Source organism: Nocardia sp. NPDC055002 (assembly GCF_053608825.1).
Genome location: NZ_JBSGWE010000002.1, coordinates 481,490 through 538,661, shown reverse-complemented (window position 1 = coordinate 538,661; position 57,172 = coordinate 481,490). Strand labels below are relative to the sequence as shown.

The 57,172-nt window shown below is 69.6% G+C and carries 52 protein-coding genes and 1 pseudogene (2 of these 53 cut by a window edge); 32 read left to right on the top strand and 21 right to left on the bottom strand.

Features of this window, described 5'->3' with window-relative positions:
- Positions 1-214, bottom strand: the beginning of a protein-coding gene (gene hutH / locus ACWF99_RS09730; protein ID WP_452535617.1) for a histidine ammonia-lyase. It extends 1,373 nt beyond the left edge of the window; 214 of the gene's 1,587 nt are visible here — the first part of the coding sequence; it begins with the start codon at positions 212-214; its stop codon lies beyond the left edge, outside the window.
- Between the two features lie 192 nt (positions 215-406).
- On the opposite strand from hutH, the gene hutI reads away from it, so the two are divergent.
- A complete protein-coding gene (hutI, locus tag ACWF99_RS09725; RefSeq protein WP_378627323.1) occupies positions 407-1,594 on the top strand; it encodes an imidazolonepropionase in 1,188 nt (395 codons plus the stop codon).
- On the top strand, positions 1,591-2,508 hold the full coding sequence (gene hutG, locus ACWF99_RS09720) for a formimidoylglutamase (protein ID WP_378656311.1): 918 nt from the start codon (positions 1,591-1,593) through the stop codon (positions 2,506-2,508). Before hutI ends, hutG begins: the two co-directional genes overlap by 4 nt.
- A 15-nt stretch (positions 2,509-2,523) precedes the next feature.
- Here the strand turns inward: hutG and ACWF99_RS09715 are convergent, their stop codons facing one another.
- Genes ACWF99_RS09715 through ACWF99_RS09705 form a run of 3 tightly spaced genes read right to left on the bottom strand, consistent with a single transcriptional unit; the run spans position 2,524 to position 4,584 of the window.
- The gene (locus ACWF99_RS09715; RefSeq protein WP_452535616.1) at positions 2,524-3,807 is read right to left on the bottom strand and encodes an ArsB/NhaD family transporter; all 1,284 of its coding nucleotides are present in this window, start codon (positions 3,805-3,807) and stop codon (positions 2,524-2,526) included.
- Between the two features lie 13 nt (positions 3,808-3,820).
- Positions 3,821-4,279: a CBS domain-containing protein gene (locus ACWF99_RS09710; RefSeq protein ID WP_452535615.1), complete on the bottom strand. Its 459-nt coding sequence runs from the start codon at positions 4,277-4,279 to the stop codon at positions 3,821-3,823.
- 29 nt (positions 4,280-4,308) lie between these two features.
- Positions 4,309-4,584 (bottom strand): hypothetical protein, encoded by a 276-nt coding sequence (locus ACWF99_RS09705; RefSeq protein ID WP_378627316.1) that lies wholly within the window; start codon positions 4,582-4,584, stop codon positions 4,309-4,311.
- A 176-nt stretch (positions 4,585-4,760) separates the two neighbouring features.
- Between ACWF99_RS09705 and ACWF99_RS09700 the strand changes: the two genes are divergently transcribed.
- A complete protein-coding gene (locus ACWF99_RS09700) occupies positions 4,761-5,777 on the top strand; it encodes a histidine kinase (protein ID WP_452535614.1) in 1,017 nt (338 codons plus the stop codon).
- Positions 5,774-6,427 (top strand): response regulator, encoded by a 654-nt coding sequence (locus ACWF99_RS09695; protein ID WP_301901138.1) that lies wholly within the window; start codon positions 5,774-5,776, stop codon positions 6,425-6,427. Before ACWF99_RS09700 ends, ACWF99_RS09695 begins: the two co-directional genes overlap by 4 nt.
- A 54-nt stretch (positions 6,428-6,481) precedes the next feature.
- Here the strand turns inward: ACWF99_RS09695 and ACWF99_RS09690 are convergent, their stop codons facing one another.
- The 3 genes from ACWF99_RS09690 to ACWF99_RS09680 are packed head-to-tail and all read right to left on the bottom strand — an operon-like array spanning position 6,482 to position 8,707.
- The gene (locus ACWF99_RS09690) at positions 6,482-7,675 is read right to left on the bottom strand and encodes a cation:proton antiporter (protein ID WP_378628328.1); all 1,194 of its coding nucleotides are present in this window, start codon (positions 7,673-7,675) and stop codon (positions 6,482-6,484) included.
- A gap of 10 nt (positions 7,676-7,685) precedes the next feature.
- Positions 7,686-8,168, bottom strand: coding sequence for a cation:proton antiporter regulatory subunit (locus tag ACWF99_RS09685; protein WP_378627312.1), 483 nt, complete (start codon positions 8,166-8,168; stop codon positions 7,686-7,688).
- Positions 8,169-8,227: 59 nt separating this feature from the next.
- Positions 8,228-8,707 (bottom strand): cation:proton antiporter regulatory subunit, encoded by a 480-nt coding sequence (locus tag ACWF99_RS09680; RefSeq protein WP_378627311.1) that lies wholly within the window; start codon positions 8,705-8,707, stop codon positions 8,228-8,230.
- Positions 8,708-8,845: 138 nt separating this feature from the next.
- Between ACWF99_RS09680 and ACWF99_RS09675 the strand changes: the two genes are divergently transcribed.
- Together ACWF99_RS09675 and ACWF99_RS09670 are read left to right on the top strand one after the other, a co-directional pair.
- Positions 8,846-10,345, top strand: a complete 1,500-nt coding sequence (locus ACWF99_RS09675) for a SulP family inorganic anion transporter (protein WP_452535613.1) — start codon at positions 8,846-8,848, stop codon at positions 10,343-10,345.
- Between the two features lie 132 nt (positions 10,346-10,477).
- The gene (locus ACWF99_RS09670) at positions 10,478-10,813 is read left to right on the top strand and encodes an STAS domain-containing protein (RefSeq protein WP_101468711.1); all 336 of its coding nucleotides are present in this window, start codon (positions 10,478-10,480) and stop codon (positions 10,811-10,813) included.
- A gap of 63 nt (positions 10,814-10,876) precedes the next feature.
- On the opposite strand, the gene ACWF99_RS09665 is transcribed toward ACWF99_RS09670, so the two are convergent.
- Positions 10,877-11,914, bottom strand: a complete 1,038-nt coding sequence (locus tag ACWF99_RS09665; protein ID WP_378627308.1) for an LLM class F420-dependent oxidoreductase — start codon at positions 11,912-11,914, stop codon at positions 10,877-10,879.
- A gap of 150 nt (positions 11,915-12,064) precedes the next feature.
- Here ACWF99_RS09665 and ACWF99_RS09660 point away from each other — a divergent pair, with 150 nt between their 5' ends.
- A complete protein-coding gene (locus ACWF99_RS09660) occupies positions 12,065-12,724 on the top strand; it encodes a cyclodeaminase/cyclohydrolase family protein (RefSeq protein WP_378627306.1) in 660 nt (219 codons plus the stop codon).
- Between the two features lies 1 nt (position 12,725).
- Here the strand turns inward: ACWF99_RS09660 and ACWF99_RS09655 are convergent, their stop codons facing one another.
- Positions 12,726-13,610, bottom strand: coding sequence for an NADP-dependent oxidoreductase (locus tag ACWF99_RS09655; protein ID WP_452535612.1), 885 nt, complete (start codon positions 13,608-13,610; stop codon positions 12,726-12,728).
- A gap of 75 nt (positions 13,611-13,685) precedes the next feature.
- On the opposite strand from ACWF99_RS09655, the gene ACWF99_RS09650 reads away from it, so the two are divergent.
- The 3 genes and pseudogenes from ACWF99_RS09650 (at position 13,686) to ACWF99_RS09640 (ending at position 16,277) form a co-directional block, all read left to right on the top strand.
- Entirely contained in the window at positions 13,686-14,129 is a 444-nt protein-coding gene (locus tag ACWF99_RS09650; protein WP_452535611.1) for a winged helix-turn-helix transcriptional regulator, read from the top strand.
- A 231-nt stretch (positions 14,130-14,360) separates the two neighbouring features.
- Positions 14,361-14,777, top strand: a pseudogene (locus ACWF99_RS09645) (L,D-transpeptidase); the annotation flags it as partial.
- 111 nt (positions 14,778-14,888) lie between these two features.
- Positions 14,889-16,277: a hypothetical protein gene (locus ACWF99_RS09640; RefSeq protein WP_452535610.1), complete on the top strand. Its 1,389-nt coding sequence runs from the start codon at positions 14,889-14,891 to the stop codon at positions 16,275-16,277.
- Positions 16,278-16,456: 179 nt separating this feature from the next.
- On the opposite strand, the gene ACWF99_RS09635 is transcribed toward ACWF99_RS09640, so the two are convergent.
- Entirely contained in the window at positions 16,457-17,308 is an 852-nt protein-coding gene (locus ACWF99_RS09635) for a bifunctional 5,10-methylenetetrahydrofolate dehydrogenase/5,10-methenyltetrahydrofolate cyclohydrolase (protein ID WP_378627299.1), read from the bottom strand.
- A 163-nt stretch (positions 17,309-17,471) separates the two neighbouring features.
- Between ACWF99_RS09635 and ACWF99_RS09630 the strand changes: the two genes are divergently transcribed.
- Positions 17,472-18,344 carry a YdcF family protein gene (locus tag ACWF99_RS09630; protein WP_452535609.1) on the top strand — a complete coding sequence of 291 codons (873 nt, stop codon included), beginning with the start codon at positions 17,472-17,474 and terminating at the stop codon, positions 18,342-18,344.
- 64 nt (positions 18,345-18,408) lie between these two features.
- Positions 18,409-19,212 (top strand): putative protein N(5)-glutamine methyltransferase, encoded by an 804-nt coding sequence (locus ACWF99_RS09625; protein WP_378627297.1) that lies wholly within the window; start codon positions 18,409-18,411, stop codon positions 19,210-19,212.
- 136 nt (positions 19,213-19,348) lie between these two features.
- Here the strand turns inward: ACWF99_RS09625 and ACWF99_RS09620 are convergent, their stop codons facing one another.
- Both ACWF99_RS09620 and ACWF99_RS09615 read right to left on the bottom strand, forming a co-directional pair.
- A complete protein-coding gene (locus tag ACWF99_RS09620; protein WP_378627296.1) occupies positions 19,349-20,176 on the bottom strand; it encodes an SDR family NAD(P)-dependent oxidoreductase in 828 nt (275 codons plus the stop codon).
- A 42-nt stretch (positions 20,177-20,218) separates the two neighbouring features.
- Entirely contained in the window at positions 20,219-21,793 is a 1,575-nt protein-coding gene (locus ACWF99_RS09615) for a succinic semialdehyde dehydrogenase (protein ID WP_378627294.1), read from the bottom strand.
- A 147-nt stretch (positions 21,794-21,940) separates the two neighbouring features.
- On the opposite strand from ACWF99_RS09615, the gene ACWF99_RS09610 reads away from it, so the two are divergent.
- On the top strand, positions 21,941-22,621 hold the full coding sequence (locus ACWF99_RS09610; protein WP_378627293.1) for a TetR/AcrR family transcriptional regulator: 681 nt from the start codon (positions 21,941-21,943) through the stop codon (positions 22,619-22,621).
- Here the strand turns inward: ACWF99_RS09610 and ACWF99_RS09605 are convergent.
- The gene (locus tag ACWF99_RS09605; protein ID WP_378627291.1) at positions 22,595-23,512 is read right to left on the bottom strand and encodes a DMT family transporter; all 918 of its coding nucleotides are present in this window, start codon (positions 23,510-23,512) and stop codon (positions 22,595-22,597) included. The genes ACWF99_RS09610 and ACWF99_RS09605 overlap by 27 nt on opposite strands.
- Before the next feature lie 262 nt (positions 23,513-23,774).
- Between ACWF99_RS09605 and ACWF99_RS09600 the strand changes: the two genes are divergently transcribed.
- The 3 genes from ACWF99_RS09600 to ACWF99_RS09590 all read left to right on the top strand — a co-directional run bounded on the left by ACWF99_RS09600 (position 23,775) and on the right by ACWF99_RS09590 (position 27,529).
- A complete protein-coding gene (locus ACWF99_RS09600; RefSeq protein ID WP_452535608.1) occupies positions 23,775-24,476 on the top strand; it encodes a response regulator in 702 nt (233 codons plus the stop codon).
- A complete protein-coding gene (locus ACWF99_RS09595) occupies positions 24,473-25,510 on the top strand; it encodes a HAMP domain-containing sensor histidine kinase (protein ID WP_452535607.1) in 1,038 nt (345 codons plus the stop codon). Before ACWF99_RS09600 ends, ACWF99_RS09595 begins: the two co-directional genes overlap by 4 nt.
- Positions 25,511-25,582: 72 nt before the next feature.
- Positions 25,583-27,529, top strand: a complete 1,947-nt coding sequence (locus tag ACWF99_RS09590; protein WP_452535606.1) for a DUF4153 domain-containing protein — start codon at positions 25,583-25,585, stop codon at positions 27,527-27,529.
- A gap of 49 nt (positions 27,530-27,578) precedes the next feature.
- Here ACWF99_RS09590 and recD read toward each other — a convergent pair whose 3' ends face one another.
- From recD to recC, 3 genes are read right to left on the bottom strand one after another with little or no spacing between them, the layout of a single operon-like run.
- Positions 27,579-29,513 carry an exodeoxyribonuclease V subunit alpha gene (gene recD / locus ACWF99_RS09585; RefSeq protein ID WP_452535605.1) on the bottom strand — a complete coding sequence of 645 codons (1,935 nt, stop codon included), beginning with the start codon at positions 29,511-29,513 and terminating at the stop codon, positions 27,579-27,581.
- Positions 29,510-32,872: a UvrD-helicase domain-containing protein gene (locus ACWF99_RS09580; protein WP_452535604.1), complete on the bottom strand. Its 3,363-nt coding sequence runs from the start codon at positions 32,870-32,872 to the stop codon at positions 29,510-29,512. Before ACWF99_RS09580 ends, recD begins: the two co-directional genes overlap by 4 nt.
- On the bottom strand, positions 32,869-36,324 hold the full coding sequence (gene recC / locus ACWF99_RS09575; RefSeq protein ID WP_452535603.1) for an exodeoxyribonuclease V subunit gamma: 3,456 nt from the start codon (positions 36,322-36,324) through the stop codon (positions 32,869-32,871). Before recC ends, ACWF99_RS09580 begins: the two co-directional genes overlap by 4 nt.
- A 189-nt stretch (positions 36,325-36,513) precedes the next feature.
- Between recC and ACWF99_RS09570 the strand changes: the two genes are divergently transcribed.
- From ACWF99_RS09570 to ACWF99_RS09555, 4 genes are all read left to right on the top strand, one after another.
- On the top strand, positions 36,514-36,720 hold the full coding sequence (locus ACWF99_RS09570; RefSeq protein WP_378627280.1) for a hypothetical protein: 207 nt from the start codon (positions 36,514-36,516) through the stop codon (positions 36,718-36,720).
- Between the two features lie 130 nt (positions 36,721-36,850).
- Complete coding sequence (locus ACWF99_RS09565) at positions 36,851-37,735, top strand: serine hydrolase (RefSeq protein ID WP_378656261.1); 885 nt, start codon at positions 36,851-36,853, stop codon at positions 37,733-37,735.
- A gap of 157 nt (positions 37,736-37,892) precedes the next feature.
- Positions 37,893-39,314, top strand: a complete 1,422-nt coding sequence (locus tag ACWF99_RS09560) for an NAD(P)/FAD-dependent oxidoreductase (protein ID WP_378627277.1) — start codon at positions 37,893-37,895, stop codon at positions 39,312-39,314.
- Between the two features lie 205 nt (positions 39,315-39,519).
- Entirely contained in the window at positions 39,520-40,299 is a 780-nt protein-coding gene (locus ACWF99_RS09555; RefSeq protein ID WP_378627276.1) for a hypothetical protein, read from the top strand.
- Positions 40,300-40,360: 61 nt separating this feature from the next.
- On the opposite strand, the gene ACWF99_RS09550 is transcribed toward ACWF99_RS09555, so the two are convergent.
- From ACWF99_RS09550 to ACWF99_RS09535, 4 genes are all read right to left on the bottom strand, one after another.
- Complete coding sequence (locus tag ACWF99_RS09550) at positions 40,361-41,029, bottom strand: urease accessory protein UreD (protein WP_378627275.1); 669 nt, start codon at positions 41,027-41,029, stop codon at positions 40,361-40,363.
- Complete coding sequence (gene ureG / locus ACWF99_RS09545; protein WP_378627274.1) at positions 41,019-41,726, bottom strand: urease accessory protein UreG; 708 nt, start codon at positions 41,724-41,726, stop codon at positions 41,019-41,021. The genes ACWF99_RS09550 and ureG overlap by 11 nt, the downstream gene beginning before the upstream one ends.
- Positions 41,727-41,756: 30 nt before the next feature.
- Positions 41,757-42,407, bottom strand: coding sequence for an urease accessory protein UreF (locus ACWF99_RS09540; RefSeq protein ID WP_452535602.1), 651 nt, complete (start codon positions 42,405-42,407; stop codon positions 41,757-41,759).
- Between the two features lie 106 nt (positions 42,408-42,513).
- Positions 42,514-44,001, bottom strand: coding sequence for an MFS transporter (locus ACWF99_RS09535; RefSeq protein WP_378627271.1), 1,488 nt, complete (start codon positions 43,999-44,001; stop codon positions 42,514-42,516).
- Between the two features lie 91 nt (positions 44,002-44,092).
- On the opposite strand from ACWF99_RS09535, the gene ACWF99_RS09530 reads away from it, so the two are divergent.
- From ACWF99_RS09530 to ACWF99_RS09520, 3 genes are all read left to right on the top strand, one after another.
- Positions 44,093-44,764: a TetR/AcrR family transcriptional regulator gene (locus tag ACWF99_RS09530; protein ID WP_452535601.1), complete on the top strand. Its 672-nt coding sequence runs from the start codon at positions 44,093-44,095 to the stop codon at positions 44,762-44,764.
- Between the two features lie 33 nt (positions 44,765-44,797).
- A complete protein-coding gene (locus ACWF99_RS09525; protein WP_452535600.1) occupies positions 44,798-45,769 on the top strand; it encodes a zinc-binding dehydrogenase in 972 nt (323 codons plus the stop codon).
- 150 nt (positions 45,770-45,919) lie between these two features.
- Positions 45,920-46,597, top strand: a complete 678-nt coding sequence (locus tag ACWF99_RS09520; RefSeq protein WP_452535599.1) for a class I SAM-dependent methyltransferase — start codon at positions 45,920-45,922, stop codon at positions 46,595-46,597.
- Between the two features lie 20 nt (positions 46,598-46,617).
- Here the strand turns inward: ACWF99_RS09520 and ACWF99_RS09515 are convergent, their stop codons facing one another.
- The gene (locus ACWF99_RS09515; RefSeq protein WP_452535598.1) at positions 46,618-47,838 is read right to left on the bottom strand and encodes a DUF418 domain-containing protein; all 1,221 of its coding nucleotides are present in this window, start codon (positions 47,836-47,838) and stop codon (positions 46,618-46,620) included.
- A gap of 207 nt (positions 47,839-48,045) precedes the next feature.
- Between ACWF99_RS09515 and ACWF99_RS09510 the strand changes: the two genes are divergently transcribed.
- The 9 genes from ACWF99_RS09510 to ACWF99_RS09470 form a co-directional block, all read left to right on the top strand.
- Positions 48,046-49,032 carry a zinc-binding dehydrogenase gene (locus ACWF99_RS09510; protein ID WP_452535597.1) on the top strand — a complete coding sequence of 329 codons (987 nt, stop codon included), beginning with the start codon at positions 48,046-48,048 and terminating at the stop codon, positions 49,030-49,032.
- 169 nt (positions 49,033-49,201) lie between these two features.
- Positions 49,202-49,648, top strand: a complete 447-nt coding sequence (locus ACWF99_RS09505; protein WP_378627261.1) for a PaaI family thioesterase — start codon at positions 49,202-49,204, stop codon at positions 49,646-49,648.
- Between the two features lie 21 nt (positions 49,649-49,669).
- Positions 49,670-50,521 (top strand): alpha/beta fold hydrolase, encoded by an 852-nt coding sequence (locus tag ACWF99_RS09500; protein WP_452535596.1) that lies wholly within the window; start codon positions 49,670-49,672, stop codon positions 50,519-50,521.
- Positions 50,522-50,610: 89 nt separating this feature from the next.
- The gene (locus tag ACWF99_RS09495; RefSeq protein WP_452535595.1) at positions 50,611-51,834 is read left to right on the top strand and encodes a cytochrome P450 family protein; all 1,224 of its coding nucleotides are present in this window, start codon (positions 50,611-50,613) and stop codon (positions 51,832-51,834) included.
- 301 nt (positions 51,835-52,135) lie between these two features.
- The gene (locus ACWF99_RS09490) at positions 52,136-53,257 is read left to right on the top strand and encodes an ABC transporter ATP-binding protein (RefSeq protein ID WP_378627256.1); all 1,122 of its coding nucleotides are present in this window, start codon (positions 52,136-52,138) and stop codon (positions 53,255-53,257) included.
- A 36-nt stretch (positions 53,258-53,293) separates the two neighbouring features.
- A complete protein-coding gene (locus ACWF99_RS09485; protein ID WP_378627254.1) occupies positions 53,294-54,664 on the top strand; it encodes an ABC transporter substrate-binding protein in 1,371 nt (456 codons plus the stop codon).
- Positions 54,661-55,518 (top strand): metallophosphoesterase, encoded by an 858-nt coding sequence (locus ACWF99_RS09480; RefSeq protein ID WP_452535594.1) that lies wholly within the window; start codon positions 54,661-54,663, stop codon positions 55,516-55,518. The genes ACWF99_RS09485 and ACWF99_RS09480 overlap by 4 nt, the downstream gene beginning before the upstream one ends.
- Positions 55,519-56,466, top strand: a complete 948-nt coding sequence (locus ACWF99_RS09475; protein WP_378627252.1) for a carbohydrate ABC transporter permease — start codon at positions 55,519-55,521, stop codon at positions 56,464-56,466. It abuts the gene before it with no gap.
- Positions 56,456-57,172, top strand: the 5' portion of a protein-coding gene (locus ACWF99_RS09470; RefSeq protein WP_452535593.1) for a carbohydrate ABC transporter permease. The gene runs 96 nt beyond the window's last position; the window shows 717 of its 813 coding nt (coding positions 1-717); it begins with the start codon at positions 56,456-56,458; its stop codon lies off the right edge, out of view. The genes ACWF99_RS09475 and ACWF99_RS09470 overlap by 11 nt, the downstream gene beginning before the upstream one ends.

Sequence of the window (57,172 nt, the reverse complement as noted above, 5' to 3'; positions counted from 1 at the left end):
CCCCGTACACCGGCCTCGGGTCCGCGGCCAGCGCTTCGATCCGCGCACGACTCGCCTCGACGGCGGCGACGGCATCGTCGGACACCACCACCGCGACGCCGTCCCTGGCCACCCGGACCAGATCCCGCGCCGAGACCGGACCCGTGCCGACGACGACCGGTCCGGGCCGATCCGAGTCGATGCTCACGATGCTTCTCCCCTCACTGCGGGCCATCCCTTGACGTTCTTGTCTATACAGGTCTATACCTATCGTACGTATCCTGGCGGGCATCCACCGGGCTCTACCCGCGCTCTACGATCCGAAGGGCCGCTACGGTGCGGGGAACGTGCCGCGCTGCTCTCCCGCGCACATGATGTACCCCTCACACACCGCCGTGCTCGACAACGCGCCCAGGAGGACTCCTCCATGCCCACCACCGTGCTGAGCGATATCGGCACCCTCGTCACCAACGACCCGGCGCTGGGCGAGGGCCCGCTGGGGCTGCGGCGCGACGCCGCGCTGGTCATCGACGACGGGCGGGTGGCATGGGTCGGTGACAGTGCCGCCGCACCGGCCGCCGACACCGCGTTCGATCTCGGCGGACGCGCGGTGCTGCCCGGGTTCGTCGAGTCGCATTCGCATCTGGTGTTCGCAGGTGACCGCGCCGAGGAGTTCGCGGCGCGGATGGCGGGGCGGCCATACGGGGCGGGTGGCATCCGCACCACGATCGCCGCGACGCGAGCAGCGAGCGACGAGCAGCTCGCGGCGACTGTGCGACGGCTGCTGGACGAGTCCTTGCGGGCAGGCAGCACCACGGTCGAGTGCAAGAGCGGCTACGGGCAGACCGTGGCCGACGAACTGCGCAGCGTCCGGATCGCGGCCCGCCGCACCGACGAGGTGACGCTGCTGGCCGCACACGTGCCGCCGCCCGAATACGCCGGGCGCGCCGACGACTACGTGACGATGGTGTGCGAGCAGATGATTCCGCGGTGCGCGCCGTATGCCCGGTGGATCGATGTGTTCTGCGAGCAGGGCGCCTTCGATCGCGATCAGGCGCATGCCGTGCTGACCGCGGGGATCGCGCACGGGCTGGTGCCGCGCGTCCACGGCAATCAGCTGCGGCAGGGACCAGGGGTGCAGTTGGCCGTCGAGCTCGGCGCCGCGTCGGTGGATCATGTATCGCACGTGAATCGTGCCGATATCGACGCGCTCGCGGACAGCGATACGGTGGCCACGCTGCTGCCCGGCGCCGACTTCTGTACGCGCAACAGCTATCCCGATGCCAGGGCGCTGGTGGACGCGGGAGTCACCGTCGCGCTCGGCGCGGACTGCAATCCGGGCACCAGCTACACCACGAGCTTGCCGTTCTGTATCGCCCTGGCGGTGCGGGAAATGCACATGACGCCCGACGAAGCGGTCTGGGCGGCAACCGCAGGTGGCGCGAAGGCGTTGCGGCGCACCGATATCGGTTCCCTCTCCCCTGGTTCCCGCGCCGATGTCATCGCGCTCGACGCCCCCTCGCACCTGCACCTCGCCTACCGCCCCGGCGTTGCGCTGGTCGGTCAGGTGTGGCGCGAAGGAGTCCTCGTCGCGCATCGAGGTGGGGTGCGATGACTTCCGAATCCGCCTGGACCGGTCGCGTCGACGGCACGACGCCGGAGCACCTGCGCTGGCATCAGGCCGTCACGCCCTACCAGCCGGGCAACGATCCCGGCGCGTGTGTTTTCGTCGGTTTCGCGTGCGAGGAAGGCGTGCGCCGGAACAAGGGCCGCCTCGGCGCGGCGGCGGGCCCGGACGCGCTGCGCGGGGCGTTGTCGCCGATGGCGCTCGCCACCGAACTGCGCGCCTTCGACGCGGGCACGATCGCCGTCACCGGTGACCGGTTGGAGGACGGTCAGCGGCGGCTGGGCGAGACGGTGTCCGCGCTGCTGGACGACGGCGCTTTCCCGGTCGTTCTCGGCGGCGGCCACGAGGTCGCCTACGGCACCTACCTCGGGCTGGCCGGTTCGGCTCGCCGCGTCCCCGGCAGCGTCATCGGGATCCTCAACCTCGACGCGCATTTCGACCTGCGCCCCGATCCCGTGCCCAGTTCCGGCACCCCGTTCCGGCAGATCCTCGAGACCGGCGACGACGTCCGGTACGCGGTGATCGGGATCAGCCAGCCCAGCAACACCCGGGTCCTGTTCGACACCGCGGACAGATTCGGCGTGCGCTATCTCCTCGACGACGACTGCGAGCCGACCCGGGTCGCCGCCTTCGTCGACGTCTTCCTGGCCGGGATCGACCTGCTGTATCTGACGATCGATCTCGACGTCCTTCCGGCCGCGGTGGCTCCCGGTGTGAGTGCCCCTGCCGCCTACGGTGTCGCGCTGTCCACGATCCAGGCCGTGTGCGACCGCGTCACCGCCTGCGGCAAACTCGCGGTTGTCGATGTCGCCGAACTGAATCCGCGGCTCGACATCGACAACCGCACCGCCCGCACCGCCGCCCGGCTGATCCACCGGATCGTCACCCGCCACGTCGGGTGAACTCCGGCGCGGGACTCAGAAGTAGCGGATCCACACATAGATCCAGGCGATGACGCTGCTGAGCATCGTGACCAACATGCCGTACTTGGTGAACTGCCAGAAGGTGATCCGCTGCCCCGCGCGGGCGGCGATCCCGAGGGCGACCACATTGGCACTGGCCGCCACCGCCGTGCCGTTCCCGCCGAAGTCGGCGCCCAGGGCGAATGCCCACCACAGCGCTTGCCCGGTAGCGGGATCCGGTGCGCCCGCGACGATGTCCTCCACCACCGGCGCCATGGTCGCGGTGTAGGGAATGTTGTCGACGAACGCGCCGAGGATCGCCGAACCGAACACCAGCGCGGTCGCGGCCAGGAAGTAGTCGTCACCGACCCAGCCGATCGCGGCGTCACCGATGGTGGCGATCACCCCGGTGTGTACCAGGCCCGCGACCATCACGAACAGTCCCATGAAGAACACCAGCGTCGGCCATTCCACCTCGTGCAGGACCTCGCCGATGTCGAGGCCGGAGACCAGCACCATGATGCCCGCGCCGACCAGCGCGATCACCGACGGCGCGACGTCCAGCACGCTGTGCAGGCAGAAGCCGACGACCACACCGGTGAGCACGACCATCGAGCGCACCAGCAGTGCCGGATCGCGGATCGCGCGCCGTTCCTGCAGCGCCATCACCGCCTCGACCGAGGTGGGATCGGTGCGCAGCGCCGAGCGGAACAGCACCCGGGTCAGCGCGACGAACAGCACGAAGGTGATCACCACGATCGGCGCCATGTGCACGAGGAAGTCGTTGAACGTCAGCCCGGCCCGGCTGGCGATGATGATGTTGGGCGGGTCACCGATCAGCGTCGCCGCGCCGCCGATATTGGACGCGAGCACCTCGGCGATCAGGAACGGTTGCGCGGCGATGCCGAGACGTCGGCACACCACCAGCGTCACCGGGGCGACCAGCATGATGATGGTGACGTTGTCGAGGAACGGTGACGCGACCGCGGTGATCAACATCAGCATCACCATCAGGCGATACGGATTGCCCCGCGAGCGTTTCGCCGACCAGATCGCCAGATAGTCGAACAGGCCGGTCTGCTTGATGACGCCGACGATGATCATCATCCCGAGCAGCAGGAAGATGACGTTCCAGTCGATGCCCTCGTGGGCGGAATAGAAGACCTCGTCGCCGGGGATCAGGCCGAGCAGAGCCATCGCCCCCGCGGCGATCAGGACGGTTTTGACCTTGTCGGCTTTCTCCGTGGCGATGAAGAAGAAGGCGACCACGAAGATGGTGACGGCAAGCGCTGCGGCCATGAGCGCGTGGCGTTCAGTCGCCGGGGCCGACGACAGCGAGGCTGGTCAGCAACCGTTCCAGGGTGATCGCGCCGCGCAGGGTGCGCGAACGGTCGACCACGGCGATGAGCGGACTGTGCTTGCGCGCCATCAGGATCGCGATTTCGAGCAGGGTCGCGTCGGGGGCGACGGTGGCAGGCTTGCTCGCGCCGTCGGGCAGGCAGTCGCCCACGGTGAGGCTGCCGGGTTCCTGCCAGAACAGGTCGGCGTGCACCTCGTCGATCGTGCGGACCAGTGTCGGGTCGTCGTGGTAGGAGGCGGGAATCGCCAGGCGCAGCACCTGGGTTCCCGGCAGGACCGCCACCGGCCGGTCGAGCTCGTCGACAACGATCAGACCGGGCAACCGGTTGACGACCATCAGCCGCACCGCGCGGGCGACGGGGTCGCTGGTGCGAACGGTCGGCAGGTTCATCGCGATGTCGCGTGCGCGCATGGCATGGCTCCGGGGGGATTCGACGGTGCTCACGGGTGGGCCTGCCGTCCGGTCAGGTGGTCCAGGCGTTGTTCGAGGCGAGCGAGCCGGTCGCCGAAGGGCCGCGAACGCATCAGCTCGGCGACCTGGTCGGCTTCGTCGGGTTCGAGCTCGATGTCGACCGTGGGTTCGTCGCCACCCCCTGCGTAGGCGAGCAGCCGTCGCGTGCCCGACGTGTGCGTCAGCAGGGCGAATCGGATGCCGTGGCGGGTGTGGAAGCTGTGCAGCACACCTGCTCCCGGGATCGTCGTCCGGTCGATGTCCATGGCCGGCGGTCCTTCCTCGGCTCGTCGAAAGCGTCTGATCGAAGTCTGGTTCGCGCAGGTGGCGGGCACTATCGGCCGTGACACCCATTTCCTGGGCGGGTCGGCGCCGGTCACCGGGTGCGGGATGGGTGCTGGGCACCATGGACAGAACGCGGGGGCGCCAGCATGCTGGGGTCATGAACCGTCTCGCAGTGCTGCGAGCAGGACGCTCGCGGCGAATCCGAACGCCGGTGACGGCGTTGTTCTGGCGGATCTGCGTGCTCAACGGCGTGATCTTCACCCTCGGCACGCTGATCCTGGCCTTCTCCCCGGCCACGGTGTCGGCCCGGCTGCGCCTGACCGAGGTGCCGGTGCTGGTGATCGGGCTGGCGGTGATCCTGACGGCGAACGCCGTAGCGCTGCGCACGTCGCTGGCTCCGCTCGACGAGCTGGTCGCCTCCATGCGCCGCGTCGACCCGCCCCGGCGCGCTGTCCGCCTCGAGCGCGGGGCCAGCGGGGACTTCCATCAGCTGATCGAGACGTTCAACGCGATGCTCGACCGCTTGGAGGCCGAGCGTTCGGTCGCCGGTGGGACCGCGCTGGCCGCCCAGGAGGGTGAGCGGCGGCGCATCGCCCGCGAACTGCACGACGAGATCGGCCAGAGCCTGACCGTGGCGCTGTTACGGCTCAAACGGGTCGTCGACCGGGCACCCGCCGACCTGCGCGAAGAAGTCGAGGCGGCTCAGGAAACAGTGCGCGGTTGTCTGGACGAGGTGCGCGGGATCGCCGCGCGGCTGCGGCCCGACGTGCTCGAAGAACTCGGCCTGCACAGCGCGATCACCGCGCTGTGTCACGAATTCAGCCGCACGGCAGGCATTTCCGTGCGTCGCGAGGTCGACCCGGCGATCAGCCGCCTCGACCCCGACATCGAACTCGTCTGCTACCGGGTCGCCCAGGAGAGTTTGACGAACGTGTTGCGCCACGCCGACGCCGACGAGGTGAGCTTGCTGATCGCACCGAGAGCCGACACCGTGATGCTGCGGGTGACCGACAACGGTCGCGGTGGCGCGGTCGAGGACGGGGCGGGCATCCGCGGGATGCGCGAGCGCGCGATGCTGATCGACGCCACGCTGACCATCACGTCCCCGGCCTCGGGCGGTACCGCGGTCGAACTGATCGTCCCGGTCGCCGCACGCGAAGCAGTGCCCGCATGAGCGCGCCGACCCGGATTCTGCTGGCCGACGACCACGCCCTGGTGCGCAGCGGGTTGCGCATGATCCTGGACAACGAACCGGACCTGCTCGTGGTCGCCGAGGCCGCCAACGGGCTGGACGCGGTCACCGCCCTCGCCGACGACAGCATCGACCTGGTGATCCTCGACATCGCCATGCCGCGGATGACCGGCATCCAGGCCGCCCGCGAGATCACCAGGAACAACCATCCGGTACGCATCCTGATGCTGTCGATGTACGACAACGAGCAGTACTTCTTCGAGTCGCTGAAGGCGGGCGCCTCCGGCTACGTGCTGAAGTCGGTGGCCGATCGCGACCTCATCGAGGCGTGCCGGGCCACGATGCGCGGTGAATCGTTCCTCTACCCGGGCGCGGTCACCGCACTCGTGCGCGATTACCTGCAACTCGCCCGGCAGGGCTCCGCGCTGCCGGAAACGATCCTCACCCCCCGCGAGGAGGAGGTGCTCAAGCTGATCGCCGAGGGGTACTCGGCGCGCGAGATCGCCGCCGAGCTGGTGATCAGCGCGAAGACCGTCGACCGCCATCGCGCCAACATCCTGCAGAAACTCGGCCTGCGCGACCGGCTCGACCTGACCAGATACGCCATCCGCGCCGGATTGATCGAGCCGTGAGAACACCGAGGGCCCCCGCACCGAACGATCGCGCGGGGGCCCGGACACGGGTCGTCATTCTGCGTGCGGGTCGACCTTCACACGCTGCTTGCGACCGACCACCAGCCGCATCACCGGTTCCACGATGCGGGCGCCGATCGGGCCGATGATGGCCATCAACAGCACGTACGTGGTGGCGAGCGCGGCGAACTCGGCGGGCACCGCACCCGCGGCCACCGCCAGACCGGCGATGACGATCGAGAACTCACCGCGCGCGACCAACGCGGTCCCCGCGCGGGCGCGGCCCAGTTGCGAGGCCCCCGCCCGTTTGGCCGCCCACCACCCCGTGGCGATCTTGGTGACCGTGGTGACCACCGCCAGCAGCACCGCCCAGCCCAGCACCGGCGGAATACTCGCCGGATCGGTACTCAAACCGAACAGCACGAAGAACATCGCCGCGAACAGGTCACGCAACGGTTCGAGGATCTTGGTGGCATCGTGCGCGGTCGAATCCGAGATCGCGATACCGAGCAGGAACGCACCGACCGCCGCCGACACCTGCACCGCCGAGGCGATACCCGCCACCAGCAGCGCCGAACCGAGCAGCTTGAGCAGGAAGATCTCCCGATCCTCACTCGCCACGATCGCCGAGACGTACCGGCCGTAGCGCAGCGCGACGATGAGCACCAGGGTCACCGCGACCAGCGCGATACCGACCGTGGTCATCCCCGCCACGAATCCGACACCGGCCAGGACCGCGGTGAGCACCGGCAGGTACACCGCCATCGCCAGGTCCTCGAACACCAGGATCGACAGCACCGTCGGCGTCTCCCGGTTACCCAGGCGGCCGAGGTCGTTGAGTACCTTGGCGACGATCCCGGAGGAGGAGATGTAGGTGACGCCCGCCATCGCGATCGCCCCCGTCGGCCCGAGGCCGAGCATCAGCGCCACGATCACACCGGGAGTCGCGTTGAGCACCAGGTCGAGCAGACCGGCGGGCCACGATTTACGCATGCCGGTGACCAGTTCACCGGCGGTGTATTCCAAACCGAGCAGCAACAGCAGCAGCACGACGCCGATCTCGCTGGCGATGTGGATGAAGTCCTCCACCTCGTGCAACTCGATCAGACCGCCCGTACCGAAGACCAACCCCCCGAGCAGGTAGAGCGGGATGGGCGAGAGGCCGATGCGGGCAGCGATCCGCCCGAGCACACCCAACCCGAAGAACACAGCCCCCAGCTGGATCAATGCCAGCGCGGTTCCACTGATCTCCACCGGCTCAGCCGTCGGTCAAGATCGAAGCGGCGGCGTCGAGTCCGGCATTCGTGCCGACCACGACAACCATGTCGCCGCCGGCGAACACGAACTCCGGTCCCGGCGATGCCAGGACCCGGCCCGCGCGCAGGACCGCCACGATCGAGGCGCGGGTCTTGGTCCGCAACTCGGTGTCGCCCAAACGTCGTGACGCATAGGGCGAGTTCGGCGGTACCAGCATCGACCGCGTACTCACTCCGTCGAGTTCGCGATGTTCCTCGCGCAATTGCGCGACCAGCTGCGGTGCGCCGAGCAGACTCGCCAGCGTGCGGGCTTCGACAGCGGACAGTGGAATCTGGACGGTGGAATCCGGGTCGCCGACCTTCGTGAAAATCAGGTCGGTACCGCCGTCGCGGTGGTCGACGATGCCGATCCGGCGGTCCACCTTCGACAGTGAAAACTCTTTGCGGACACCGATTCCCGGCAGGGACGTCACTTCTACATTCATGGGATCACCTAACCTCAGCTAGGGATACCTTACCTGCCCTTTACTATCCGCATGGATTGTCAGCCGGCGTCGAGAAGCCGTCCTGCCGCGTCCAGACCCTCGTCGGTGCCGACCACAACGACCAGATCGCCGGGGATGAAGGTGAAATCGGTTCCCGGCGAAGGAGTCACCTCACCCGCGCGCACCACCGCCACGACCGAGGCCTTGGTGCGCGTGCGCATCTCGGTGTCGCGCAACGGCCTACCGTCGAACGGGCTGCCACGATCGATCGCGAACTGCCTGGTCGACAGCTCCCCCGCACTGTGGGTCTCGCGTGTCTTCTGCACCACCTGCGGCGCGCCGAGCAGGCCGGCCAGCACACCGATCTCGGTGTCGGACAGGGGAATCGAGGTGGTCGAGTCGTAGTCGCCCGCTCGCGAGACGACCAGGTCGACGGAGCCGTCGCGATGTTCGATCACGCCGATCCGGCGGCGCGCCTCCGCCAGCGGAAAGTCCTTGCACACGCCGATTCCCGGTAAAGGCGTCACATCGATGTTCACGCCCTCACAGTACGACCAGATGGGAATAACACCACCCCCTACCCTGCGCACCGGGCATACCAGGCGAAACCCCGACCTCACGCGAAGTTAAGGTTGTCGACTGCCGGACCCCCGGCCTCTAGCGGAACGGAGTTCGGGATGGCCGTGTCGGCGCCTCGGCCAGCTCGGGACGACACCTCGGTACTCGCGGCCCTGCGCAGCCCGACACGGCTGCGGATCGAAGTGCTCGGCGGCCTGGTGGTCGCCCTCGCGCTGATTCCGGAGGCGATCTCGTTCTCGATCATCGCCGGGGTGGATCCCCGGGTCGGGCTGTTCGCCTCGTTCACGATGGCGGTGACGATCGCCTTCACCGGCGGCAGGCCCGCCATGATCTCCGCGGCCACGGGCGCGGTGGCCTTGGTGATCGCGCCCGTGGTGCGTGAGCACGGCATCGACTATCTGATCGCGACCGTGCTGCTGGCCGGGGTGTTCCAGGTGGTGTTGAGCGTGGTCGGCGTGGCCAGGCTGATGCGGTTCATCCCGCGCAGTGTGATGGTCGGATTCGTCAACGCGCTGGCCATCATGATCTTTCTGACGCAGCTGCCGCACCTGATCGGGGTGCCGTGGCTGGTGTATCCGATGCTGGTCGCGAGCCTGGCGATTCTGTTCTTCCTGCCGAAGCTCACCACCGTGGTGCCCGCGCCGCTCGTCGCGATCGTGGTGCTCACGGCGGTGACGATCGCCTGCTCGCTCGAGGTGCCGAATGTGGGCGACGAGGGCGCACTACCGACGAGCCTGCCCGCACTCGGGCTCCCGCAGGTGCCGTGGAACCTCGACACCCTGCGGGTCATCGCCCCGTTCGCGCTGGCGATGGCGCTGGTGGGACTGCTCGAGTCGTTGATGACGGCCAAGCTCGTCGACGACATCACCGATTCACATTCGGACAAGACCCGCGAGGGCTGGGGTCAGGGCGTGGCCAATCTCGTCACCGGGTTGTTCGGCGGGATGGGCGGGTGCGCGATGATCGGCCAGACCATGATCAACGTCAAGGTCTCCGGCGCGCGGACCCGGATCTCGACATTCCTGGCCGGGGTGTTCCTGCTCGGCCTGGTCGTCGGGCTCGGCGGGCTCGTGGCGCAGATCCCGATGGCGGTGCTGGTGGCCGTGATGATCATGGTGTCGGTGGGGACCGTGGACTGGCACTCCCTCGCGCCGAAGACCTTGCGGCGCATGCCGCTCGCCGAGACCACGGTGATGCTGGTGACCGTGGTCGTCACCGTTGTCACGCACAATCTGGCGTACGGCGTGATCGTGGGAGTGCTGGTCGCGATGGTGGCGTTCGCCCATCGGGTCGCGCACTTCACCGAGGTCGTGGCGGTGCGCACCGCCGACGACATCCGCGTCTACAAGGTGCGCGGCGAGCTGTTCTTCGCCTCCAGCAACGATCTCGTCTACCAGTTCGACTACGTCGACGATCCGGCGAACATCGTGATCGACCTGTCGGACAGCCACATCTGGGACGCCTCCACCGTCGCCGCGCTCGACGCCATCACCACCAAATACGCCGCCAAGGGCAAGAAGGTCGACATCATCGGGCTCAACGCCGCCTCCGAAGCCAGGCACGAACGGCTGTCCGGCCTCGGCGGCGAGGAGAACTAGCATCGCCGCGACGGAGCCCGACCATGGCGATCCCGTAGCGAGCAAACGCTGTGGCTTGCGTATTCGGGCAAAGTTGTGTGTTGTTGAACAGTGACCAACTCTTCCGGAGACGCGTATCCACTCACGGACACGATGACCACCACGACGGCGGTACACGACGGCGTCACGGTGCTGACGGTGACCGGCGAGGTCGACCTGGCGACCGCACCCGCGCTCGATGCCACCATCGAGGCCATCCTGGCCGAGAAACCGGCGGCACTGGTGATCGACCTGACCGCGGTCGGGTTCCTGGCGTCGGCGGGCATGGCGACGCTGGTCGCCGCACATCAGCGGGCAGGCGAGACCACCTCGATCGCGGTCGTGGCCGACGGACCCGCCACCAGCCGTCAGCTGAAGATGACGAGCCTGGACCAGGTGTTCGCCATGCACACCACCCTGGACGCCGCCCTGGCGTCGTTCACGTCCTGACACAACACAACGCGCCGCCGCCCGGAAATCTCCGGACGGCGGCGCGTTTGTCGTCGGTGGGTGTCAGCAGAGCGAGCGCAGCTGCTCGATCAGCTTCACGCGACCGGCCGCGTTCTCGGCGATCGGCGTGACGTTGAGCGTGGTGACGCCCGCCTCGGCCATCGCGGCGATGCGTTCCTTCACGAAGCTCTCCGGGCCGATCAGCGACACGTCGCGCACCAGCTCGTCGGGCACGGCCTGGGTCGCGGCCTGCTTGTCGCCCGCCAGGTACAGCTCCTGGATGCGGTCGGCGGCCTCGCCGTAGCCGTACTTGGTGGCGAGGGTGTGATAGAAGTTCTTGCCCTTGGCGCCCATTCCGCCGATGTAGAGCGCCAGGTGCGGCTTCACGAACTCGAGCAGCGGAGTGACGTTCTCACCGATCGCCAGTGCGGGACCGGCGAAGATGTCGAGCTCGCCCAGCGCGGGATCACGCTTGGCCTTGCCCGCGGCGAGCGCGTCGCCCCACACGTCCTTCGCCTTCTCCGGCAGGAAGAAGATCGGCTGCCAGCCGTTGGCGACCTCGGCGGCCAGCTCCACGTTCTTCGGGCCGAGCGCGGCCAGCAGCACCGGAATGTCCGCGCGCACCGGGTGATTGATCAGCTTGAGCTCTTTGCCCAGGCCGGTGCCACGCTCGGCGGGCAGCGGGATCTGGTAGTACTTGCCCTGGTAGTTGAGCTTCTCGCGGCGCCACACCGTGCGGCAGATTTCGAGGAGTTCGCGGGTGCGCCCGATCGGGGCGTCGTAGGGGACGCCGTGGAAGCCCTCGATGACCTGCGGGCCCGACGCACCGATGCCGAGGATGAAACGGCCGTCGGAGACATAGTCCAGGCCCGCCGCGGTCATCGCGGTGAGGCTGGGGGTCCGGGTGTAGAGCTGCAGGATGCCCGAGGCCAGCTGCACCCGCTCGGTGCGGGCGGCCAGGAAGCCCAGCGCGCTCACCGCGTCGAACGAGTACGCCTCCGGCACGAAGACGATGTCGAGGCCGGCGCGTTCCAGGTCGGCGACCTCGGCCGCCGTCTCCTTGAAACCGTCCGTGTAGTTGATGCTCAATCCGATCCGCATGCACCCAACATAGCCCCGGACAACACGCACACCCCGACCGGTCGGTCTGTCGGCACAGGTGCTGGTCGAGCGGGGTGCGTGGGCGGGCACGCGGTAGCGTTGGGGGGAAGATTCCACGCAATTCTCGCCGCATCGAAAGGCCACCCCGTCGTGTCGCAGCCCACCGTGTCGCCGCAGCAGATCGCCCCCTCCTTCGGTTCGGTGACCTTGGAGCACTACCTGTCGGAGCTGGCCGCGAAGGTGCCCGCCCCCGGTGGCGGGGCCGTGGCCGCGCTGCACGCCGCGCAGGCCGCCGCGCTGGTGGCGATGGTGGCGCGCTACACCACCCGGGCCAAGGACGCGCAGAACCGGCCGGTGATCGACCAGATCATCGTGGCCGCCGACGCCGCGCTGGCCAGGTCGCTCGCGCTCGCCGACGCCGACGCGGCCGCGTTCACCGCCGTCGGCGCCGCCTACAAGCTGCCCAAGGACACCGACGCCGAGATCGCCGCCCGCACCGCGGCGATCAACGCGGCACTCGTCGAAGCCGCGCGTGTGCCCGCCGCCGTGGTCGACGAAGCCGACGAAATCCTCTCGCTGGCCGCTGAACTGCTGCCGATCGGCAATCCGAACGTGGTCACCGATATCGGCGCCGCCGCCGACGCCGCCCGCGCCGCGGCGATGAGTTCGCAGCTCAATATCGAGATCAACGTCGGCTCGCTGCCCGCCGACCTCGGCGACCCGTTCGCCGCCGCCCTGTTGCGCGTCGATACCATCGCCGCCCGCGCCGACGCCCTGCACGGCGACGTGCTGCACGCGGTCCGCGGCTGAGTCAGCGGTCCGCGGTGAGCACGATCTTGCCGCGGACCCGACCGGATTCGCTGTGCCGATGCGCGGCGGCGAGTTCGGTGATCGGCAGGATCTGCGCGATGTCGACGGTCAGCTCCCCTCGGTCGACCGTCGCCGCGAGCTCGTCGAGCACGGCCGTCGTCGGATCGACATAGAGTCGGCGCACGCGCGAATCCGGGTGTGTCGCGGGACCTTCGGCGGCCACCACCTGTCCGGTTTCGCTCAGGACGGTCAATGATCGATCCGTGTAGTCGCCGCCGATCAGGTCCACCACCAGGTCGACCTCGCGCACCGCGGTGGTGAAATCGGTGGTCCGGTAGTCGATCGGTTCGGTGACGCCGAGTTCGCGCAGATAGGCGTGATTGCCGGTTCGCGCGGTGGCCGCGATCGACGCGCCGCGTCGCGCGGCGATCTGCACCGCCAGATGCCCGACACCACCGGCCGCCGCGTGCACCAGGACCCGCTCGCCCGGCCGCACCGAGGACAGTGCCTGCCAGGCGGTGACCCCGGCCACCGGCAGGGCGGCCGCGTGCACCGGGTCGATCGAGACGGGCACGCGGGCCAGTCGATTCTGCTGCGCCACTACGTATTCCGCGTTCGCGCCGCCGAACACCATGCCGTATACCGCGTCTCCCGGCGCGAAACGTGTCGCCTTGTCGCCCACGGCGGCGACGATCCCGGACACATCGAGCCCGAGCACCAGCGGCGGCTCCCCCAGCCGCCGGATCACACCGCTGCGCACCTTCCAGTCCGCGGCGTTGACGCTGGTCGCCACGACGCGCACCAGCACCTCCCCCGGCCCCGGTGTCGGCCGTGGCACCTCTGCCCTTTCGAAGACGTCCGGACCGCCGAAGGATCTCTGCATCATCTGCCACATACCGCCGAGTCTGCGCCGAGTGGTGTCCCAACGGTAGTAGGCACCTTTCGGATACCGTGGTACCCCGTGGATACCGTCAGTGGGGATCAGAGTTCGGTCGAAGCGTTCCTGCGGGACTGCCCCGCGCGGCAACTGCTGTCGGTACTCGCCGACAAATGGGTGCTGCTGGTCCTCGGCAGCCTGCGCGAGGCGGGCGGGCCGGTGCGTTTCAACGCCTTGCGCAGGCGCCTGGACGGCATCACCCAGAAGGTACTCACCCGAACGCTGCGCGACCTGGAACGCGACGGCCTGGTCCGGCGCGAGGTGTTCCCCACGATGCCGCCCCGGGTGGAGTACAGCATCACCGCGCTCGGGGCGGATCTGGGGCGGATCAGCCAGGCGATGGGTGCCTGGGTGGTCGACCACCACGCGGAGATCACCGCCGCCAGAGCCGAATTCGATGCCGCGCGCACCGCCGAACCAGCCCCGGTGCCGCAACCGGGGCGCCCGCTGTCACCGGTCTCGAAGTGAGAACGGTTTATCGGGGCCCCGACCTGCGTGAACGCAAGACGACACACCGTTGAGCCCGTCGGCCGTTACCACTTCGATAGGTCGAGTTGATCATGGCGGCCTAGACTTGGGATCCGCCTACGAGTGAGTGAAGGGGTGGCGTTTATGAGGAGCGCATTTCGTGTCCTGTTCGTCGCGATCATGGCGGCAATACTGGCCGCAGCCTGGTCGGGAGCCGCGTCCGCGGACCTGATCGGAGGCCAGCGCACCCAATACGGCGGTGGCACCTACGCCGAGGCCAACCTGTCGACGCACACCTTCACCGTCAGCCAGGGTGGACAGGTAGTGCGGGTGATGCCCGCGTCGATGGGCAAGCCCGGCTTCGAAACTCCCACCGGCACGTTCAGCGTGCTCGAGAAGGATCGGTCGGTGGTGTTCGACTCGCGGACCATCGGCATCCCGCTCGACGACCCCGAGGGCTACATCATCGACGGTGAATACGCCGTGCGCCTCACCTGGGGTGGTGTGATGGTGCACTCGGCTCCGTGGTCGGTGGACTCGCAGGGCAACGCCAATGTGAGCCACGGCTGCATCAACCTCGCACCCGACGACGCCGCCTGGTACTACGAGAATGTCGGCATCGGCGATGAGGTCTATATCCACTGGTAAACATTTTCCCTCGTGGCATTCGGCGAACGCGCCGTCAGGGCAGTATCGTGCCCGTAACGAAATCGTTGCGGGACATACCCTGACGGCGACGAGCCTGATGAAGGTGGGGCGATGGATCGACCGGAAGCGCACAGACCGATCGGGGCTCGACAGCACGACCCGGGATCGGCCGGTGCTCCGCTCGCGGCTGTCACCCCGATTCGGCGGTCCCGCGACCTGAGCGCGCCACGGCCCCGCCGGGCGAGCGATCAGCCCGCCGGCGGCGCCCGCCACCGGATAGAAGGCGGGCCGACGACACCGGCCGGTATTCCGGTCATCTCGGCGGCCCGGCTTCGCGACGCCGAACACGACGAGGTCGTTCCCGTCGTCCCGGCGGACGCCACCGTCACCGATCGGCTGCCCGTGGTCGGCGGGAAATTCGATCCCGGTGCGCGCCACCGCCTCCCGGACACCGCGTTCTCGATCGACGACAACGGCCCCGACACCGATCAACTGCCGATCGTCAGCGCCCCCGGCCCCGCGTGGGCGGCCCTCGAACATCCGAGGCCCGGCTACGACGCCGCGTCGACCTGGCATTCGCGTCCCACACCCGAGTACCCCGGTGCGGACAGCTTCCCACCGCGCCCGGCGGCCGTGCCGACCAGCGGCGCGGACACGTTCCCACGGCGCCTCGCGCCCGAGAACCGTGCGGATACGTTCCCACCACGCCCCGCACCCGAGAACCGTGCGGATACCTTCCCGCCACGCCCCGCGGCGGACTACCGAGGTCCGGATACCTTCCCGCCGCACCCGGCGCCCGAGTACCTCGGCGCGGACACCTTCCCACCACGCCTCGCGCCCGGTTACCCGGAGACGGACGCCCTGTCATCACACGACACCGACAACGGCGCCGACGACGAATCCTCGCGTGCCGCACCCGATTACAACGGTGACGACGAAGTCTTCGCGCGGATGATCGACCGCTCCAAGCGACGGCGGGTGCCCCGCTGGGTCGCACCACTGGTCGCCTCGGTGGCAGGCGCTGTGCTCCTCGGCGGCACCTATGTCCAACTGCGCGGGCCCGCACCGGCTTCCACGGCGGCGAGCACCCCGCTCATCCCGAGTTCGGCGAGCCCGGTGACGGCCGAGTGCCCCACCGAACAGATCGGTGCCATGGTGCGGGGCAACGGCGCGGGCGGCACCGAGTCCGGAATCGCGGCGATCATGGCCTTCCAGCACGCCTACTACGTCGCGCGCTCCGGCGACGAAGCACGGACCCTCGTGGCACCGGGTGCCGTGGCGCCGTCTGCGGCCGCCATCCAGGCCGGGATCGACTCCACTCCGGTGGGAACTACGCACTGCGTGGAGATCACCCCGGGCGCCTACACCGGGCAGTACCTGGTCAAGATCACCGCGTTCCGACCGGATTCGGCCCCCAGCACCTACACACCACAGCTGGTGGGGACCGCCGAGGTCGGCAACAAGACGCTGATCACGTCATTCGGAGCGGCACCCCGCTAGCTCCGAAACGCGGGCCGGTCTCGACTACGGCCGCCTCGGCACCGACCATGGTCCGCACTCGATCAGCAGGCGGCCGCTGGTCTACCGCCGTTGACGGGTCTCGACGCGCTGTCGCGCTGAGACCACACGGTATCGACTTCGCCCGCGGGTAGATCCCGCGGGCGAATCGCGAAAGATGCTCAGGCGCGTGCTTTCTCGGCCGCGACGACCACATGGCGCATGAGCAACGCGGTGGTCACCGGGCCGACACCGCCGGGCACCGGGCTCAGCGCCGCGGCCTTACCGGTGACCGACGCCGCGTCGACATCGCCCACGATCTTGCCGTCCGCGGCCTCGTTGGTACCCACGTCGACCACCACGGCGCCGTCGCCGATGTGCTTACCGGTGACCAGGCCGATCCGGCCCGCCGCGGCGACCACGATATCGGCGGGAGTCGTCACCGCGGCCAGATCGGCGGTGCGTGAATGCGCGACGGTGACGGTCGCGTTCTCGGCGAGCAGCAGCTGAGCGAGGGGCTTTCCGACGATGTTGGAGCGGCCTACCACGGTGACCAGACGCCCCTGCAGCGCGATCCCGTGATGCTTCAGCAGCTCGACGACGGCTTCGGAGGTGGCGGGGACGAAACCGTCGAGGCCGGACGCGAGCAGGCCGAGTGAGAGCGGGCTGACACCGTCGACGTCCTTGGTCGCGGCGATCGCCGAACTCACGTCGTCGAGGTTCACGCCCGCGGGCAGCGGGGTCTGCAGCATGATGGCGTCGGTCGCCGGGTCGGCGCTGCGCGCGCTCAGCTCGGCGCGGATCGCCTCGGCGCTCGCGTCGGCGCCGAGATCGATGCGCTCGCAGGCAATTCCGAGCCGTTCGGCCGCCTTGCGCAGGGAGTTCACGTACCAGGCGCTGGCCGGGTCGTCGTTGGCGACGATCAGCGCCAGCGTCGGCGCGGTGCCCGCGGCGGTGAGCGCGGCCGCGCGCTCCTTCGAGTCGGCGTTGATGGCGGCGGCGAGTTCCTTGCCGGTCAGCGAAGCGGTATCCACGGTGTGACACCTTATCCGCCGCCGGACCGGCGACGCGGCGCCGGGCCGCGACGCGCGCAAGCTGGTCGAGGTCCACCGCGGTCCGGACGGGCGGTCGTAGGGTGTCGGCAGCTCTGCTCTGCCAGCACGTACCGAACCGTTCGCGGGAAGGGTTGCGACTGTCGTGAAGATCTCGAAACACTGGAAACACCTGGCCGCCGCTGTCGTGGCGACCGCCGCGCTGACCGGCACCACGGTCGGCCCGGCCGCCGCGGAAGCCGATGTGGCCGCGCTCTACAACTCGGCACAGCGCCACTTCACCGACGGTGACGACGCCGCGGGACGCGCCGACCTGCGTGCCCTGATCGCCGCCGATCCCCATGATGCCGACGCGCTCGCGCTGCAGGCGATCTGGTCGCACTACGCGGGTGACGGAGCCGCGGTCGGTGACGCCCTGGCCCGGCTCGGCGGTATCGACGCGGGCATGGCGGCGGGCACCAATCGCGTGCTGCACGCGGTGACCGCGGCCGCTGCCACCCTGCCCAACCCGCTGCCCGCGCTCGTCGGTCCACAGACCGGCATCGTGGTCCTCGGCTACGGGCTGCTGCCCGACGGCGCGTTGCGCCCGGAGCTGGAGAACCGGCTCACCGCCGCGTGGTTGCAGGCGATCGCCGCACCGTTCTCACCGGTGATCGTGACCGGCGGCAATCCGCAGAACGGCATCTCCGAGGCCGAGGCGATGCGGCGCTGGCTGGTGGCGCGCGGGCTCCCGGGCGATCGGATCCATGTGGAGGACCGGGCTGGGTCGACCGTGCAGAACGCGCTGTTCAGCAGACGCCTGCTGCGCGATCTCGGCGCGACCAGCGCGGTGGTGGTGACCTCGCCGAATCACATTCGGCGCGCGGTCGCCGACTTCATCGTCGCGGGGACGACCGTGGTCGGCGCCACGACCTCGCTCGAACAGCTGGTTTCCCAATTGCCCCCGCCCGCGCGCAACGCCCAGCGCGGGATCTATCTCGACGCGACGCGCACCTTCGAACTGGACACCGCGCGCTGATTCGTCGCGCCGCCACCGTCACCGGCGGTGAAAATTCGGTTGCCCGGTCAGGAACAATCGGCGCATGAGTGGTTCCGGTTTTCCCGAGGTGGTCGTCGAGTTGCGGCGCGCGGGATGTGTATTCGCCGAGGACGAGGCCGCGCTGCTGATCGAGGCGGCCGGCGGCGATCCTGGGCGCCTCGATGCGTTGGTCGGACAGCGGGTCTCGGGGACTCCGCTCGAATATCTGCTCGGCTGGGTGGAATTCCGGGGGCAGCGGGTAGCGGTGCGTCCTGGCGTTTTCGTACCGCGTCAGCGCACGGCGTTCCTGGTGGAGCAGGCGGTCGACGGCGTCGCGCCGGACACGGCGCGAGCCTGCGTGGTCGACCTGTGTTGTGGCTGTGGGGCACTGGGGCTGTGCGCGGCGACCGAGCTCACCGCACGTGGGTGCGATGTCGAGCTCGTCGCCGCTGATATCGACCCCGTCGCCGTCGCCTGCGCGCGCGAGAATCTCGCGCCGATCAGCGCGCCGGTGTTCGGCGGTGACCTGTTCGACGCGCTGCCGGGCGACCTGCGCGGGCGCATCGACATCCTGCTCGCGAACACACCGTACGTGCCGAGTGCCCGAGTCGCGGATCTGCCACCGGAGGCACGCGAGCACGAGCCGCTCGCCGCGCTCGATGGTGGAGCGGACGGGCTCGACGTGTTCCGCCGGGTCGCCGAAGGGGCGGCCACCTGGCTGGCGCCGGGCGGCACGGTATTGGTGGAAACCGGGGCGGGGCAGGTCGACACCGCGTGTTCGGTGCTCACCGCGCACGGTCTCACGCCGCGCGTCGCCGAGTCCGAGGAGTACTACGCCACGGTGGTTCTCGGCACCCGGGATCGCTGATCGCGTGGACACCACGACCGTCGAGACCGATCAGTAGCCCGTCGACGAGGCCGCGCGCACTGCCGCCGGACGCGACGATGCCCCCGTCGACCGATCGCCTGCGCGACCCGTCGACGGGGGCACCCGTCCCGAATGTCTACTTGCGTCCGGTGAACTGATCCATCGAGTGGTACACGCCCACCGCGTTCAGGTAGAAGTCGCGAACCTTGATCGGCAGCAGACCGGTCAGTGCCCGGTTCATCCGCGAGGTCCACGGGAGCACCACCAGGGCGCCGCCCTTCTTCATCTCCGACCACGAGGTGTCGACGACCTCGTGCTGCTCGAGCATCGGCGTGAACAGAATGCCCTTCGCGCCGTCGAACATGCCGGTGTTGATGTAGGTCGGGCAGACCGTGGTGACCTTCACGTGGTCGTGGCCCGCCTGCTCGAGCTCGAGGCGCACCGAATCCGACCAGCCCAGCGCGGCCCACTTCGACCCCGCGTACACGGCCATGCGCGGATTGGCGACCAGACCGGCCGACGACGCGATATTGAGCACGCGCCCCTCGCCGGCACCGGCGACCATGCCGGGCAGGAACTCCAGGGTGACGTACATCGGGGCCAAGGAGTTGATCGCCATCGTCTTGTCGATGTCGGCGCGGTTCTCGGTTTCCCAGAAGTAGGTGTTGCCACGGACGATGCCCGCGTTGTTGACGAGGATGTCGATGCCGCCGACCTCCTTGCGCACCGCCTCGCCCGCCTCACGGATCGAGTCCTGCGACGACACGTCCACCACGTAGTGGTGCACCTTGCCGCCCGCGGCGGTCAGCTGCGCCGCGGTCTCGCGCAGCGCCAACTCGTTGATATCCCACAGCACCACCGCGTCGGCGCCCTCGGCAACGGCCTTCTCGGCGAACAACTTGCCGAGTCCCATGGCGGCACCGGTGATGAGGACCCGCTTGCCTGCGACCGTTTCCAACTTCATTCTCGCTACCTACCCCTGCTCGTGTTGCTACTTCTGCCGCATCTACTTCTGGCGCAGCGTCTTCATGACACCGAAAACCAGCGTCATCGTCTTGGCCCACATCTGCTCGGACATGCCGGGCAGCGGCGCGATCGGCAGCACCCGCTGGACCGCGATGGTCTGGGTGTCGATGTACTTCAGCAAGCCTTCGGGACCGTGGCGGCGCCCCTGGCCGGAGATGCCGAGACCACCCGAGGGCGCGTCGACGCTGCCCCACGCGGCGCTGAAACCCTCGTTCACATTCACCGAGCCGGCGTTGATCCGGGCGGCGATCTCCTTGCCGCGGTTCACGTCCCGGCTCCACACGCTGGCGTTGAGGCCGTAGGCGGTGTCGTTGGCCGCCTCGACGGCAGCTTCGTCGGAGTCGACCTTGTACACCGAGACGACCGGGCCGAAGGTCTCCTCGCGGTAGACCGTCATGCCGGGCGCCACGTCGGCGAGCACGGTGGGCTCGTAGAAGTACGGGCCGAGATCCGGGCGGGCACGGCCACCGGCGAGCACCTTGGCGCCCTTGGCGACCGCGTCGTCGACGTGCCCGCTGACGGTGTCGAGCTGACGCTGGAAGGTCAGCGAACCCATGTCCCGGCTGTAGTCGAGCTCGCCGCCGAGCGACATGTTCTTGACGTTGCCGACGAATTCCGCGACGAACTGGTCGTACACGGTGGCGTCGACGTAGATACGCTCCATCGACTCGCACAGCTGACCGGCCGACGAGAAGCACGCGCGCACAGCCAGTTTCGCGGCCTTGGAGACATCGGCGTCGGCCAGCACGAGCAGCGGGTTCTTGCCACCGAGCTCGAGGGAGTAACCGATCAGGCGCTCGCCGGCCTGCTGGGCGATGGTCCGGCCGGTGGCGCTGGAACCGGTGTAGTCGACGTAGTCGGCGCGCGCGATCACCTCGCCACCGATCTCCCGGCCGCGGCCGAGCACCGCCTGCCACAGACCGCGCGGCAGCCCGGCCCGCTCGGCGGCGTCGATGGCCCACAGCGCGGTGAGCGCGGTCTGGTTGTCGGGGCGCGCGATGACCGCGTTGCCCGCGATCAGGGCGGGCAGCGCGTCGGAGGCGGCCAGCGCCAGGGGGTAGTTCCACGGCGAGATGACCGCCACGACGCCCTTGGGCCGGTTGTGCACCTCGACCGAGGTGAGTACCGGCAGCACGCCGCGCGGCTTGCGGTCGGCGAGCAGTTTGGGCGCGACAGTGGCGTAGTAGCGCGCGTTCAGCGCGACGTCGGCGATCTCGTCGAAGGCGTGCGGCCGGGACTTACCGGTCTCGGTCTGCACGATGTCGAGGATGGTGTCCTGCTCGGCGAGCACGATGTCGTGGAAGCGGCGCACGATCTCGGCACGCTGCTTCACCGGGACCTTGGCCCAGTCGCGCTGCGCGTGCCGGGCGACCGCGAAGGCACGTTCGATATCGGCGACCGAGGACTGCGGCAGGTCACCGATCTTGTGGCCGGTGGCCGGCGCGAAAACCGCGACCGACGGTGCGCCACCGGCGACGCCGCGCTCGAACAGGGGCTTGACCAGCGCGGCGGGCAGCGCGGTGGGTTCGGCGGTCAGCTCGGGGGCTGTCGTCATTGTCGGCCCTTCTCCTCAACAGATGGATCGCGCGGAACGGGTCGCGCACGTTCAGGTTATTTACTGAACACTAGTGTTAGATTAATGCCAGCGCCCTGGTTCGTGTCAAGCTTTCAGTGCGCGAGGACCAGCGGTGAGGGAGGTGCGATGACCGAGGAAGCGACGACGGTGCGTCGCGGGCGCCCGCCGCAGACCCAGGAGCAGGCCGAGGAAGTCCGCGCCAGGATCATCGAGGCGACCGCCGCGGTGTTCACCCGCAACGGTTCGCGCGGGTTGAGCGTCGCCCAGATCATCGAAGAAGCCGGGCTGGCCAGGCCCACGTTCTACCGCTATTTCGGCAATGCGTCCGAGCCGCTGCACGCGGTGCTCGACGCGTCCAACGACGGCCTCGTCGGCGGCATCCGCGAAGCACTCGCCGGCACCGACGAGCCGGTCCAGCTGGGCATCCGGCTGATCGACGCGTATGTGGACTGGGCGCGCGGGCACGGCCCGATGCTGCGGCCCCTGTTCGCCGAGCTGCACGATCCCGGCTCGGTGGTATCGGGCTATCGCGAACGCGCCCTCGACGACATTCGCGACCTGGTGCGCAAGACCTTCGGCGAACTCGGGCGCCCGATCCCCGCACCGCTGGACCTGGACGCGGCGCTGCACGTGTGCGAGTACATCGTCTACCGGCTCACCGCGGGCAGTGAGCCCGGCAGCGATCCCGATCCGGCGCTGGCGTCCGAGGCCAGGGTGACCATGATTCGCGTCCTGCTGGTCACCCTGGGCACCCGCGACGATCTCGCCTACGCGATGGAACTACCCGGCCTGTTCCCTGATCCGTAGCGCTGCGGGGTCCCCGGCCACGCGTCCCGCGGTGACCAGGGCGAGCGAGAGCAGCGCCGCGCCGAACCAGCCGACGAGACCGAGCCGCTCATCCAGCAACAGCACCGCCAGCAACGTGCCGGTGAGCGGTTCGAGCAGCGCCAGCAGTGCGCCGGTGCCCGCGCCCGCCGCGGTGAGGCCGCGGAAGTAGCGCGTGTACGCGATGGCCGTCGGGAACAGCCCGAGCGCGAGAGCTCCCAGGATGCCGGGCAGATTCGGGTCGAGCGCGGTGCTGGTCATGGCCGCGGGCAGGGCGAGCAGGATCGCGCCCGCGGTGAACCCGACGCCGGTGCCGGTGACGGGGTCGAGTCCGGTTACCGGAACCGCGGCGATCACCGTGAGCACGGCGAAGGCGGTGGCCGCACCCAGCGCCATGGCCGCGCCCCACAGCGCCCGCGCCCCGTCCGCACCCGGTGCGCCGACCAGCAGCGCGAGGCCGGTGAGGGCGAGCGCCATGCCGCAGGCGCGGGTGCGATCGAGAGCTCGCCTGCCCGTGAGGTACTCGGCCAGCGCGACGACGACCGGCGACATCCCGATGGTGATCAGGGTCGCCAGGCTCACCGAGGACAGTGCCACCGCGCCGAAATAGCAGCCCTGGAACACCGGCGCCAGGACGGCGATCGCGCCGATGCGTCGCCATGCGGGCGCACCACGCGGGATCGCCCGGCGGGTGAGCACGCAGAGTCCCACCAGCAGCAGCCCACCGACGGCAAGGCGCACGGCGGCGACCGCGATCGGGGACAGACCGGTCGATCGTTGAACGAGGGTGCCGAGCAGGCCGCCGGTCCCCCAGAGGATTCCGGCGACGACGAGATCAGCTGTGCCCGTGCGGGCGGACAGCGAAACAGACATGGGTGTGCGCTCCTGCGACAGAAGGTGAGGGGGTCGCGAGAAGCGAGGTGCTGGAGTGAGCAGGCTCGACGGGTCGGCCCGGCGAAACCACGGGCGGCCGGTTCGGCCGGTGCGCGCTACTACCGAGCGCGGCGGGGCACCTCGCTCAGGAGGCGGGCGGCGGGGTGGAACGGAAGCACTCGTGCACGTCGCGAGTGTACTCCACACAGAATCTCCACATTTGGCGTCGCAACCCTCCACACCCGCTCGCTAGGGTCGCACCATGGACAACAGTGGGGGCGGGACAGGACAGGCGGCACGCCGGATCCTGGTGGTCGACGACGAGGTGACGATCGCCGAGTCCGTGGCCGCGCGGTTGCGGGCCGAAGGGTTCACCGTCGACCTGGCACACGACGGGCCCGCCGCGGTGGCGGCGGCGCTGGCGGGGGAACCCGATCTGGTGGTTCTCGATGTGATGTTGCCGGGGTTCGACGGGCTGGAGGTGTGCCGCCGGATCCAGGCCGAGCGACACATGCCCGTCCTCATGCTCACCGCGCGCACCGACGAGACCGACCAGCTCATCGGGCTCGGCGTCGGCGCCGACGACTATCTCACCAAACCGTTCTCGATGCGAGTACTCGCCGCCCGGGTGCACGCCCTGTTGCGGCGGGTGGATCGGGCCGCCGAGCGGGGCGACACCAGCATCGTCGTCGGCGATCTGCGGATAGATCTCGCCGAACGGCGGGTGTGGCGCGGTGACACCGAAGCACAGCTCACCCCCCTGGAATTCGACCTGCTGACCCGGCTCGCGCAACGTCCGAGGGCGGTGCTGGCCAGGGAGCGATTGCTCGAGGACATCTGGGACTGGTCCGACGCGGCGGGGACCCGCGCGGTGGATTCGCACGTGAAAGCGTTGCGGCGCAAGCTCGGTGCCGATCTCATCCGCACCGTACACGGTGTCGGGTACGCCCTGGACGCGCGATGACGACCGCCGACCGCGCCGCAGAATTGATGGACCGGATCGCCGACGTGCTGCCGCGGCCGCTGGACCGGCTGCGGTCGATCAAGCTCAAGCTGGCCGTGTTGATGTTGTGTTCGGGCGGTGTCGCGTTCGGGTACTTCCGGCTGAAGATCGGCTGGCTGCCGCCACGCACCACGGTGGCCGCGATCGGCATCGCGCTGCTCACCTCGCAGTTCCTCGCCCACGGGATCACCCGGCCGCTGCGCGAGATGACCGCGGCGGCGCGGCGAATGGCCCAGGGCGACTACAGCTTCCGGGTGCGGGCGTCCTCGCGGGACGAAGTGGGTCAGCTCGCGACCGCCTTCAACCAGATGGCTGCCGACCTGGCCGCCGCCGACCGGCAACGGCGCGACCTGATCGCCAATGTGTCCCATGAGCTGCGCACGCCGGTGACCGCGCTGCACGCCGTGCTGGAAAATCTGGTCGACGGGGTGAGCGAACCCGACCCGGCGACGCTGCGCACCGCGCTGGCCCAGACCGAACGCCTCGGCCTGCTCGTCTCGGAACTGCTCGACCTGTCCAGCATCGAGGCGGGCGCGTTCACGCTGGATCGCGAGAACCTGCCGCTGGCACCACTCTTGGCGGAGGTGATCGCCGAAGCCGAGGTGATGACCGCCGCGCTCGGTCGCGGTGTCCGGTTCACCACCGCGATCGAACCCGGCTGCACGACCGTGTTCGCCGACCGGGCGCGTCTGCATCAGGTGCTGTTCAACCTGCTCGACAATGCCGCCAGGCACGGCCCGTCCGGCGGCGAGGTCCGCGTCTCGGCATCGACCCACCCGGAGGGGACCGTCGTCGAGATCCAGGACGACGGCCCCGGCATCCCGGAAGCCGAGCGCGCCACCGTCTTCGACCGTTTCACCCGTGGCGGGCGCACCGACGGCGGCGGCACCGGCCTCGGACTGGCCATCGCCCGCTGGGTGATCGACCTGCACGGCGGCACCATCGCCCTCGCCGACCCCGGCTCCCGCATCCGCGTCGTCCTTCCCACGGACTGACCTCTACTTCGAAACCAGCGACCCGGTACTTCGGTCCCGGGACGCATCCGCACACCTCCAGGAGGGGAACCTATGTCCGACAAGCCGATACCCGAGGCGCCGACGCCCGATCAGGGCGCCGCCGAGAACCAGCACACCGCGGCACGAGCCGCCGACAAGCCCGGCGCCGAGACGACCACAACCACGACCGACCCGGCAAGCGAGGCAGTCGCGAGCGGCGTGCCCGACTCCGGCAGCACCGCCGCAGACCTCCAGGTGGGCGGCGATGCGGCAGGCTCCGGTACTCAGTCGACCGCTGTGCTCACCAAGACCTCGCCGGACCCGGCCACGCCCCCCGCACCGCCCGTCTCGGTCTCGTTCGCGAAATTGCCGGCCGCCCCGCCCGGGACCGCCGACCCGCGAACCGCGGCGTGGCCGAGTCTGCCACCGCCCATTCCCCCTGTCCCCCCACGCTGGCAGCGGGTAGCGCGCCCACCCGGTGTCCTCCCGGCCGCGGCACTCGCCGGAATCATCGGCGCCACGGTGATCCCGCTCGACCGTCCCGGCATCGGCTGGCTGATCGCGGGGACCGCCATCGCCGGAGCTCTCTGCGTCGTCGACTATCGCGCCCGGTCCGGCGGTCCGTCATCCGAGCCCACCTCGGATTCCGCACCGACGGCCGAAACGTCACCCGCCCCGGCTCCGTCCACGCCGGTGCCGGCTGCGGCCGACGAAGTCAGCACGAACACCGCTGAACCACCGCCACTTTCGGATACCGGTGCACTCGCACCGTCCAACGCCGACGACATCGCGGCAGCCTCCCGCGCTGTTTCGATCGGCGATCGGGCCTGGTGGGCGGCAGCCGCGATGGTGCTGCTGGGAGTGGGAACGGTTCGGGCGGCGGGCTGGCTGTTCGTGCTGTGTGTGCTCGCGGCATGCGTCGCCGGGTCGCTGGCGGTGTTGGGACGACGGAGTGTGCGTGGCATCGCGCACGACATGTTCGCGGTGCCGTTGGCATCGTTCGGGGCGGTGCCGTGGGCGTTCTCGGGGCTGCGGGAGTCGCGGTCGGTGGGGACCTCGAGTATCCGCCGGTACGGGATCTCGGTGGCCGCGACGGCGGCGTTGCTGGTGGTGTTCGTGCCGCTGCTCGGTGGGGCGGACGCGACCTTCGCCGAGTTGCTGAACGGGCTCGTCCCGACCGTGGACGGCCCGGCGATGTGGCAGTGGATCTTCTTGTTCGCTGTCGTCACGGTAGGTGTGCTCGGAGCGCTGTATGTGCTGGCCGGGCCACCTTCACGCGCGGCGGATTCGGTGCGGCCGCAGCGGCTGTGGTCACGCAGTGAGTGGATGCTGCCGGTCGGGGCGCTGACCGTGTTGTTCGCGGTATTCGTCGGCGCGCAGTTCGTCGCACTGTTCGGTGGCGACGATTACGTGCAGCGCACCGCCGGTCTGACCTATGCCGAATACGCCCGCAGCGGCTTCTGGCAGTTGTCGGCGGTGAGCGTTCTGACGCTGGCCGTGATCCTCGCGGTACTGCACTGGTCGGTGCGGGAAACCACTGCCGACCGCCGGTCGCTGCGCGTCCTGCTGAGCGCGGTGAGCGTGCTGGCGCTGGTCATCGTGTGCTCAGCACTGGGCCGGATGTGGACCTACCAGCAGGCTTACGGGTTCACCGTGCTGCGCCTGCTGGTGACCACCTGCGAGCTGTGGGTCGGCCTCGTCTACGTTCTCGTGCTGGCCGCCATCGCACGACTGCGCTGGAGCTGGGTGCCGCGCGCCGCGATCGGCACGGCGTTGGCCACCCTCATCGCCCTCGCGGTGATCAATCCGGAATATCTTGTCGCCGAACGCAATATCGACCGCTGGCAGACCAGCGGCCGCCTGGACGCGGACTACCTGAGCAGTCTGTCCCCCGACATCCTTCCCGCCCTCGACCCGCTGCCCGCACACCTGCGGACACAGATCGAAACCCCCGTCGTCGACGACCTCGACCCCGACCACTGGTGGTCCTGGAACTGGTCTCGCAGCTCAGCCCGCTGACCGCCGCAGGCGCGCTCGCTCGTTACGGGCGACCGCGCGTCATCACTCACTACCCCTGCGGCGCAACAGTTCTGGACAATCCGCTGGCTCGCAGGACACGGCGGCCGATCGCGGCGCGGATGGCGTCCTCGGTGCCGATGACGCGGACGTGGGAACGCGCCCTGGTGATGGCCGTGTAGAGGAGTTCCCTGGTGAGCAGCGTGGATTCGGGTTCGGGCAGCACGACCGAGACGGTGTCGTACTGACTGCCCTGGCTGCGATGGATGGTCATGGCGAAAACCGTGACCACCGCCGGGAATTGAGTCGGGTGAACCAGGTAGGGCTCGCTGCCGCGCTGGAGCGCGGCGCGCAGTGAGCCGTCGGGGCGGCGGATGATGACGCCGGTGTCACCGTTGTAGATGCGGGCTTCGTGGTCGTTGGCGGTGACCAGCAGCGGCTGGCCGGGGTACCAGACCGATTGCGGCCCTTCGGGTCCCGCGCCGCCTGCCGCCGCCCACTCGGCCGCCATGCGATCCCAGCGTTCCACGCCGAACGGGCCCTGGCGGTGGGCGCAGAGCAGGCGATGCGACTCGAGGGCGGTCAGTGCGCCGATCGCGTCGCCGGTCTCAGCGGCGGCCGTGACGGCGAGGGCTGCGGTCGTCACGTCCGCCCGCACCGCGCGAACATCGTCGGGGCCGCACAGCGACACGTCGTCGCCTCCCGCGCGCAGAATCGCCAGCGCCGCATCGGCGTCACCCGCGCGAACGGCGACCGCCAAATCGGCGATGTGGCCGCCGAATCGCCGCCCCCTGGTCAATCGGACGATCCCACCCTGCAACCGCCGCTGCTCGAGAGCCGTCAGCGAGTGCGCCTGCGTCACTGGTGGATCGACCGGCGATCCTTCGGAAGTCCCGGGTACCGCGTCGACATCGAGGCCGAGCACCTCGCGCAGCGCGGGATTGGGCGCGCCGCTCACCGGCCCGGCCACGAGGTCGGCCAGCACGGCACCCGCGTCGACCGAGGCGAGCTGGTCGGGGTCGCCGACGAGCACGAGGCGAGTATCCGGGCGCAGCGCGGAGAACAGGTGGCTCATCATCGTCAGCGACACCATCGAGGTCTCGTCGACCACGACCACGTCGTAGGGCAGACGGTTGTGCTCGTGGTGGCGGAATCGGGTGGTGCGTCCGCGTTGCCAGCCCAGGAGGCGATGCAGGGTCGAGGCGGTGAGTTCGGGCAGGCCGAGGACGGCGGCTTGTTCGCGCACCGCTTCCTGCAGGCGGGCCGCCGCTTTGCCCGTGGGGGCGGCGAGCGCGATCCGCAAGGCGGGCAGTTTCGGCGAGGCGGCGCGATGGGCGGTGAGCAGGGCCAGGATCCGGGCGATGGTGTGGGTCTTGCCGGTGCCGGGGCCACCGGCGACGACGGTGGTCCAGTGGGTCGCGGCCAGGGCAGCGGCCAGACGCTGCCGGTCGGGGCCCTCGCCGAGCGGGTCGGCGAAGAGCCGATCCAGTTGTGCGCGCACCAGTTCGGTCTCGATCGCGGGGTGGTCGGAGCTGCGTTCGGTGAGCACTCGTCGCAGGGTCTGCTCCTGCTGGTAGTAACGGTCGAGGTAGAGCAGCGCGCCACCCTCGGCGTCGGCTTCGACGATCCGCAACGGGCGCAGCGGACCGGACTGACCACCACAGATCAGCGGACTGCGCCGCAGGGCCGTGAGCACCCGGTCGGTGTCCGGCCACGGCAGGGTCGCGGGGTCGATTCCCGTGACACTGTCGCGGGTTTCGTCGGCATCGATACCGATCTCGCGCATCCGGGCCAACTCGAGACACACCGATCCCGAGCGCACCGCGCGTACGGCCAGCGCCGCCGCGAACAACACGTCCTCGCTGTCCTCACGGCCCATGCGCCCCAACCGCACCGCCACGTGCACGTCCGCCGCCGACAGGACCCCCGCCTCGTTGAAGACCCGCAACAACCCGGTCCCCCGCTGCGCCACCTGGATAGATGTCATGATCGCCCCGCCAGTAGGTCCGACAGCGCGACGACGAGTTCCGCCGAAGGATGCCAATCGAAGACACCGTGTCCCGGTGGGGTCGCCGCGCCGATCATGCCCCGCACGAACAGGTATCGGGCGCCGCCGAGATGGCGAGCGGGGTCGTAACCGGGCAGCCGCCAGCGCAGATACCGGTGCAGCGCCACGGCATACAGCAGCGCTTGCAGCGGATAGTGCGAGCGGATCATCTCCGCGACCATGTGGTCGCGCCGATAGTGCTCGACGGTGAGGTCGCCGGTCCCGAGCCGGTTGGTCTTGTAGTCGACGATCAGATAGCGCAGCTCACCTGTCTCGTCGGGCACCCGCAGCACCGCGTCGATACTGCCGGTGAGATAGCCGCGCAGCACCGTATCCGGCAGTGCGGCAACATGATCGGCGTAGCCGGCGAGGTCGTCGTCGGCGGGCAGGTGGGTACGCAGCAGCGCGGCGATGGCGTGCATCCCGGCCGAGCGCGGTCCGGGTGAATCACCACCGCCGAGCGGGAGCTCGAATTCCAGTTCGTTGAGCCGGTCACGGGTCGCGATCTCGGCCAGGGATCCAAAATCGGCCGGGGTGCGCAGAACTTCGAGCAGCGCGGTCGAGAGCAGGTCGACATCGAGCTCGGCCATCGTGTGCTCGACCGCTTCGACACAGCGCTGGTGGACCTCGGCAGCGAGATCGGGCACCGAGGTGTCGACCGTTTCGAGAACGCCGTGGACCAGCGTGCCGAACTCGGCACCATAGGGCAGGTCGTTCATCAACGACGGGTCGGCCGTGCTTCCGGTCAGGGCGTCGACCGGCGCCTCGGTCGGCTCGTCGTCCGGGCCCGGGCCGTCCTCGGGTTCCTCGTCGGCCACGCCAGGTGCGTCGTGCGCGCCCGCGGTGAGCGCCGAATACGACGTGCGCCGCCACTGCTGGTCGAGCGCGCGGGTGAACCCCGCGGCCGCCAGCTCGCCGGTCGGCAGCTCGGTGCGCACCCGCCGGGGCGCCACATCCTCGGGACGGTCGACCACGGTCACCGAGATCACCTCCGATGCGGACGCGGCCCATTCGGAAATCCGTTGCGCCGCAGCGGTGTCGGCGGGAATCTCGGCCCGGCGCGGTACCTGCGCCGATCCCGGGCGCCGACCCAGCATCATCCGGTGCAGCGGCGCGGCGCCGGTGGTCACCGCGGGCGCCCACCACGCGACGATCTGGCACATCGCCCGGGTCAGCGCCACATACAGCAGCCGCAGTTCCTCCCCCGATTCCTCGGCCTCACACCGCAACTGGCGCTCGCCGTACCCGGGCGCCTCCTTGCCACCGATATCGAGCACCCTGGTGCCGTTGTCGTCGTGGAACAGCAGCGTCGCCGGATACGGATTCTTGGCGCTGTCCCAGGTGAAAGGCAGGTAGACGATCGGGAATTCGAGGCCTTTGCTGGCGTGCACGGTGGCGATCTGCACGGCCGCCGCGTCCCGATCGAGGCGGCGGCTGCGGCCGCTGACGCTACCGGCCTCCGGCTCGCGCACGCGGTCGGCGAGCCAGCGGGTGAGCGCGGTCAGGCCGAGCCCCTCGGCCAGTGCCACCTCGTCGAGCAGCTGCGCGATGTGGCGCAGGTCGGTGAGTTCGCGTTCGCCGTTGTCCACCGCCAGCAGGCGGGGCGCGAGGTCGGTCTCGGTGGCGAGCTTGTCGAACACGGCGGCGAATCCGGCGCGCGCGAACAAGCGCGCGGCGTCACGCAACTGGGTCGACACCCGGCCGACGAGATCCGCACCGCCCGAATCGATCTCGGCGGCGGTCACACCGAGGATCGGTGTGCACGCGGCCAGCCGCACCCGGTCGCCGCGATGCGGTTGTTCCAGGGCCCGCAGCACCCACAGCCAATCGGTCGCGGCGACGGTCGCGAAGACACTGGTGCCACCGGCGAGAACGGAGGCGACCCCGACCCGGTCCAGAGCCGCACGCACCACATCGATCTGGGAGCGGGTACGCACCAGGACGGCGATATCGCCGGGCCCGATCGGTCTGCGCACCCGGCCGTCGGCGACCTCGCTGAGCGAATGATCCCCGCCGCGTAGGGGTTTGGCGTCGATGGTGGTACCGGATTCGAGCAGGGTGACGATATCGGCGGCCAGGTCGTCGGCGACCTTGGCCCGCTGCCTGCCCACCGACGGGAACCCCGACCGATTGCGCGGACCGGCCCCGGTCCGTGGGAGCACCCGGAGTCGCAGGGGGCTGATGACGTCCGGCTCACCGTGCAGGCGGGTCGTCGGCCGCGTCGGCGTGACCGGGTAGACGCTGATCTCGGGATGACCCAATTCCGCACCGCCACACAGATGGTCGATGGCGCGCAGCAGTCCGGCGTCGCTGCGCCAGTTGCGGGTGAGCTCGCTGCGTCGATCGGCCAGCGCCACGGCGTCGAGGTAGCTGAGCACTTCGGCGCCGCGGAAGGCGTAGATGGCCTGTTTCGGGTCGCCGACCAGGACGAGGGTGGCGTGTTGATGGAAGGCCAGGCGCAAAATGTCCCACTGCAATGGATCGGTGTCCTGGAACTCGTCGACCAGCGCGACCCGGTAGCGCTGCCTGATCCGGGCGCGGGCGCGCGGCCCGTGTTCGGCGTCGGCCAGCACATCGTGCAGCAGGACCAGCAGATCGTCGAAATCACGCAGTCCCGCACGGCGTTTGCGGCGTTCGGTCTCGGCGCGCACGGCGCTCGCGAAGGCGACCCGCTCCCCCGCCGCGCCGTCGGTGCGCGGCGCGAGGTCGGCATGCCGGTCGTGAACCGCCGCCAGTGCCAGGGTGTGGGCATCGCGCAGGGTGAACGGGGCGCGGTCGCGGGCGTAGCGGGCCAGATACAGGTCGTCGGCGACGGTGCCGACGAGTTCGTCCACCGATTCGACCAGCCGAGCGCCGGGATCGTGTTCGCCGGCCAGGCCGAGTTCGTCGAGCATCCGCTGGCAGAACGAGTGGGTGGTCGCGATCGTGCCCGCGTCGAAATCGGCCAGGGCGGTGAGCAATCGGTGCCTGCGCAAGCGCACCGTGGCGGGGTCGGCGTCGGCCATCGCGCGGACGAGCTCGTCCTGATGGTGCCGTGCGGTATCGGGCTCCGCCAGGGCGGTCGCCACCGTGACGAAACGGTCCCTGGTGCGCTCGCGCAATTCCTGGGTGGCGGCGCGGCTGAACGTGACGAGGAGCAGTTCGGTGATCGCGATGCCCGCCTCGGCGACATAGCGCACCGCGAGCCCGACGATCGCGTGCGTTTTGCCGGTGCCCGCGCTGGCCTCGAGCACCGTGGTGCCCTGCGGCAGTGGACCGGTGGCATCGAAGGCGGTCGGCGCCGAGACGGTTCCCGTCACGGCTGTCCCTGACTTTCGGCGGCGAGCAGCGGCGCCCACCAGCGGCGCGCGAGCGCACCGAAGTGGGTGCTCTCCGGCTCGCCCGGCCGGCTGGTTTCGGTGGCGAGACCGGCGAATCGGGGTGCGCGGCCCCAGACATAGCGCAGGTACCGGTCGGTGTGGTCGCCGAATTTGTCGGGGCCGTTGGGCCCGCCGTCGAAGGCGTGTTCGGCGGCGAGCAGGGCGTCGGCGACGCTGTCACCGCGGAAGCGTCGCTCGGCGTAGGCCGCGGTGGCGGCGGGCGCGCAGGGCAGCGGTTCGCACAGCCCCTCGTCGCGCAACCGGACCAGATCACGCAGGATCGCCAGCGCGGCAGGCGCTTCGGGTGCGGTGATCACCGATCTGGCCACCGGCCTGCTGCGGAATTGCCCCCGCCCGGTGCTGATCGCCTGCCACGAGCGGTCTTCGGTGGCGGCGAGGGCCAGCAGCGACACCCAGGACGCGAGCCGGTGTTTCGGCGCGAGCCGCGAGTAGGTGGTGCGCACCAGCGTTTCGCCGCGAACCTCGGGCACGGTGCCCGCGAGGGTGCGGCCGTTACCGAGGTCGACGGCGATGTCGACGGCGCGCGGCGGCGCCTCGTAGTCGGGCAGCGCGGTCCGCACGAGGGTGTCGACGGTGCCCTCCACTTCGTCGAGCACCCTGGCCCCGAAACCGAAGGGGGGCAGGGTGCCCCGGCGCCATTCGGCGGCGCGCAGCCCGGCCGGGTCGGCGCCGGTGAGGCGAGCCGTCAGCATGCGTTCGCCGAGGTCCCATTTGGCCAGGCCGTCGAGTTCGATCGGGAGCTGATCAGCGATGTCCTCGGATTCCTCGGGGACCCGCAGGCCGAGCCGCTGCCACAGGAACGCGCGCACCGGGTGTTCGGCGAACGAGATCAGTTCCGCCAGTGCGACATCCGCGACGGCAGCAGGTGGCAGCGCCGCCGTGAGCAGCGGTGGACGCGGCCGGGACGGGCGCGCGGCGGCGCGGGCACCGGCCAAGGCGACGGTGTCGAAGCTGCGTGGCTTCTCGGGGGCGAAATTGCGCCGGTCGAAAGCCTGCAGGGGATGGCGAACGTGGACGGCGTCCATGGCCGCCGGACCCACATGGGTGGCGAGCACGTCGAGCAGCTCGGCGACGGGGACAGCGGGCGGACGAGCGGCGCCGGTGACCGGGTCCGCACCGGTGTGCAGGATCAGCAGCCTGTCCCCCGCGGCCATGACGGCGTCGAGGAGGAGTTGCCGGTCTTCGCTGCGCGCATCGCGTTCGCCGACCAGCGGGTTCCGGGCCAGCAGATCGTCACCGTCGACGCTGCCCGGACGCGGGAAGACGTCGTCGTCGAGGCCGAGCAGTACCACCACACGGTGGGGCACCGACCGCATCGGCACGAGCGTGCACACGGTGAGTTCGCCGGTGCGGAAGTTCGCGCGGCCGGGGCCGCCCGCCAGGCGGCTGGTCAGCAGGACCGCCACGTCGGCGAGGCGCAGCGGGGTGTCGCCCGCGTGTTCGGTGGCGGCCACGATCTCGCGGCGCGCTTCGGTGCGGATCCAGGCGTGCGCGTCGGGCACGTCGGTGAGCAGCTCGACCGCGCGCAGCAGCACCGCGGTCCATTCGGCGGCGGGGCGCGGGCCGCGCAGGTCGCGCAGGCACACCGCGAGGCGGTCGATGAACTCGGCGAAGCGGCCGGCGAGGTCGACGTCGTTGGAGTCGACATCGTCGAGCGGCAACGCCAGATCGAGCCAGTCGTCCCCGGATTCGTCGGCGGTGACACCGAGCAGGATGCGGTCCACGGCGGCGTTGAGGGTGTTCTGGGCGAAATCGGCCAGCCCGAACGCCTCGCGTTGACGCTGCCCGATCCCCCATCGCGCGCCCGATTCGGCCGCCCACTCGCGCAGCCGTTCGATGTCGTCGTCGTCGAAACCGCAACGGCGGCGGACGGTTTCGCTCGCCGCCAGGTCGAGCACCTGCGTCACCGTGACGCGTCCGTCGGCCAGTTCGAGCAGTTCGATCACCACCGCCAGCATCGGGTTGGTCACCGCCCGCCCGCGATCGGCGAGCCGCACCCGCAACTGATGCGCCGGGTGTTCGCCGTCGACCGGCAGATCCACCCCGGACCCGCGCTGACCGAATGCCGCGCGCACCAGCGGCGCGAACGCCTCCACGTCCGGGCACATGATCAGCACGTCGCGCGGCTCGAGCGCCGGATCGGCCGCGAACGTGCTCAGCAGCAGATCCCGCAGCACTTCCACCTGCCGCGCCGGGCTGTGACACGCGTGGATCTCGACGCTGCCGTCGGGCACCGCCCCGATCTCGGGGACGCGGTCCGCGCGAACAGCGGTCTGCAAGGCACCGAGCAGGGTGGGCGCGGCCGTCGCACCGGCGAGGTGAATATCGCTGTCCAGCACCGGGTTCAGGCGCTGCTCCAATTCCCGCACATCCCGGGCCAGCCCCGAGAGCAGCGGGTGGGACACCAGATCCGCGGTGTGGTCGTCCGCGCGCGGACGGACGGCCGCGTCGTTCGCACGGCGATCAGCGCCGACGGCGTTGCCGCCCGGGTCGGCCGTGCCGTCGCCCCCGACAGCCCGTTCGCCGAGTCGACCCTCCGCGAGTACGGACGCGTCCTCGTTCACCGCGATGCCGACGGCTACCCGGCCGAGCGCGGCCCACATCGCCGGACTCGGGTGCGCCGACCAGAGGTGGACTTCGCGGTGGGCGGCGAGAGCGGTGACCACGGCCAGCTGATCGGCGGGCAGACGGGTGAGCCCGAACAGGGAGAGCCGCTCGGGCAGGTCGATCGAGGCGGGTTCGGCGCGCAGGTGGGCGCAGGCATCGGCGAGCCGTTCGGCCGGGCTCGGGACGCCCACGGCGCTGCGCAGGGCGCGCCACAACCGCGGTTGCCAGGCGAGGTCGTCGGGCACCGGCCCGCCCGCGCCGTCGGTGTCCGCGCCCGCCGCCCAGTCGAGCAGGACCTGCGGGCGTTGCGCGGTATAGGAGTCGAAGAGGGCCGCGAGGTGGGCGGCCGTGGAGTAGCGCCTGCCGAGACGGTGATCCGTACCGGGCAGGCCGAGATGCCGAGCAAGGACGGCGGCCCACGGCTGGTCGGCGACCTCGTCGATCACCCGCAGCAGCGTCCACACCAGCCGCTGACCCGCCCACGGATCGTCGGCGGGCGCGACCCCACTCGCACCGGCCAGCACCTCGGCCACCAGCGCCGCGGGCGCGGGAAACGCGATATTGGCGGCCACCCCGTCGCGGGCCTCGGCGCCGACGACTCCGAGCACGCCCGACAACCGTTGCGCCAGCCAGCGCTCCACCCCCTTGGCCGGCACCGCGACCACTTCCGTGGCGAAAGGATCGGCGGGAACATCACCCAGCAAACGCCCCAGTCCGTCGGCCAGCGCGTCGGCGCGTTCGGCGCGATGGAGGTGCAACGGCATCCGTTGTTTATACGCCCAGCGACCGACCCGCAATCGCGCGGCCCCGCCACCACCACTGCACCGGGCTAGTGAAATACGCCACACCGCAAGACGTCCCGGCCCCGCCTGCGGCACCCTCGACGCCGGGCGTGGGATCGTGGCGGTTCGGGTGGGACAGTACGGCCGCGGGCGAAAGGCTGGTTTCGTTTCATGATCGCGCAGGTGTTTCCCCTGGTTCCCGGTGGCGGCTTCATCGTCCGCCGAGTGGGCGCGCGCTGGGAGCTGATCAATTCCCGGCGCTACGGGCCTGATCAGGTACTGCATTCGTGGCCACTGGACCGGCACGGCGAAGCCTTCGAGCACTGCCACCGCCTCAACGGCTGCACCATCGCCACTCCGCACGCCGCGCATCACTGACAGCAATTGCGCTGTGCCGCAACAACCCTGAGCGACGGACAGCGTGCGTCTCGGCGGGGTTGTCGCGCCTGATGCCGGATTTGGGGTGAAGTAGTGCATTGCGGCGTCCGGTGTGCGAGTGTGGTCCATCGTGCGTGACCGTTCCCCCTCCACCCGTGTCGTTTCCCGAGTCGCAGCAACTGCCTGCCTCCTCGCCGCCGCGGCCGCCCTCACTCCGGGCGTCCCTGTCCTCACCGGTCCGGCCCATGCCGCGCCGCCCGCGCTGACCCAGGTGTCGGTGCCTGGATTCGACGCCGACCTGAGCTCCCGGATCGCCCGGGCCGACGCCTATCTCGCCGGCCGCCCCGGTGTGGTCGGCTACGTGCTGCGCGACCGCAAGACCGGTGGCATCTACGCCAACGAACACGCCGAGAACCAGGTCTGGACCGCGTCCACGATCAAGCTGGCCATCGCCGCCGACCTGCTCAACCGGGCCCGCGTCGGCGCCATCGGCCTGTCCCCCGAGGACCGCTTCAACATCGAGGCGATGCTGGCCACCTCCAACGACCACGCCACCGATGTGCTGTGGCAGAAGTACATCGGCTTCGACCGGATGGCCTACAACAACGCGTTCCGCGCCTACGGCATGGTCAGCCTGATCCCGCAGCCGACCACGACCGCCCTGTTCCCGGACTGGTCGTTCCAGAAGTGCACGGCCGCCGACCTGGATCGGCTGATGAACACCATCCTCGACACCATGCACCCCGACGATCTCGCCTACCTGCTCGACCGGATGCGCTCGGTCGACTCCAATCAGCACTGGGGCGTGTGGGGCGCGGGTGCGTCGATGCGGCCCGGCCTGAAGAACGGCTGGTCGGCCGAGGCCGACGGCTGGGTGGTCAACTCGGTCGGCGTCGCGGGCGCCGGTGAGCGGTACACGCTGTCGATCATGAACGCGCTCGGCGGAGCAGGCGGATACACCGACGGCGCCGAGACCGACACCCGGGTCGCCGAGATCCTTCTCGCAGGTCGCTGACTCGGCGCATCCCGTATCGTCGATCTTGTCGTTCGATGAGATACCGCGTCACACGCCGCTATCGGGTTCTTGTTGCGACGTCACAACCGGAGCCGACTACGGTTAACCCTGTCACCACCACCGCGGGGCCCACCCCAGTCTGTCGAGGAGCGCGACGATGAGCACTGAGTCTGTCGGGAAGCGGCACCACGTAGTGGTGATCGGTTCCGGGTTCGGCGGTTTGTTCGGCACCCGGCATCTGCGCCGAGCCGATGTCGACGTCACGCTCATCTCCAAGACGTCGACCCACCTGTTCCAGCCGCTGCTGTACCAGGTGGCCACCGGTATCCTCTCGACCGGCGAGATCGCCCCGGCCACGCGGCTGGTGCTGCGCAAGCAGAAGAACGCGCAGGTGCTGCTCGGCGACGTCGTCGACGTGGACCTGGCGAACAAGAAGGTCACCTCGCGACTACTCAACCGCGACACCGAAACCACCTACGACAGCCTGATCGTCGCCACCGGCGCCCAGCAGTCGTACTTCGGCAACGACCACTTCGCCACCTACGCGCCCGGCATGAAGACCATCGACGACGCGCTCGAGTTGCGGGCGCGCATCCTCGGCTCCTTCGAACAGGCGGAGCTGGCCACCACCCAGGAAGAGCGCGACCGGCTGATGACGTTCATCGTCGTCGGCGCGGGCCCGACCGGGGTGGAGCTGGCGGGGCAGATCGCCGAGCTCGCCGACCGCACCCTCGACGGCACCTTCCGCACCATCGACCCTCGCGACGCGCGCGTCATCCTGCTCGAGGGCGCCGGCGCGGTGCTCGGCCCGATGGGTCCCAAGCTGGGCGCCAAGGCGGCCAAGCGGCTCGAGAAGATGGGTGTGGAGATCCAGCTCAACGCCATGGTGACCGATGTCGACGCGCACGGCGTGATCGTCAAGGACGCCGACGGCAGCACCCGGCGCATCGAGGCCGTGTGCAAGGTGTGGTCGGCGGGCGTGCAGGCCAGCCCGCTGGGCAAGATGATCGCCGAGCGATCCGAGGGCACCGAGGTCGACCGGGCGGGGCGCGTCATCGTGGAGCCCGACCTCACCGTCAAGGGTCATCCGAACGTGTTCGTGGTCGGCGACCTGATGTCGGTGCCCGGCGTCCCGGGGCAGGCACAGGGCGCCATCCAGGGTTCGACCTACGCGGCCAAGGCGATCAAGGCCGGGCTGCACGGTCAGACGCCGGAGGAGCGCAAGCCGTTCAAGTACTTCAACAAGGGCTCGATGGCCACGATCTCGCGGTTCGACGCCGTCTGCCAGATCGGCAAGCTCGAGTTCAGCGGGTTCCTCGCCTGGCTCGCCTGGCTGGCCCTGCACCTGTACTACCTGGTCGGCTACCGCAGCCGAATCGTCACGGTGATCGGCTGGTTCGTGTCGTTCCTCGGCCGCAACCGCGGTCAGATGGCGGCGACCGAGCAGTGGATCTTCGCGCGGCTCGCGATCGAGGAGGTCAACGCCGATCAGGCGGAGGCCAAGGAACTCGCGGCCGACGTGGGCGCGCCGCCTGCCACCGCCGAACCGCTCACCGCGGAGCAGCGCAAGATCGGCTGACACAGCTCTACGCAGGCCGGGTGGTTCCGTCGAACCACCCGGCCTTTCGCGTGCCAGTTGCCTTTCCACGGACCGCTGTTGCGGGTTGCCGACGTTTCGGACCCATCCGAGTCGGGCGCCGGTCCGAATGTCGGAGGTCATATGTGTGACCAATCCCCAGGATGAAAGGTGATCTATGGCGACGGGGAAACACAGGGCGCCGAACTTGCAGCGACAGAAGGTAGGTTCGGTCGTCGCAGCCGGAGCGGTACCCCTGGTCATGGCCCTGATCGGCACGGGCACCGCGAATGCCGATCCCGCGCAAGCGGCGGTGACCCAGCCCGAGCATCAGCCCGGACCGGAGTTCGACGCGGTGGCGCCCAACGCCACCCCTTACGTGGGGCAGCCGATGCCCGCGAACACCCGCAGCTCGCTGCAGTGGTCGCGGACGGGGCCGGAAATGGATTACCTGTCCCCGGTGGGACCGCTGCACGCACCGACCGCGGTCGCGCCGGTGCCGCCGATCCTGCCACCGCCGGGCCAGTTCCGCTTCGGTGACCAGCAGGTTCCGGTGCCGGACTTCGTGCCGGTGGACACCTCGATCCAGATCAACGACGCCGCGGCCAACACCGAGGCCAACCTGGCGACATTCCTCGACTCGGTCGGGCTCGAGCGCAGCCGCTCGGACCGGATCGCTTCCGAGACCCTCGGTTCGGCGGCCAGGGGCGCCGCGGTCGGTTCCACCGTCGCGATCCCGTTCGCCATGATGGCGAGCACGGGTGGCGCGTTGGCGGGGCTCGTCGCCGGAATCCCGTTCGTGCCGATCGGTTTGGTCGCGGGTCCGATCCTGGGCGGCATGGCCGCGTACATGGCCGTGTCGATCCCCGTCACGGTCGTCGGCGCCGGTATCGGTGCGGCGGTGGGTGCGGCGAGCGGTTTCCTCGCGCCGCCGCGGGGGATGGTCCCCGAGGCCGCCGACAGCGAAGCCGAGCTCGTCAACGCTTGATCGAATTCCCAGCGGTGGGAGTCGGGCTCTTGCTGCCCGGCTCCCACCGCCTTTTCGTCAGCTATCCGGACGCGAACGCGAGCGCGCGCAGGCGGCTGCTCGTGCGGGTGGCGAGCGAGCCGCCCGCGGCCAGCGGCAGCCGAACCTCGTCCACGCTGCCCGACCAGGCAGGGCGATGGTCCGGGTAGACCAGTTCGCTGTCGAGCGCACGGGCCCCGCTCAGCCGATCGTCGGTCGACGAACCCGCTCCGAGCTCGAGCCGGTGCCGAAGCAGCGGCACGTCGCCCAGGTCGGCCAGCAGATCACCGCGCCACCCGCCGCCGTCCTCGCCGCTGCGGCCCACCTGCACCCGTTCCCGCAGCCGCAGCCGCGCGTCGGGCGCCACCTGGACCGTGGTCACCACCTGATGGTGTGCGCCACCGGCCACGATGGTGGGTTCCGGATCGAAATCCAGTTCGGCGCCTTCGCCGATGTCGAAACGCCAGTGCGCGTTCGACATCATGGTGTCCGCGCCCGGTAGGGCGATCGTCGCCGCCACCGAACGAACCACCAGCCGGGCGCCGGGGCGCACGACGATGGTGATGTCGAGTTCGTCCCCGCCGAGCGGGGTCGCCGCGGTACCGATCAGGTGCACGGTGTCGATACCGGTGTGCCGCCCGGCCAGGCCGCCGACCGCGTCGATGCGGGGCAGCCTGCCCGGTGCGGCGACGATGCTCAGTTCAGTGCGCAACGCCGGTGGCCGCGTCCTGTTCGGCGGCGACCCGCAGCTGCTCGCGCACCCAGGCCAGGACCGGGGTGGCGGCCGGGTCGTCGGTCAGCGAGACCAGGGCGGTGGGGCGGCCGTCGCGGACCTTGGCCGCGTCGCGCTCCATCACACCGAGGTCGGCGCCGACCAGTGGGGCGAGGTCGGTCTTGTTCACCACGAGCAGGTCGGAGAAGGTGACGCCGGGGCCGCCCTTGCGCGGCACCTTGTCGCCGCCGGCCACGTCGACGACGAAGATCTGCACATCGATCAGGCCCGACGAGAAGGTGGCCGTGAGATTGTCGCCGCCGGATTCCACCAGGATCAGGTCCAGTGGCGGATTGGCCGCGACGAGATCGTCGATGGCGTCGAGGTTGGCGGTGATGTCGTCGCGGATGGCGGTGTGCGGGCAGCCGCCGGTCTGCACGGCGGTGATCCGCTCGTCGGGCAGCACGGCGTGGCGGCGCAGGAAGTCCGCGTCCTCGGTGGTGTAGATGTCGTTGGTCAGCACCGCGAGGGACAGCTCGTCGCGCAGCTGCCTGCACAGAGCCGCCACCAGCGCGGTCTTGCCGGAGCCGACGGGGCCACCGATGCCGATGCGCAGCGCTTCACCGGCGGTGCGGTCGCGCTTGGGCCGGTCGTGGCTGTGATCGTGCGGTTCGCCATCGATCAGATGGGGAGGCATGGGGGCTCCATTCTTCTCGGAATCACGGGGTCAGGACGCGAACAACGGCATGTCGCGCTGGAGGTGGCGTTCGGCGAGGGCGTCCTGCAGTGGATCGGACAGGGCGGCGAGGCCGGCGGCGGCCTCGGCGGCGATCCGGTCGCACAGCGGTGCCAGGCGCACGGTGCTCGCGGCGATGGCGGCGGGATCGAGGGCGAGCAGTCGTTGCGCGGCGGTGGCGGCGCCGGTGAGCGTCGTGTAGACGACCACGCCCGCCAGCTGTTCGGTGCTCGCTCCGCTCGCGGCGCCGACCATGCCGAACACCGTCGACAGATGCGGGCGCGGACCTACCGCGGCCCAATCATGGTGCGGCCACAGCTGTTTGGCCAGGCGGAGCAGCCCACGGCCTTGCGCGCGCGACGCCGCTCGCGCGGCGGGCGAGGGCGTGCGGGCGTCGGCTTCGAGCTCGGCGCGTTCGGGCGTGAGCGCTGCGCCGCACACTGCGGCGGCCAGCGACGCGCTGACCAGTCCCGAGGTCGATATCCGGCGCCGCAGATACAGCTCCACGCTCGCGTTGTCGCGCAGCAACCCCGATGACACCGCTTCCTCGACGCCGCCGGAGTGCACGTGTCCACCGATGGGCAGGCGCGAATCGGCCAGGGCGAGCAATGTCGCCAGTCCCGCCGCACCCTCGTTTCGCATCCGCCGATCCTATGCAACGAACCTGGACGTCTGCCCGGTGAGGCCGCCCGGCCCGGCACACCGTGGCGGCGATCACGCCGCCCGGTGGTCGTGACCGGCGGGCGATTCAGCGCGCGTCGGTGGTCGTCGTATCGGTGCGAGCCGAGCGCCAGGCCAGTACCGCCATCGCGATCAGCAGCAGCGCGCCGCCCGCGGTCGCGACGTGCATGCCGCTGACGAAGGATTCGCGGGCCGCGTGGATCAGCCCGTCGTCGCCGGCGGACTCCAGGAGGGTGTCGCCCAGGGTCTCGCCGAAGTCGCCGCCGGAACGGAACACCAGCGCGGCCACCGAGCCGAGCAGGGCGAGACCGAGCGCGTTGCCGAGTTCGAAACTCGTTTCGGAGATCCCGACCGCCGAACCCGCCCGCTCGGCGGGCACCGCCGACACCGCGACATCCGACACCAGGGTGAACGAGAAGCCGTACCCGATACCGGCGATCACCGAGCCCGCGATGTACCAGCCGAGACCGCCGTCGACACCGACGCCGAGCAGCATCAGGTTGCCGATGGCCGACAGCAGGAGCGCGAGCGTGAACGTCGCCCGCACGCCGAGCCGCAGCCCGAGCCGCGCGCCGCTCATCGAGCACACGAACACCGCGATCGCCATCGGAATGCCGAGCAGCGCGGCGGCCAGCGGGTCACGCCCGGTGACCGACTGCAGGTAGATGCTGGTCAGGTAACTCAGCGCGGCGAGCGACATCATGCCCGCCATGCTGGCCCCGATCGCCACCCGGAACAGCGGCCGCGTGAACAGCGACAGGTCGAGCAGCGGTTCCGTGAGATGCCGCTGCCTGCGCACGAACAGCACGAGCAGCCCGACGCCGATCATGGCAATCACCAGCGACACCGCGTCGAGGCCTTCGGCGGCGATGTGTTTGATGCCGTAGATCAACGGCAGGATGCCGCCGATCGACAGCGCGACGCTGGGCAGATCGATCGGTCCCAGCGCGGCGGAGCGATGTTCGGGCAGCAGGATCGGCCCGAAGATCAGCAGAATCGCCAGTACCGGGATGTTGATCAGGAATACCGAGCCCCACCAGAAGTGGTGCAGCAGGACACCGCCGATGATCGGCCCGACCGCCGAACCACCGGCGAAGAACGCGGTCCAGATACCGATCGCGGTGGCCCGTTGCCGGGTGTCGGGGAACAGGGTGGAGATCAGCGCCAGGCTCGACGGCAGCAGCGTCGCACCGCCGATGCCCATGAGTACGCGGGCCGCGATGAGGATCGGCGCGGTGGGCGCGAACGCGGCGAGCACCGACGCGACACCGAAGATGGCGGCGCCGGCGAGCAGGATGTTGCGTCGGCCGATCCGATCGCCGAGGTTGCCCATGGTGATGAGCAGACCCGCGAGCATGAACCCGTAGATGTCGAGGATCCAGAGTTGTTGCGACGCGGTGGGATCCAGGTCGGCCGTGAGGGTCGGCATGGCCAGAAAGAGCACCGAGATGTCCATCGACACCAGCAGCACCGGCAGCAGCAGCACGCCCAATCCGAGCCATGCGCGGCGTCCACCGGCGACTGCGGTGGGCACCGCCGGTTCCAGCTTCGTCATTCCGACATCCTTCCGAGGTTGTGCGTACGCCGTACGCGAGAGCTGAGTACAGTGTACGCATGAAGGTTGTATTACGAAAGCGAGTCATGGGATGACCGAGACGAAGCTCACCCGCACGGCGATCGTCGACGCCGCGATCTCCCTCGCCGACGCCGACGGACTCGACGCGGTGTCGATGCGCCGCATCGCCGACCGCCTCGATGTGGGCACCATGTCGCTGTATCGGCACGTGGCGAACAAGGACGAACTCATCGCGGCCATGACCGACGAGATCGCCGCCCGGCACCCCTACCCCGAACCGGCCGGTCGCGGGTGGACGTGGCGCGACCGGGTGCGCATCGCCGCGGAGATCGATTGGGAGCTCTATCAGCAGCATCCCTGGGTGCTGCTCACTTTCGCGGTCCCCCGCTACAGCTTCGGCCCGCAGGGCCTGACCAGCCTGGCATGGCTGGTCGAGGGCCTGCGCGAACTCGGCGTGACCGCCCGTGAGGCCACCACGATGGGATTCTCCGTCTGGAACTACATCTCCGGCGCCAGCTTGCCGGTGGTCGGCGGCGCACTGCTCGCCGAGAAGCGCACCGCCACCGACGACACCAACGGCCTGCGCGATCTCCTCGAGGGCAAACCCTCCTCCCCCGTCCCGCCGGCGCTGGCCGATCTCGAAGGCGCCGGGGTGAGCGACCTGACCTCCGAGGACCTGCTGTTCCTCGGTCTCGAAGCGCTCTGCGACGGTTTCGCCGCGCGGGCCGCCCGTCACGCTTGACCTCGAGCACCGTTCAGGTTGAACACTGACGTCATGCATGCGATTCAGCTCCACGAGTTCGGTCCCGCCGAGAACCTGCGCTACGAGTCGATCCCGGATCCGACACCGGGCCCGGGTCAGGTGCGCATCGAGGTGGCGGCCTGCGGTGTCCATCTCGTCGATACCGCGTTACGCCGTGGTGAGCCGGGCCCGTTCCCGGCGCCCGCGCTGCCGACGGTCCCCGGCCGCGAGGTCGCCGGGGTCGTGGACCGCGTCGGCGACGGCGTTGACCGCGCCCTGCTCGGTACGCGCGTCGTCGCCCACCTGGGCACCGCACCGGGTGGCTATGCCGAGCTCGCGGTCACCGAAGCCGAACGCCTCCTTGCCATTCCGGACGGCGTGAGCTTCAGCGCCGCCGTGGCGATGGTCGGCACCGGTCGCACGGCGCTCGGCATTCTCCAGTTCACCGATCTCGATGCCGACAGCGTCGCGGTGGTGACCTCGGCCGCCGGCGGGATCGGCACCCTGCTGGTCCAGTACGCCGTCGCCGCGGGCGCCACGGTGGTCGCGCTCGCGGGTGGACCGGACAAGGTGGCCATGGTGCGCGCCAACGGCGCCGATATCGCGGTCGACTACACGCTGCCGGATTGGCCGGCGAAGGTGCGCGCCCAGCTGGGTGGTCGGGCCGTGACCGTCGTGTTCGACGGCGTCGGCGGACCCGTCGCCGAAGCCGCCGTCGACCTGCTCGGCCCCGGCGGCGCCCATCTGGTCTTCGGCTGGTCGGCCGGTGCTCCGGCACAGGTGGACACCGCCGGGCGCGGCATCACCTCCGAAACCGTGCTCGGCCCGCCGATGATCCAGCGGGCGGGCGGTGACCTGCGCGTCCTGTCCGAACGCGCACTCGCCGGCGCGGGCACTGGCTTGTTCCGCCCCGCGGTGACCGAATTTCCCTTGGCCGAGGCCGCCACCGCCCATCACGCTCTCGAATCCCGTGCCACCACAGGCAAAGTCGTGTTGATCCCCTGACAGGTCGAGATCATCGGGCTCCGGTGGTGGTGATCCGGTCGGTATCTCCGGCAACCTGGGCCTGATGATCAACCGACCAGCTCAGCGGTCGTCGGGCGCGTCCCCGAATGTCGGGCGACGAGCCGACCGTCGGTGGTGAAGACTGGACCTATGACCGACGCGCAGCCGTCCGCCGATCGTCGCCTCGCCGCTCAGGCGCTGGCCGCGAACGATCCGACCGGATGGTTCGAACCGCTCTACGCCGAGGCCGCCGCGGGGACCTCGGTGGTTCCGTGGGATCGCGACGTCCCCAATCCCCTGCTGGTCGACTGGCTCCGCACCGCCACCCTGCCCCAGGGAGCGCGGGCCGTGCTGATCGGCTGCGGATACGGCATCGACGCCGAATTCGTTGCTTCCCAAGGCATCCGAACCACCGCCTTCGACATCTCCCCCACCGCGATCCGTGGCGCCCGCGCTCGTTTCCCGCATTCGCCCGTCACCTACAAGGTTGCCGACCTCCTCCACCCGCCGCCGACCTGGCGCCACGCCTTCGACCTGGTCATCGAGTCGATCACCGTTCAATCCCTGCCCCTGGACGTCCGCACCCACGCCATCACGGGTATCCGAGACCTCCTCGCGCCCGACGCGACCCTGCTCGTGATCGCCGACATCAGCCAGACCCCCGCCACCACCGGCCCGCCGTGGCCGCTCACCCGCGCCGATATCGACTCTTTCACCGCTCCCGACCTGACCCTGGTCCGGGTGGAAACCATCTCCCGTGCCGACGCCTCAGGTCTGCACCGCTGGCGGGCGGAGTTCCACCGCCCGCCGCAGCCTGCCGCCGGCTGACAGAGCGCCGAGTCGGCGGCTCAGGCGCCGGGCGGAGCATTCTGCACGGCAGGGCGCCGCCACGCCGGGACGGTCAGGTAGGTCGCGGCGCGCAGCAACCACTCCACCGGACCGTACGAATGACCGCGCAGCCACCAGGTGCTGAACGCGAGCTGGGCGGCGAAGGTGAGCAGGGCGATCGCGACGACGCCCAGGGGTGCGATGTCATCGGCGAGGGCGAGGCCGTATCCGGTGTAGACGAGCATCAGCACCACGGATTGCCCGATGTAGTTGGTGGCGGCCATGCGCCCGGCCGGGGCGAGCAGGGCGGTGTAGCGGCCCAGGCGTGCGGACTGCGCGGCTAGCAGGATCGCGGCGACATAGGCGAACGTCATGAACGGGTTCACCAGCATTTGCAGGCCGTGGATCACCGCGGGGGCGTGCCACCAGGTCATCGACTCTGCGAAGGTCATCGCCGAGATCGGCAGGCCGATGCCGAAGCCGATCACCAGTGCGCGAAAGGACCAGCGGCGCAGCGTATCCGGATCCGCGAACAGGTTTCGTTTGCCCGCCGCCATGCCGATCAGGAACATCGCCAGGCTCGGCACGCCCTGACCGAACCAGATCAGCAGCAGGAACACCGGCGCGAGCGCCGTCTGCGCGGAGAACGTCGACCCGAAGTCGGCGGTGTAGTCGGCCGATATCGCGGGCAGGTCGACGAACTCGCCGAACGCGAGAAGACCGGCGCTGCCCGGCAGGAAGCTCCACGCCGACCACACCGCGTACAGCACCACCGCGGTGATCACCGCGGTCCGCGGCCGCACTTTGCGCAGCGCGATGAGGGTCAGGCACAGGAACGCGTAGAGGGTGAGGATGTCCCCGATCCACAGCAGATAGACGTGGACGAGTCCGATCGCCATCAGCGCGGCACACCGCCGCAGCAACCGCCGCACCGGCGAAGCCCCCGCACGCTGGGCCGCCGCGATCTGCAACGTGAACGAGTACCCGAACAGAAACGCGAACAGCAGGTAGAACCGCCCGGCGAACAGCGCGTCGACGGTGGCTCGTACCAGCAGGTCGACGGTGCCGCCGAAGCGCAGTACCGGATCCTCGCGCGTGCCTACCACCGACCACAGCGAGGTCGCCACGACCACGTTGGTGATCAGGATCCCGAACAGGGCGAACCCCCGCAGGATGTCGACCTCGGCGATACGCGATCCGGATCGCACTGCGGGCGAGCGTGTTCCGAGCGCGTCTGCCATGCACCGAGGGTACGCACGCCACCCGGTCACATTCGTCCACCGTGCGAGCTATTTTCACGCGCTGTCGGAGTGACCCGCTCTCAGCCCTGCGAGGTATTGACAGCCGGGCCCGAGCAGGGGCATCCCTGAGCCACCCGAGACCGCCACGGTGCCACAATGGAGCACGATCACGCTCGGCAGGGACTCGCAACCACCACGGAGGCGGACATGCAGGCAGTTGTCATCGACGAATTCGGCGAACCGAAGGATGTGCTCACCGCACAGCAGGTGCCCACCCCGGAGCCCGGGACGGGTGAGGTGCGGATCGCGACGTCGCTGTCGCCGATCCACAATCACGATCTGGCGATCATCCGCGGCGTCTACGGCTATCGGCCGCCGCTGCCCGCGATCCCCGGAACCGAGGCCGCCGGCGTCGTCGACGCGGTCGGCCCCGGCGTCGACGCACTCCAGGTCGGTCAGCGGGTGGCGATCGCCGGTGTCCGTGGCGCCTGGGCGGATTCCTTCGTCGCCCGCGCCGAGCAAGCGGTACCGATGCCGGATTCCGTGCCCGACGAGACCGCCTGCCAGCTGCTCGCCATGCCGCTGAGCGCCCTGATGCTGCTCGACGATCTACAGGTGCGAGCCGGTGAGTGGATCGTGGTGAACGCCGCCAACGGCGCGGTCGGTCGCCTGGTCAACCTGTTCGCGAAGGAACGCGGAGTGCGGGTGCTGAGCCTGGTCCGCGGGCAGTCGTCGGTGCAGGCGCTGGAAAAGCTCGGCTACGGTCCCGTGCTCGACACCGAATCGGTGGGCTGGCTCGCCACCGGTGCCGACATCACCGGTGGCGAACCGATCGTGCGCGCCGTCGACCAGGTCAGCGGTCCGGCCGCGGGCGATCTGATGGCGCTGCTCGCCCCGCGCGGTGAACTGATCTCCTTCGGCGCGCTGTCGGGCAAACCGCTGATCATCGACACCGGCGCCGTCATCTTCAAACAGGCTGTGGTGAAAGGGTTCTGGGGCCAGCAGCGCAGTTCCGACATCGACCGCGCCGATTACGTCCGGTTGATCACCGAACTCGTCACCCTCGCCGCCAACGGCACCCTGCGGCTGGATGTCCAGGCCGATTTCGCGCTCGCGCAGGCCGCCGAGGCCGCGGTGGTGTCGGAAACTCCCGGCCGCAACGGCAAAGTGGTCCTGCACGCCGGAACTCGCTGAGCGCTCGGCCGGGCGGGTGCACGCGCCACTCGCCCGGCCGAACTCTTTCCGGACTCCCAACAGCAGGCGAAATTTCCGCGATGGGCTGTTCCCGCGCGCCGCCAGCGGGCAGGATTCGCCGCAGGAGGAGCGGCGACGCCGCGCCGCTGCCGAGCAGAGAACTGAGCCGATGACCGCAGCACAGGCCCCCAATCCCGACTTCGCACAGCTGGTTCCCAGTGTTGTGCTGTCCATGCCCGCCGCCGCGCACCTGGGTTTCCACTTCAGCCGGGTCGAGCCCGGCGATGTCGAGATCGTGCAACCACACCGGCGCGAACTCACCCAGCACGACGGCTATTTCCAGGGCGGGGTCCTCGGCTCGCTCGCCGATTTCGCCGCCGGTTCGGCCGCGGGCACGCTGCTGCCCGCAGGCTGGGTGAACATGACCATCGACTACACCGTGAAGATTCTCGCGCCCGCCAAAGGCCCGAACGTGGTCGCCCGCGGCCGGGTGATCAAGCCCGGCGCACTGCTCACGATCGCCGCGGCCGAGGTGTTCTCGGTGGAGGAGACCGGCGAAGTCCTGTGTGCCACCGCCCTGGTGACGATGCGCAACGTCCGCCTCGCGGCGGCCTGAGCACCGGCGGCGAGTGACCTCATGCCGATCATTCAGATCGACAGTGTTCCGATCTCCTACACCGACACCGGCGCTCCCGCGGGCAAACCGGGCGCCGCCACCGTGGTCTTCGGCCACGGATTGCTGTTCGGTGGCTGGATGTTTCGCGCCCAGCTCGCGGCCCTGCAACGCGACCACCGGTGCGTCACCCTCGACTGGCGCGGCCAGGGCGATACCCCACCCACCGCCGGCGGCTATGACATGGACACTCTCGCCGCCGATGCGGTAGGCGTGATTCGCGCTCTCGACGCGGGCCCCGTGCACTGGGTCGGGCTGTCCATGGGTGGCTTCGTCGGCCAACGATTGGCCGCCAGGCACGGCGAACTCCTGCGATCGCTCACCCTCCTGGACACCAGCGCTCGCGCCGAGGATCCCGCCAAGATCGGCGAATACCACCGTCTGGCCCTGGCAGTGCGCTGGCTCGGCATCCGCCCCATCGCCGGCCGGGTGGCCACGCACCTGTTCGGGCCCGCCTTCCTGGCTTCCCCCACCGGCAGGGAAGTCGTTCGCGAGTGGTCGCGTCGCCTGACCGCGATCGACCGTGTCGGTACACGAAACGCCGTCCACGGTGTCACCGAACGTGGCGCCGTCGACGGCGAACTCCCGGCGATCACCGTTGCCACCCAGATCATCGTCGGCGAGGACGACGCCGCGACCCCGCTCCCGCATGCCCGCCACATCGCCTCGCTCATCCCGCATGCCCGGCTCCACACGATCCCCGCGTGCGGTCACTCGAGTTCCCTCGAACAACCGGAGACCGTCACCGAGCTCCTGCGGGATTTCCTGGCATCGGTCGAGTCGAGTACCTCGACGGCGGAGCCACACCCCACCTGATCGCGAATTCGCGTTCGTCACAGGGTGTTCCGTGGTGCCGGTATTCACGGTCGATGCGCGCTGGGCCCGGCGCGGGTACCGTCGATTCGATGGCCGACCTCACCGCTTCCGCCCCAGTCGAGTCCATCGGCGCCGACTTCTTCGACGATCCGCACGCGCAGTACCGCCGGTGGCGGGCCGAGGGTCCCGTCCATCGGGTTCGCTTCCCCGACGATGTCGTCCGCTGGGTGGTCGTCGGCTATCCCGAAGCCAAGATCGCGCTCGCCGACCCGCGCTTGCGCAAGGATGTCGTGCGGATCGACGTGATCCTGCACACCAAGCGGGAGACCACGGCGACGGACCCGAATATCGTCGCGCTCCTGAGCCATATGCTCGGCACCGACCCGCCCGCGCACACCCGCTTGCGCAAGCTCGTGAACAAGGCTTTCACCAGCCGCCAGGTCGCCCTGCTGCGACCACGTATCGAGCAGATCACCGCGTCGCTGCTGGACGCGATGGGTGATCGCGACGAGGTCGATCTGATGAACGATTTCGCCAATCCCCTTCCGGTGACGGTGATCTGCGAGCTGCTCGGTGTCCCGTTCGAGGATCGCGCGGATTTCCAAGCCTGGACCAAGGCCCTGGTCACGGTGGTGGGCGAGGGCGAGCAGGACGAGCGTCCCGCCGCGTCGGCCGCGATGGTCGGCTATCTCGCGAAGCTGGTGCGCACCAAGCAGTCCGCGCCCGCCGAGGATCTGCTGTCCCAGCTGGTCCTCGCGGACGACGAGGGCGATCGGCTCACCGATCAGGAGCTGGTGTCGATGGCGTTCCTGCTGCTGGTCGCGGGCCACGAGACCACGGTGAACCTCATCGGCAACGGCGTCCTGGCCCTGCTCCGCCACCCCGAACAGTGGCAGGCCCTGCGCGCCGACCCCACCGGTGTCCCCGCCGCGATCGAGGAATTCCTGCGCTTCGACGGCCCCGTCGACATGGCCACCGCCCGCTACACCGCGGAACCGGTCACGCTGGGCGACACCGAGATCCCCGCGGGCGAGATCGTCTACGTCGCCCTCTCGGCCGCCAACCGCGACCCCGCCCGCTTCGCCTCCCCCGACACCCTCGCCACCGACACCCCCACCGCCGGCCACCTCGCCTTCGGCCACGGCATCCATTTCTGCGTCGGTGCCCCCTTGGCCCGCGTAGAAGCCGAAATCGCCTTCACCGCTCTCCTGCACCGCTACCCCGACCTGACCCTCGCCCCCACCGCCGACCTCCGCTGGCAAACCAGCACCCTCATCCGAGGCCTACTCGAACTACCGGTCCGGCTGCGCTGAGGTCTCGGCTGGTATCTGATTCGCACCACGCCTACCTGCGAGAACACGGTGGTCGGAACTCGATGATCCACCGTCCGAAAAGAGCACTGACCGCCACCACGATGGAGATCCACGCCCCGGGGCGGAGCTCTCCACCATCGGCCGATCACCCGGTGACAGCCTCGCCGAACCCCACCAACGTCTGACGAGCACGACGAGCACGATGGTGCGGTTCGTGCGTCGGTGGGGTCGAGATGATTGGACCGATCGACGTTCACTATCGCCCCGGCACGGGGGCCGTGGCGGGCTCGACACTGGGCGCATGGCACGACTGCAGATCGAAGCGGTGTCGAAGAAGTTCGATGCCGAGTACGCGGTGCGCGAGGTGAGTCTCGACATCGCCGATGGTGAGTTCATGGTGTTGCTGGGGCCCAGTGGCTGCGGCAAGTCCACGTTGTTGCGGATGATCGCGGGGCTGGAGGAGCCGAGCGCGGGGCGGATTCTGGTGGGCGACGTCGACGTGACGGACGCGGCGCCACAGCGGCGGGATCTGGCGATGGTGTTCCAGAGTTACGCGCTGTATCCGCATCTATCGGTGGCGCGCAACATCGGGTTCCCGTTGCGGGCGCGGCGCAGGCCGCGCGCGGAGATCGCGCAGCGGGTCGCCGAGGTGTCGGCGACGCTGGAGATCTCGGCGCTGCTCGAGCGTCGCCCGGTCGCCCTGTCCGGCGGACAGCGGCAACGAGTCGCGCTGGCACGCGCCATGGTTCGCGATCCCGGCGCGTTCCTGATGGACGAACCGCTGTCGAACCTCGACGCGAAACTGCGCAGCGCGACCCGCGCCGAACTGATCGCGCTGCACCAGCGCCTCGGCGCGACCTTCCTCTACGTCACCCACGATCAGGTCGAGGCGATGACGATGGCGACGCGCATCGCGCTGCTCAACCAGGGCCGCATCGAACAGTGCGGCACCCCGGAGGAGCTCTACGATCGCCCGCGCTCGACCTTCGTCGCCGGCTTCCTCGGCTCACCGCCGATGAACCTGTTCCCCGCCGTCGTCACCGCGAGCGACGGCCATATGACGGTGATGGCCGACGGCATCGATGCCGCGCTGGACATCACCGAGGATTCCGGCGACGCCACCGCCGTCGTCGCCGGAATCCGCCCGGAACGCCTGCGGATCGACGACACCTCGACCGATGTCCGGGGGCGGGTACGGATGGTCGAGAACCTCGGCAGCGAAGAACTCGTGCACCTCGAGTCCGGCCTCTGTGTGCGCGCGGCCCGTCCGGCCGGTGTCCGGGTGGGCGAGGACATCGCCTGCCGCGTCGACCCCGCCGACATCCACCTGTTCGACCCCGACACCGGCCTGCGGCTGACGTGGCAAGCGCCCAGCTCCCTCGCGGAACCGGCCGTCGACGCGGCCGCGATCCCCGTCCCCTGATTTCGGCACCACCCCGATGAGAAGGATAGAACCACGATGAAACGCACACTGCCCGCGCTGGGCGTGGTGTTCACCGCCGCCCTCGCCCTCACCGGTTGCGGCCTCGGCACCACCGGGTCCACCGACGCCACCTCCACCGCGCAGATTCCCGAACTGGCTGCCGACCAACAGGTTTCGATCGTCTTCGAGTCCTACAGCTACGGTGTGGCGGGCGCCTGGACCGACACCTTCAACGCCCTGATCGCCGACTTCGGCGCCAAGCACCCCAATATCAAGGTCACCGCGCAGAAGCCGCAGGGCAACAGCCCCAACCCGGCCACCGACACCGTCTCCAGCATCCAGAACCAGATGGTGGCGGGCACCCCGCCCGACGTCGCCCAGCTCGGCTTCTCCGACCTGGACTTCACCATCCACCAGCTCAAGGCCAAGCCGCTGGACCAGCTGGTCGGCGCTCCGGAAGTGAAGCAGAACTTTGACGGCGCCCGCCACGCGTACGCGCCCCGGGCCCGCACCCTCGACGACTGGGACGGCCACACCTACGGCGTTCCGTTCGTCTTCTCCACGCCCGTCCTGTATCTGAACGCGTCGCTGTTCACCGAGGCCGGTCTCGATCCCGCCAAGCCGCCCACCACCTGGGACGAGGTCACCACCGCCGCGAAGGCGATCGCCGACCGCACCGGCAAGGGCGGGGTCTACATCGACTGCCTGACCAAGACCGCCAAGGACTGGTGCTTCCAGTCGCTGGTGCGCTCCAACGGCGGCCGCGTGATCTCCGAGGATCGCAACACCCTCACCTTCGCCGACGCGCCCGCCGTCGAGGTCACCAAGATGGCGCAGAACCTCGTGAACAGCGGCAGCATGCCCAAGCTCAATCAGAAGCAGGGCTACGAGGCGTTCGGTCGCGGCGAGATCGGCATGATGCTCGAAACCAGCGCGCTGCAGAGCGTTTTCGTCACCGGGTCCAAGGGCAAGTGGGACCTGCGTTCGGCGCCGATGCCCGGCTTCGGCAGCAAGCCCGCCATCCCGACGAATTCCGGTGCGGGCCTGCACATCCTGTCCAACGATCCGGCGAAGCAGCGGGCCGCGTGGGAACTGATCAAGCACCTGACCAGCGAGGATTCCTACAAGAAGATCGCGCAGAACATCGGCTACCTGCCGCTGCGGACCGGTCTGCTCGAAGAAGCAGGCGGGCTCAAGGACTGGGCCGACCAGAACCCGCTGCTGCGCCCGAACGTCGCGCAGCTGGCGAACATGGAGCCGTGGGTGTCGATGCCGGGCAACAACTATCTGCAGATGCGTGACGGGATGATGGACGCCGTCGAGGCCGTCGTGTTCCAGGGCGCCGACCCGCAGTCCACGCTCACCGCCGCCCGCACCGCGGGCACCGAACTCATGCCGAAGTCATGAGCGGGCTGACGATCGTCCAGATCACCGACACCCACCTGCGGCCCGAGGGCGAACTGCTTCACGGTGTCGACACCGCCGCCAATCTGACCGCGGTGCTCGACCGGCTGCGCGACTTCGGGCAGCGCGTCGACGTGCTGATCTTCTCCGGTGATCTCAGCGACAACGGATCACCCGAGGCCTACCGGCGGTTGCGGGCCGCGGTAGAACCCGTCGCGGCCGAACTCGGCGCCGAGATCGTCTACGCGATGGGCAATCACGACGAACGCACGGCCTTCGGCGTCGAATTGCTCGGCCGCGACACGGTGGACCCGGACCTGCCGCACGACCAATGTGTCGAGATCGCGGGCGTGCGGATCATCGTGCTGGACAGCACCACACCGTTCCAGCACGACGGCAAGCTCGAACCGGAGCAGCTGGCCTGGCTGGCCGAGGAACTGCGCACCTCCGCCCCGCACGGCACCGTGCTGGTGGTGCACCATCCGCCGCTGCGTTCCCCGCTGGCCACCCTCGACTTCCTCCGGCTCAAGGATGCCGAACAGCTGGCCGAAGTGGTGGCGGGCACCGATGTCCGGATGATCCTGTGCGGGCACAACCACCTCACCGGCGCGTCGGCGCTGGCCGGGATCCCGGTGTGGATCGGTCCCGCGACGGCCTACCGGGTGGACCCCATGGCACCGGCCGGCAGACACCGCGGCTTCGTCGGCTTCGGGTTCAGCCGCATCGACGTGTTGGAGTCGACGGTGCTGGCCACCGCGATCGACGCCGCTCCGGCGCCGAAGGTCTATGACCGGCCGGAGTCGGAAATGCTCGAGCAGATCGCGGCGATCGTCGCCGCGCGGGCGGCGGTGCGGTAGATGTTCGTCATCGATGCGCCGGCGTCGCCGGTACCGCCGGTCGCGGCGACACCGGTGCGCCGGCGCCTCACCCGCCGCCATGTGGCCCGGTTCGTCGCGCCCTACCTCTACCTGAGTCCGGCGCTGTTCCTGCTGGTGGTGTGGACCTATCAACCGCTGGTGCAGGCCCTGCAGCTGTCCACCTACTCGTGGAACCTGCTGCCGACCGCGCCGATGACACCGGTGGGCACCGCGAATTACGAACGGCTGCTGGATCTTCCGCCGTTCTGGGGCGCCCTCGGTCGCACCGGGACACTGATCCTGGGCCTGTTGCCGTTCACGGTGGTGCTGCCGGTCGTGATCGCGATGGCGAGCCGACGGGTCACCGGTCGGGCGCGCACGATCTATCAGGCACTGGTGTTCGCGCCGTTCCTGGTCGCGCCGGTCGCGGCGGCGGCGGTGTGGCGCTGGTTGCTGCATCCGGGAACGGGCTTCCTCGCCCAGGTGACCGGTTCGGACCGCAACTGGGTGTACGAGACCGCGACCGCGCAGGGCGTGATCATCGCGATCACCGCCTGGCACCTGATCGGCTTCGCGGTGCTCGTGGTGTGGGCGGGCCTGGCCGGAATCAGCGGAGACTACGACGAAGCGGCCAGGGTCGACGGCGCCTCACCCGGTCAGATCCGGCGCTGGATCACCCTGCCGCTGCTCTCGCCCACCGTGCTGTTCCTCGTCCTCACGACCGTGTTGCTCAGTCCCACACTGACTTTCCCGCTCATCGACTCGATGACCCAGGGCGGTCCCGCGCAGGCCACCACCAACATCTACTACCTGCTCTGGGACTACGCCTTCCACAGTTTCGACGCCGGTCTGAGCGCCGCGGCCGGTGTGCTGCTGTTCTTCGGCTTCGGTCTGGTGGCCGCACTGCTGGTCTGGATCTCGGAAAAGGTTGCTGTCCATGACGATTGAACGACTGCGCGGGCTGAGCAGCCATCTGCTGCTCGCCGCCACGGCACTGGTCTGCGTGTTCCCGATCTACTGGCTGTTCGCGACGTCGCTGCGCCGACCCGAGGACGTCACCTCGCTGTCGCCGATCCCGTGGCCCCTGTCGACGGCCAACTACCTCGACGCGGCGCAGAAGGTCGACATCGCCGGTCTGATCGCCAACACGTTCTTCGTCGCGGTGCTCTCGGCGGCGGGCCAGCTCCTCATCGCGTTGCTGGCCTCCTACGCGTTCGCCATCTACACCTTCCCGCTGCAGAAGCTGCTGTATCTGGCGTTCGTGGGGGTGTGGCTGGTGCCGTTCCAGGTGACGATGCTGCCCAACTACATCCTGCTCAACCAGCTGGGCCTGATCAACACCCTGATCGGCGTCGTGCTGCCGACGCTGTGCTCGGCGCTGGCGGTGCTGCTGTTGCGCCAGCACATGTCGGCGTTCCCGAAAGAGCTCATCGCCGCCGCGAAGATCGACGGGCGCTCGTCGTGGTCGATTCTGTGGACCGTGGTGGTGCCGAACCTGCGACCCGCACTGGCCGCGCTCGGCATCCTGCTGTTCATCAACGCGTGGAACGAGTACTTCTGGCCCGCGGTCGTGCTGCGTCAGTCCAACAGTGTGCTGCAGCTCGGACTGCGCAGTTTCATGGGCACCGAAGGTGATCAGTGGGGACCGATGATG

Bases quoted from the DNA above. Each gene is read 5' to 3' on its own strand.
- hutI (WP_378627323.1), top strand. From the start codon at position 407: ATGCCCACCACCGTGCTGAGCGATATCGGCACCCTCGTCACCAACGAC.
- hutG (WP_378656311.1), top strand. From the start codon at position 1,591: ATGACTTCCGAATCCGCCTGGACCGGTCGCGTCGACGGCACGACGCCG.
- ACWF99_RS09715 (WP_452535616.1), bottom strand. From the start codon at position 3,807: ATGGCCGCAGCGCTTGCCGTCACCATCTTCGTGGTCGCCTTCTTCTTC.
- ACWF99_RS09710 (WP_452535615.1), bottom strand. From the start codon at position 4,279: ATGCGCGCACGCGACATCGCGATGAACCTGCCGACCGTTCGCACCAGC.
- ACWF99_RS09705 (WP_378627316.1), bottom strand. From the start codon at position 4,584: ATGGACATCGACCGGACGACGATCCCGGGAGCAGGTGTGCTGCACAGC.
- ACWF99_RS09700 (WP_452535614.1), top strand. From the start codon at position 4,761: ATGAACCGTCTCGCAGTGCTGCGAGCAGGACGCTCGCGGCGAATCCGA.
- ACWF99_RS09695 (WP_301901138.1), top strand. From the start codon at position 5,774: ATGAGCGCGCCGACCCGGATTCTGCTGGCCGACGACCACGCCCTGGTG.
- ACWF99_RS09685 (WP_378627312.1), bottom strand. From the start codon at position 8,168: ATGAATGTAGAAGTGACGTCCCTGCCGGGAATCGGTGTCCGCAAAGAG.
- ACWF99_RS09675 (WP_452535613.1), top strand. From the start codon at position 8,846: ATGGCCGTGTCGGCGCCTCGGCCAGCTCGGGACGACACCTCGGTACTC.
- ACWF99_RS09670 (WP_101468711.1), top strand. From the start codon at position 10,478: ATGACCACCACGACGGCGGTACACGACGGCGTCACGGTGCTGACGGTG.
- ACWF99_RS09665 (WP_378627308.1), bottom strand. From the start codon at position 11,914: ATGCGGATCGGATTGAGCATCAACTACACGGACGGTTTCAAGGAGACG.
- ACWF99_RS09655 (WP_452535612.1), bottom strand. From the start codon at position 13,610: ATGATGCAGAGATCCTTCGGCGGTCCGGACGTCTTCGAAAGGGCAGAG.
- ACWF99_RS09640 (WP_452535610.1), top strand. From the start codon at position 14,889: ATGGATCGACCGGAAGCGCACAGACCGATCGGGGCTCGACAGCACGAC.
- ACWF99_RS09625 (WP_378627297.1), top strand. From the start codon at position 18,409: ATGAGTGGTTCCGGTTTTCCCGAGGTGGTCGTCGAGTTGCGGCGCGCG.
- ACWF99_RS09620 (WP_378627296.1), bottom strand. From the start codon at position 20,176: ATGAAGTTGGAAACGGTCGCAGGCAAGCGGGTCCTCATCACCGGTGCC.
- ACWF99_RS09615 (WP_378627294.1), bottom strand. From the start codon at position 21,793: ATGACGACAGCCCCCGAGCTGACCGCCGAACCCACCGCGCTGCCCGCC.
- ACWF99_RS09610 (WP_378627293.1), top strand. From the start codon at position 21,941: ATGACCGAGGAAGCGACGACGGTGCGTCGCGGGCGCCCGCCGCAGACC.
- ACWF99_RS09605 (WP_378627291.1), bottom strand. From the start codon at position 23,512: ATGTCTGTTTCGCTGTCCGCCCGCACGGGCACAGCTGATCTCGTCGTC.
- ACWF99_RS09600 (WP_452535608.1), top strand. From the start codon at position 23,775: ATGGACAACAGTGGGGGCGGGACAGGACAGGCGGCACGCCGGATCCTG.
- ACWF99_RS09595 (WP_452535607.1), top strand. From the start codon at position 24,473: ATGACGACCGCCGACCGCGCCGCAGAATTGATGGACCGGATCGCCGAC.
- ACWF99_RS09590 (WP_452535606.1), top strand. From the start codon at position 25,583: ATGTCCGACAAGCCGATACCCGAGGCGCCGACGCCCGATCAGGGCGCC.
- recD (WP_452535605.1), bottom strand. From the start codon at position 29,513: ATGACATCTATCCAGGTGGCGCAGCGGGGGACCGGGTTGTTGCGGGTC.
- recC (WP_452535603.1), bottom strand. From the start codon at position 36,324: ATGCCGTTGCACCTCCATCGCGCCGAACGCGCCGACGCGCTGGCCGAC.
- ACWF99_RS09570 (WP_378627280.1), top strand. From the start codon at position 36,514: ATGATCGCGCAGGTGTTTCCCCTGGTTCCCGGTGGCGGCTTCATCGTC.
- ACWF99_RS09560 (WP_378627277.1), top strand. From the start codon at position 37,893: ATGAGCACTGAGTCTGTCGGGAAGCGGCACCACGTAGTGGTGATCGGT.
- ureG (WP_378627274.1), bottom strand. From the start codon at position 41,726: ATGCCTCCCCATCTGATCGATGGCGAACCGCACGATCACAGCCACGAC.
- ACWF99_RS09540 (WP_452535602.1), bottom strand. From the start codon at position 42,407: ATGCGAAACGAGGGTGCGGCGGGACTGGCGACATTGCTCGCCCTGGCC.
- ACWF99_RS09535 (WP_378627271.1), bottom strand. From the start codon at position 44,001: ATGACGAAGCTGGAACCGGCGGTGCCCACCGCAGTCGCCGGTGGACGC.
- ACWF99_RS09530 (WP_452535601.1), top strand. From the start codon at position 44,093: ATGACCGAGACGAAGCTCACCCGCACGGCGATCGTCGACGCCGCGATC.
- ACWF99_RS09525 (WP_452535600.1), top strand. From the start codon at position 44,798: ATGCATGCGATTCAGCTCCACGAGTTCGGTCCCGCCGAGAACCTGCGC.
- ACWF99_RS09520 (WP_452535599.1), top strand. From the start codon at position 45,920: ATGACCGACGCGCAGCCGTCCGCCGATCGTCGCCTCGCCGCTCAGGCG.
- ACWF99_RS09515 (WP_452535598.1), bottom strand. From the start codon at position 47,838: ATGGCAGACGCGCTCGGAACACGCTCGCCCGCAGTGCGATCCGGATCG.
- ACWF99_RS09510 (WP_452535597.1), top strand. From the start codon at position 48,046: ATGCAGGCAGTTGTCATCGACGAATTCGGCGAACCGAAGGATGTGCTC.
- ACWF99_RS09505 (WP_378627261.1), top strand. From the start codon at position 49,202: ATGACCGCAGCACAGGCCCCCAATCCCGACTTCGCACAGCTGGTTCCC.
- ACWF99_RS09500 (WP_452535596.1), top strand. From the start codon at position 49,670: ATGCCGATCATTCAGATCGACAGTGTTCCGATCTCCTACACCGACACC.
- ACWF99_RS09495 (WP_452535595.1), top strand. From the start codon at position 50,611: ATGGCCGACCTCACCGCTTCCGCCCCAGTCGAGTCCATCGGCGCCGAC.
- ACWF99_RS09490 (WP_378627256.1), top strand. From the start codon at position 52,136: ATGGCACGACTGCAGATCGAAGCGGTGTCGAAGAAGTTCGATGCCGAG.
- ACWF99_RS09485 (WP_378627254.1), top strand. From the start codon at position 53,294: ATGAAACGCACACTGCCCGCGCTGGGCGTGGTGTTCACCGCCGCCCTC.
- ACWF99_RS09480 (WP_452535594.1), top strand. From the start codon at position 54,661: ATGAGCGGGCTGACGATCGTCCAGATCACCGACACCCACCTGCGGCCC.
- ACWF99_RS09475 (WP_378627252.1), top strand. From the start codon at position 55,519: ATGTTCGTCATCGATGCGCCGGCGTCGCCGGTACCGCCGGTCGCGGCG.